Origin of the sequence: Flavobacterium sp. LHD-80, from assembly GCF_030929605.1 — a bacterium.
Lineage (GTDB): Bacteria > Bacteroidota > Bacteroidia > Flavobacteriales > Flavobacteriaceae > Flavobacterium.
Map to the genome: position 1 here is coordinate 115344 of NZ_JAVFVS010000009.1, position 57671 is coordinate 173014.

Here is a 57671-nt window from a genome sequence, read left to right on the forward strand (position 1 = left end):
TTTATCAGAAAAAAAACAAATTAAAGACAGTACTTCTGAAAAAGTTGGTTTCAGATGGTTTGAGTTTAAGGATCATGGTCCGTTTTATTTGAATGGAAAACGCTTAATAATTCGTGGCACACATCGTCATGAAGAGCAAGCTGGAGTTGGCGCCGCCATGACAAATGAACAACATTGGGCCGATATGAAATCGATAAAAGCGATGGGAGCAAATTTTGTTCGATTGGCACACTATCCGCAAGATCCTGAGATCTATAAAGCTTGCGACGAATTAGGTTTATTAGTTTGGGATGAATTGCCTTGGTGCCGTGGCGGTATAGGAAATGATGTTTGGAAAACGAACACCAAAAATATGCTTGAGGAAATCATCAATCAAAATTACAATCATCCGAGTATTATTATTTGGTCTTTAGGAAATGAAATAAACTGGCTTCCAGATTTTCCAGACGGCGATAATGATAAAAAAACAAATGACTTTTTAACCGAATTAAATGATCTTGCCCATAAACTCGATCCGGCAAGAAAAACGGCTATCAGAAAATATTATGAAGGCTCGCATATTGTTGATGTCTTCTCGCCTTCTATTTGGTCTGGCTGGTATTCAGGAAGTTACAAAAGCTACCAAAAAGCGATTGATGTTTATAAAAAAGAATACAAACATTTCATTCACGCAGAATACGGTGGCGACAGTCATGTGGGTCGTCACAGCGAAAATCCGGTTACAGGCGAAAATGTTATAAAATCTGAAGGTTGGGAAGAAGCAATTGTTCAGACGAAAGTGGCAAACATCGCTCAAATTGGAGACTGGAGCGAAAATTATATCGTCGATTTATTTGACTGGCATTTGCATATATCCGAGAATGACCCATCTTTTGTGGGAAATATACAATGGGCATTTAAGGATTTTGCAACGCCATTACGTCCCGAAGATGATATTCCGTATATGAACCAAAAAGGGCTTACAGATCGAAACGGAAACCCAAAAGATGCCTATTATGTTTTTAAAAGTTATTGGGCAAAAGAACCTTTTACTTACATCGAGTCGCATACTTGGACAGAACGCCAAGGTCCTGAAAATACACCAAGAACAATCAGCGTTTTTAGTAATTGCGAAAAAGTAACTTTATTCCACGATGGAAAAGATCTAGGCGAAAAACAAAGAAATATCGCTGTCTACCCTGCTTGTGGTTTAACATGGGATGTTAATTTCAAAAAAGGCGAAAATGTTTTGGTTGCTATCGGAAAAAACAAAGAGGGCAGAACGGTTTCTGATACTATAAAAGTCAACTATCGTTTTAATAAAAATGATGCAGCTTCTTCGTTGCAATTATCTGCCGAAAAACTAAAAAATGGCAATTATTTGGTAACGGCTATCGCAATTGACAATCACAATTTACGCTGTCTGGATTATGAAGCAAGTGTTTATTTCCAATGTTTGAAAGGCGGAAAAACTTTAAAAAACCAAGGAACACCAACAGGAAGTGAATCGATCAAAATGGCCAACGGAAAAGCTTCTATTGAAGTTATTCCAGATGGATCAAATGAGCCTATTGAAATGACGGCTTTGAATCAAAGTTTTAAGGGGGAATATTTGAAGATTCCCGTTAATTAGATTTTTATTTTTTAGGTAACCTTTGTCACCCTGAGCGGAGTCGAAGGGCAACGAGAGACTCTACAAAGATTGGCGATTTTGATTGTAGAGCTTCGTGCTGCCCTTCGACTCCGCTCAGGGTGACAAATTTGTATCTAAAATTAATTTGTTCAATCTGTGCGAACCAGTAAAACTATAAAACCATTATCAATTCATTAACAAAAAACAAGCTGTAATTTCATGATTTTTCTTAATTATTAACTTACTTTGTAGTTATTCTAAAAATTGTAATCCTATGAAAAAATTATGTTTACTGGCAGTCGTTTTATTTGCTGCCCTTTCAGTTCAGGCGCAAGATGTGGTGAAATTTTCTCCATTAGATGCTAGTCCGGTTGATATTTCTTATTTCCCAAACAGAGCGGTTAAATTCAAAAAAACAGATACTCCTAGTCCGGTTGTAAAAGTTGTTTACTCAAGACCTTCTGTAAAAGGACGTGTTATTTTTGGTGACATCGTAAAATTTGGTGAAGTTTGGAGAGTTGGTGCAAACGAAAATACTGAAATTAAATTCTATAAAGCAGTAACAATTGGCGGAAAAAATATTCCTGCAGGTTACTACAGCTTATTTGCAATTCCAGAAAAAGACAAATGGACCATCATTATCAATAAAGAATTGGATTTATGGGGCGGATATGCTTATGACGAAAGCAAAGATGTTGTAAGAGTTTCAGTTCCTGTTAAACCAGTTTCTGATGTTATTGAAGCTTTATCTATTGCTTTTACAACTCAAGGTAATGTAGCGAATCTTGTTATTGGTTGGGATAAAACTACGGTTGAATTGCCTATTACGGTTAAATAATTTAATTGTTTTTATAGATATAAAAAAAGGAGACATTTTTCAATGTCTCTTTTTTTTATCTATATTTTTCGTAAAATATAATTATGACACTCCTTCCTATTTAGCAAGAAACGGGTTTTAAATAAAACGAACAAAATAGAAATTTGATCAAATTTAAAATAAATAAATTATGAAAAATTTTAAGATTGTTCCGCTTTCAAAAGAATTTGCCAGTAAAATTCGCAATGCTAATACAGATAATTTCGGCAATCAAATATATGATCAATTAGCATCTGGAAAAGGTCCTTGCAGGGTTTCCCTAAAACCGTTTAATATTGGCAAAGATATTCGATTGGTTTTTGCTTACAGCCCATTCTCAAAAAACAATGCTTTTAATCAATCCGGACCAATATTTATTCATAAAAATGAGGTGGAAGAATATTCAGATATTTATAATTTTCCACCAGAAATAAAAGCTGATAAAGAAAATTTTCCTTTATCCCTAATTGGCTACAATAAAGAACAAAAAATGATTTTCACAAAATTGGTAGGTGATAATGATGTTGATCAGTTAATTTCTGAAATCTTTGAAAATGAAAACAATGTTGAATATCTTCATGCAAGAAATTCAGAAGCTTGTTGCTTTATTTGTAAAATTGAAAGAGTATAATCGATGTCAATTGTGAAGTCATTAAACGATCATATCTGTGTCCCCACGGCTTAAACCGTGGACTATATTGGAAAATAGGAATCAAAAAAAAAAAGACATTTTTCAATGTCTCTTTTTTTGTTCTAAACCTTCACAATTTCTATAATTTTATCCAATGTAATTGGTAAATCTCTAACTCGTTTTCCGGTCGCATTAAAAACAGCATTTGCAATTGCAGGAGCCATTCCTACCAAAGCAGTTTCACCAAGACCTTTAGTTCCCATTGGGTTGCTGATTGGGTCTTTTTTATTGACGAAAAAAACCTCTTGTTTTTCAATATCAGCATTTACTGGAACATGATAATCAGCGAAATTATTATTGATTGGACGGCCAAAACGATGATCAATTTCCAACGCTTCCATCAATCCCATTCCGATTCCTCCTACTGCACCACCAAACATTTGTCCTGCTGATGTTTTTTGATTGATAACCGTTCCAATATCGGCACAGGAAACCACATGCGCCAATCTAATTTTCCCTAAATTCGGATTCACCAATACTTTTACAAAGTGAACTGAAAACGAATAAATCGAATATTTTTTTGCTTCTTCATTTCCTTTTGACTGATTTTCAACTTCCAGACCTTCTAATTTATTTGCATTCAATAAAGATGTTAATGCAATCGATTTTGAATTGTCTTTTTTAGAGGATATCAAACCATTTTCAAAACTCAAATCGGTAATTGGAGTTCCTTTAAAAATTGGATTTTCAGTAGCTAATCCAAGAACTTTGCTAACCAACAAATTACAAGAATCATGAACCGCAGAACCAACTGACGAAGTCGTAGCCGATCCTCCTTGTGTTGGACCTTTTGGCAATCCGCTTTTTCCCATTTCTATAATTACATTTTCTGCTGGCAAACCTGCAATTTCGGCACCAATTGCCGTCATCATAGTTGCAGTTCCTGGTCCCATGTCATTTACACTACATTGCAGAACCAAATTTCCATCGGGCAAAAACTTTGCTTTTACTGAAGTTGGACTTCGGTAACAGCCAAAAGTTCCCGTTCCCATTCCGTAACCCACAAGCCAGTTTCCTTCTTTAACAGAACCTGGTTCATTTTTACGGTTTTTCCAGCCGATTCGCTCCATTCCGCCTTCGTAACATTCTAAAAGATATTTACTGCTCCAAGGTTTATTTTGTTCCAAATCTTTTTCGGCATAATTCAGCTTTCTGAATTCAATTGGATCCAGATTTAATTTATGCGCCATTTCGTCCATTGCACATTCTAATGCAAAAGAACCCGTCGCTTCGCCCGGACCGCGCATCCAAATTGGCGTGCAAGTATCCAAAGGCACAATTCTATATCGAGTTGAAACATTGGAACAATCATAAATAAATCGGGACATATTTACGGTTCCTTCCATAAAATCTTCATAACTCGAAGTCATTGCAACCGCTTCGTGCGTCAAGCCAGTTAGTTTTCCTGCTTTTGTTGCGCCTAAACCCATTTTCTGAATGGTATAAGGTCTAAAACCAACATTCGTAAACATTTGTTCACGATGCAAAACTAATTTTACCGGACGATTTAGTTTTTTTGCGCCAATTAATGCTGCAATTTCGTAAGGCCAAGTATGCAATCCCATTCCGAATGCGCCTCCTAGATATTCAGAAGTCACCTCAACATCTGCTGGCGGAATTCCGAAAACTTCACCAACACTTCTTCTTGTACCTTCAACACCTTGACTTTTAGTATATAAAATAGGTTTATTTCCTTCCCATTTTGCAATAATATTAGCCAATTCCATTGGGTTATGAACTTCGGTCGGAATCGTATATTCTGCTTCTAAAACAACTTCAGCATTTTTATATCCGTCATGTTCGCCACGATGGTAATCATTTCCTTTATCAGTTTCTACTTTTTTCTCTTTATCTGCCGCTTTTTTAAGTTCAGTCGAATGTTCTTCTTTTATATAATCGGCTTTAATTAAACTCGCGGCATATTGCATTCTTTCAAAAGTATCGGCAATAACCAAGGCAATTGGCTGATCATAATACAAAACCGAATCATCCTTAAAAATCTGCAAAGGCTGACCAAAATTGTGCTTGTCTTTTGCTTTTTGATAGCCAGCAGGTTTATCAACATTTAAATGCGTAATCACCGCCAGAACTCCCGGCGCCCATTCTGCTTTTTTAGTGTCAATCGTTTTAATTTTTCCTTTCGCAATCGTACTTCCCACCAAACAGGCATAAACAACGCCCGCCGTTTTATATTCCGCTGAATACGTTGCCGAACCCGTTACTTTAGCAAATCCATCTACTCTATTTATATTACTTGTCTTGCTCATAATTCAATTATTTAGATGATGCTATAGTTAATGCTTCTACAATGGCGTTTGGTCCTAGAGTTAATTTAAAATCATTGTCTCCATAACTTTTCGCGCCTTTCATAGCCAAATTGGCAGCTTGTTTAAAAGTACTTTCAGAAATTGTTTTTCCTTTCAAAAATTCTTCTGCTTCAGTCAATCTCCAAGGTTTGTGCGCCACACCGCCCATTGCAAGACGCGCATTCACAATTGTATTGTTTTGAATATCCAAAGCTGCGGCAACAGAAACCAATGCAAAAGCATAACTGCTTCGGTCACGTACTTTTAAATAATGAACATTTTTCGTGAAATTATTATCCGGAATTTCAACAGAAGTAATCAATTCTTTATCCAGAAGTGTATTGTCTTTTTCTGGTGTATTTCCAGGCAGACGATGAAAATCTGTAAATTTAATTTGTCTTTTTCCTTTTGGGCCTTCCACTAAAACTGTTGCGTCGAGTGCAGCGAGAGCCACGCACATATCGCTAGGATGAACTGCAATACAACTCTCTGAAGCACCAAAAATCGCGTGCATTCTGTTTGAACCGCCAATGGCGCCACAACCACTTTTAGGAACTCGCTTATTGCAAGGCATATCTGTATTATAAAAATACGAACAACGCGTTTTTTGAAGCATATTACCACCAACTGTTGCCATATGTCTGATTTGCTGTGATGCACCAGCCGCTAAAGCCAATGCCAGCAAAGGATGTTTTTCTTTTATGGATGGATCTTCGGCAACTTGACTGTTTTTTGCCAAAGCACCAATAGAAACTTTTCCTGTTAGAAATTCTATTTTCTTTAAATCCAAGCCCGTGATGTCAACCAATTTATCTGGCGCAACCACATTCTTTTTCATTAAATCTACCAGATTTGTACCCCCGGCAATAAACATCGCTTCTTTTTCTTTACTGATATTTTTTACCGCCGAGCCAGATGACAATGCTCTTATAATTTGAAAGTTTTTCATATTTCCTTCCCTCCTTCTTTAACTTCGGTAATTGCATCGACTATATTATGATAAGCACCGCATCTACAGATGTTTCCGCTCATATATTCTCTAATTTCTTCTCTGCTGTTGGCGTGGCCTTCTTTGATGCAGGCAATTCCCGACATGATTTGTCCAGGAGTGCAATAACCGCATTGAAAACCATCATTTTTGATGAAGGCTTCCTGCATTGGGTGCAGTTTTTTTCCTTTCGAAAGTCCTTCGATTGTCGTTACCTGAGCATTTTGCTGCATGGTAGCCAAAGTTAAGCAAGACAAAATACGGGTTCCGTTTACATGAACCGTACAGGCACCGCATTGTCCGTGATCACAGCCTTTTTTAGTTCCAGTAAGCTGTAATTGTTCTCTTAACAAATCCAATAAAGTCGTTCTTGGTTCGATATTAAGAGTGTGTTTTTTGCCATTTACTTCAATAGAAAGCGGTACTGTTTCTAAATACTCAGCTATTTTTTCGTCCCATTTATTCTCGGAAGCCATTACCAATGAAGGCGGTGCCAAAGCGAGAGCGGTAAAAAGTCCCGATTTTTTTATAAAGTCCCGACGAGAATTTGCATCTTCATTGGTTGCTTTATTCTGATTTGTTTTTTTAGAAGCCATTCAGTCTATTTTTAAAATTAGGAAAAACACCTTTGTTATTCTAACAAATTTAACAATCTTAAAGAACAAAAAATTATAAAATTCAAACATTAGCTTTATTTAGAATAATTACAATTTCGTAGTGTGACTTAACCGCAAAGCACACAAAGTTTTTTTGATCATCGTTATCCTAAATAAACGCAAAGTTCGCAAAGCTGTAATTGATATAGCTTTGCGAACTTTGCGTTTATTTTAAACATCAATAAGAAAAAAACCTTGCGTACTTTGCGGTTAAAAAACTGATACAGCAGGTTTATTTTTTTATTTTTACAAGATTAACCCAAAAGTATGTCTCAAAAGCAAATCATCTATCTCGATAATAATGCCACAACACGTGTTGATAAACGAGTTTTGAATGCAATGCTTCCCTATTTTTCTGATTTTTATGCCAATGCTTCAAGCAGTCACATTGCTGGTTTGACAGTAAATGAAGCTGTTGAAAATGCTGCATGGCAAACCGCAAAACTTATTGGTGCGCAGGAAGACGAAATCATTTTTACATCTGGCGCAACAGAATCTATTAATCTGGCTATAAAAGGCTTAGTGAATCAAGACCGAAAACATATTGTAACGGTTTCTACAGAACATAAAGCAGTTTTAAAAACCTGTCAATTTATGGAATCGATTGGTTTTGAGGTTATTTATTTGCCTACAGCTTCAAATGGTATTTTAAATCTTGCTCTTTTAGAACAAGCAATAACTGGTAAAACATTGTTAGTATGCGTTATGATGACGAATAATGAAACGGGCGTTCAACAAAATATAAAAGCGATTTCTGAAATTGCTCACGCTAAAAATGCACTTTTTATGTGTGATGCAACGCAAGCTGTTGGAAAAATTCCAGTTGATGTTAAATTACTCGGGATTGATCTTTTGCCTTTTTCCGCACATAAATTTTATGGACCAAAAGGCATTGGCGCTCTTTATATTTCGGCGAAAGCCAAAATAAAACTGACTCCGCAAATACATGGCGGTGATCAACAACGAAAATTACGCAGTGGAACTCTTAATGTTCCAGGAATTATTGGTTTAGGAAAAGCGAGTGAAATTGCGATAAACGAAATGAAAAGTGATGAGGAACGAATTTTAGAATTAAGAAATCAACTGGAAAAAGGTTTACTGCATTTTGAAGGTTCGTTTGTAAATGGAGATAGAGCCGAAAGAATTTACAATACCACAAATATCTGTTTTCCCAGCGTTAATTCTGAAACTTTGATTCTTGCTTTACAGCATATTGCAGTTTCAAATGGTTCTTCGTGTTCTGCTGTGACTTCAGAACCTTCGCATGTTTTGAAAGCTATGGGATTGTCTGATGAAAATGCTTTGAGTTCGATTCGTTTTAGTTTGGGAAAATTTACTACATCTGAAGAAATCGAAGAAACTATTGAACGTGTTTTGACTTTGGTTCGACAATTAAGCCAATAATTTTTTTTTAAAAGTTATTGGCTCTCGCAGATTCTGCAGATTGTTCAGATTTGCATAGATACTTTTATAAATAATCTGTTAAATCTGCAGAATCTGCGAGAGAAAAAACAATGTCTTTTTGGTGAAAAAATCAAAACTCAGACATCAATTTATTATAATCGTCTTCTGTATCGATATCAATATTTCCTTTTTCAAATAAAACCGAAACGACATCCTCTGAAAATGTATTGATTATTTTTTTTGCACCTTCTTGGCCTTGCAATTCTAACAATTTGCTAAAATATTTTTTATTGAAAAGTACTGGAGTTCCAAGGGTTTCTGAATATGCCGAAGCTGTAATTCCTTTTCCGGTTTTATAATGGGCCGTAATCAGATTTTCAAAAATCAAACTTGAAACGTAAGGTTGATCGCAGACTGCAAAAATGCAGTTTTCGCTTTCTGGATATAATTCTAATAATTTTTTAAGTCCGTGAATAATTGAAGATGACATTCCGGATTGCCATTCCGGATTAAAAACAATTTTAATTCTCAACGGATCAAGTTCTTCTTCAATCAAATGATTATTAGCACCTGTAACGACAATAATTTTCACTTCTGGAACCAAAGAAGCTTCTGCAATTGTATTTTTAAGAAGCGTCGAATCCTTATAGCCAAGAAGTTGTTTTGGCTGGCCTAATCTTGAAGAATTGCCTGCTGCCAAAATTACAATGCCTGTTTTATTTTTAGATTCCATAATGAATTTCGTCATGAATTTTTCCTGCCTTGTATTTTAAGGAAGTTCCTGTTTTTCCAGATTCAAAAGCTTTAATTTCAGCAACAATTGATAACGCAATTTCTTCTGAATTTTCTGCGCCAATGTCGAGCCCAATCGGACTATGTATCCTACTTAACTGTTCTTCATTTACCGAAATCCCTTCTATTTGAAGATCATCAAGCATTCGATTTAGTTTTGATTTTGGGCCGAGAATGCCAATGTAACGGCAATCTGTCTTCAATAGTAATTTCAAAACACCCAAATCATATTTATAATTGTGCGTCATTAAAACAAAATAGGTTTGATCATCAATTACGATAGAATTTAAAAAATCCTCTTGTTTTACAACCAAAACCTGATTTGCTTCTGGGAAACGTTTTTTTGTCGCATGCGCGTTACGTCCGTCGCCAATCGTTACTTCCCAGCCTAACAAAGTTGTCATTTTTACTAATGGCTGAACATCATTTCCGGCACCGGCAATGATTAATGAAACTGGCGGATGTACATATTCTATCAACGCTTCGTCCTCTGAATTTTCCTGAAGCTTCTTCACTGAAGTTTTTTTCGTCAGCAGTATTTCTTTGGCATCTGAAATTAAATTTAATGCATTGTTATTGTGATGTAAAACAGGGCTGTCTTTTCTGAAAAACAGACTTGTTCCTATTTGTTCTGCTCCTCTTCTTAATGAAAAAATGGTAATAATTACGGCTTCTTTTCTTTCTGCTTTTAATTGTTTTAAAAGCTGAATTGGATTGTTTTCAGATTCATTGTCAATATATTCAAACAAGATATGAACGATGCCGTTGCATCCCAGCTGAAGGCCTATTTCGGCATCGTCTTCATTGCTGGTATTATAAGTGACCAATTTATTTTGTTGCTGATTTATTGAAAGAAGTGCTTTTCGGAGTGCATCGCCTTCAAGACAGCCTCCACTTATGGCACCCGTAAGCAAGCCGTCTTCGGTAACAAGCATTCGTGCGCCCGGCTGTCTATAGGAAGAGCCTTCGACTTTGACGACCGTTGCCAAAGCTGTTTTTTTTCCTGATGCTTTTGCTTCTGAATAAGCTTGTAGAATTTGGCTGATTTCCTTCATAAAATAATAATTAACCAGCAAAACAAACTTCTGATGATTCTTTAACTGTCTAAAAGTAAAAAATATTATAAAATTAAGCGAAGGAAAATCATTTAAGTTTAAAAAAACGCGTCTGTATTTAACAATCTCGAAACAATTATTTTTTCTTGCAATATCATTTATATCTCGAAGTTTTGTATTTTTATCTGAAGCAAAATAAATTAGTTAACTTAAAAATAAACTGCATGGGAAAATTTGTAATTACTAAAAGAGCCAACGGAGAATTTCAATTCAATTTAAAAGCTGGAAACGGACAAACGATTTTAACAAGTGAAGGTTATACTACTAAAGCTGCCACAACTAACGGAATCGAATCTGTGCAAAAAAATTCGCAAGATGATAGCCGTTTCGACAGAAAAGAGTCTAGCAATGGCAAGCCTTATTTTAATTTAAAAGCCAGCAATGGACAAATTATTGGATCTAGCGAAATGTACGAAAGTGTTGCCGCGAGAGAAAACGGAATTGAATCTGTAAAGAAAAATGCTCCTGATGCTGAAACTGACGATCAGACGGCTTAAAATCTTATTATTTATACTAAAAAAAAGCTGTTTCTAAAAATATTAGAAACAGCTTTTTTTCATTCTTCGATTATGGTAAAAGTTAAGAAATCTACAGGACGTACTTGTTCCTCTTCGTAAAAAGTTTTATTGGCAATTTCCTGAATTTCTTTTGTAGTCAATAGTATAATTATAGAGCCATCTTTTCTCCTAATTTCATCACATACTTTTTTCAAACTATACGATTTTCCGTCTACTGATATTGCTGTCCGATGATTTAGCATCGTATTACCAAAAGGATCGGTATACTGTATACCGTCACCATATAGACCAAAATAGGCATCATTTTTTTTATTAAAAAAATTAATGATATTCTCTTTTTCCTGAGTAATAATTATATCTCCAATTATTTTAATTGTTGGTTCTATTTTCATAATCAATCATTTAGTTAATACTCAATCTAGAATGTTTTTCGCTTCCTAACTTTTGTTGGTTCCATACCAAAAGAATCATAATCCGCTGACAAATGCAAATATTTGTTTCTAAGTTGTCTTAAATCTTTTTCCTCTTATATTTCTTGCTGATACGCATTAAACTTCTGTTTTCTGATTTCAACCTTTATACTTTTTCTGAATTTATCAATACCATTTAAAAGTACAAGTTTTCCTTCTCCAAAAGTATAATTCTACAAACGTTTGCGACTTTTTTTTTGCGAAAACTCAAAAGGAATATTCAAATTCTTGCCCTAAAAAAACAAACTACATCTGATTCTTCAAGTCATTGCTTTTATCCAAAGTGAACAATCGTAAAAACGCCTTTTCTAATTTGATTTCTTTTTTGTCGTTTTTTAGGGTCACTGTAAAATTTTTAAAATCGTCATCAACAGTTATGAAAATTGTAATAACTGACTTAGAACTTGCTTCTTCCAGTTTTTTGAAAGCTTCGATGGTTTCGTCCTCATCAAGTGTTTCCAGCCTAATCAAGTAATTCCTGTGATTTTGTGCTGTGACATACATACCTAAATTATTTGGAACTACTTTGCTGCTAGACTCTAGTATAATTTTGTTGTATTCTTCCTGACTTACTTTAGGTGTCAAATCCCCTGCTTTTTCGCTGTTAAAATAGCGTACATAATAACTATACATCTCTAGTGGTTTACTAAATTCCACTTTCCAATTGTAGCGCAACCTGTAATCGTCCCATTGTTTACAGCTTATTTTTCCTTGTTTAATTATTTCTCGGACTTTGGGAGGAACTTCTCTGGATATTAGTTCTTTTTCAACTACGTTTTCAGGCATGTCACCACTTAATTTAAAATGAGCTTTATACACTTCATTGGCTTCTTTTCGGCTCAACTCTTTGGCCTGATATCTTCCTATCTCTACCTTATTCTGGCCATCCATCCATACTACCACCATCCCTTTTGGGGCTAATCCTACCGTAAGGGAGTTGTAGGTTTCCCAATGCAGGGTTTCTTTTCCATCCTTAGATTCAATTGGAATGCCATAGTCCATATACCCTTCTTTAAATAAATTATAGATTTTTTGTTGTGGCAGCGCAAATTCTCCTTCATAAATTTTCATCTCTGTTGGTACATACCATACAATACTCACATGATCCGGGGCAGGTTTTGGCTGACCGGCCCAACCATTGCCAGAACCTGTCCAATTTGATCCTCCAGTATCACTCATGTTTGGAATCAGGGTTATGTATTTGCCTCCGCTTGAATAAAATACATTTGGCGACAACACCACTACAGGATAACCTTCTGGAGTACAAACCATTCCATCCCAATCAAATTTTTCTTCGTTCATGTTTCCTTCAATTATGTTTTCTTTCTTTTGGCACGCAGTAAATTGCGCGATTAGAATAAATGTTATTACTGTTATTATTTTGTGCTTCATTTGGTTCGCGTTTATGCGTTGTCTGCAATTATTGTACGTTTCATTGAAGTAAACCCATCTGGCCTGTTTGTTTCCATACCCATGGAGTCGCTTGCTGAAATGTGTAAATATCGGTTGCGGATAAATTTCAATTCATGAATGTTGTTCCATTTTGTCTTGAGAGATACCGCTCCTTCCTTTTGAATCGCGAGGTTCAAAAGCTTATTTTTGGCATTCTCCAGTTCGGGAATTACTTTGAAAGCTTTATATTCATTACCATCGTCAAAAGACTTAAATTTTACCCCGTTTTTCTTAGCAAAATACATCATGATGGCCAGAGCGATAAATTGATAGGAATTTTTTAGTTTTCTTGTTCCATCGTAACTTTGCCCCGCAGTTTTTACCTGCTCTTCAGTATACCAGCCTTCGGCTATCCAGTCCTCTTTTTTCTTAAACCAGGGGCGTATGACTCGTTTTTCTATGTGTTCGTATTCTTCGTAGCCCCCGCCAACATCAGAATGCGCACCAGGAATCTGAAATTCGAAGCCTACGCCTGCGTCTATAGAACTGGCAATGGTGGTGAGTGAAAAATTTTTACGATATTCGTTTTCAGCCGTAAGGTGTATCACTTTCTTGACCATACCGTCTAGACGCAATCCTAATTCTTTAACATCATTATCAAAATTATAACTCACTGCGGCGCCAAGCATATCAAAACGTCCTTCAGGCTCATAAGATGATACGGTATCAAACAAGCCTGCAAACACATACGTTATTTCGGCTTTTGGATAACTTTGTTTAAACAAATCCTGCGTTGTAGTGAGAAAACTTCGCGCCGCCGCCGCCCCGCGGCTGAAACCAAAAACCTTTATGGTCAGCTCTTTTACATATTCTTGTTTTGAGTAATAAACTCCATTAATTTTTTCATTAATTTTTGTAAACCCTTTACTTACTTTTATAGGAATCCCTGTATCTCCAGAGCCAAAGGCAAAACCCATAGGATCTCCAATCTGATCATCCTCAGTTCCTTCTCCCTCGATATATTCTTTTACGATCCTGTTTGTTTTGTCTTCAATCGCCATGTAGGACAATGCGGCTACATTGGAGTATCCGTTTTCGTAGCTACTTTCAACTTCATACGTTTTCTTGTAAATAGCTTTGCTTTCTTTACTTGTATCGTTATTCGCGTCTTTGTCCAAACGCCTGAAGGTGTTGTTTCTGTTATTTTTGGTTCCATCAAAAAACAATATGGCAGTTACTTTTACTCCTGTTAGGTTTTCAATAGTTTCATAAGTTGTAGGATCACCGTGTGTTACCCCATTCTCTTTGCCAACCTGCATTACTTTTTCGGCGATATTTTCAATACCTTTCCCACTATAGGTAATATTGTTGCCACCGGTTACTTCAATAATATCTCCTTGTACAATAGTTATCTTGCTCATAATTAAAACATGCTGGTTTTTTCTGCTGAGTTGTTTTTTATTTCTTTGTCGGAGTGCATCTCATGAGTTCCTTGACTTTGGGCTACTATTTTTCCATTAGATATCCTGGTTCTATCCTTTTCTGTTCGAGATTCTTTGTCTCCTTTTATATATTCAGACATCCTTCCTACTACATTAATCAAATAATCCGCACCTACAGATATACTGTGAAATAATCCAGTTTTCGTTTCTTTATATCCAATTGCTGTTTCGTTTATATTTTGTCCCGCACTTGTTTTTATATCTCTTCCTGCATTCATAATAATATCTTCTCCAGCTTCTAATTCAATATTTTTTGGCGCTTTAAACCTAATGTTTCCATCACCGTGAATTACGGCTATAGTTTGTCCTTTTTGGCTTTCTATTGTAATATCTCCTGTAGCATCATCTGAAATAATTCTGTTCCCACTTCGGGTCTGCAATACTTTTAAATCATTCTTTTCAGTAGCATAGCTACTTTTTGCCTGCCCATTATAATGTGTTCCCATCACATAAGGACGCTGGGCATTCCCTCCTTCAAAACTAACCAATACTTCTTCATCAATTTCTGGAATAAAATAAAAACCTTTTCCACCACCAGTATGCGGCTGAATCATTCTGATCCACTGGCTTTTTGTGCTTCCGTTCCCCCAGTAGAATTCAACTCGTACTCGCCCAAGTCCTTCAGGATCGTTGTTGTCTCTAATTTTAGCCGGCTGGGTTTCTGCTTTTGCAAAAGCTTTTGTATCGGTGTAATGAGGAGCCGAAACATCGTCTGGGATGGCTTTGAATTCGCAGGTATAATTGCCATGCACCTCAGAATGATGAATAGCTTCTATACAGATAAGATGATGCTCAGTAGTGTCGTTGATAATCGTAAAAACTTGCCCAAGTCCTATTGGGAAATAGGATATTCCTCTGTAGTAAACGCTGTTTGCATCGCTTCCTGCGGTTTGCAGTGTGACCATTTCTTCTATTTCGTCCTTGTTCTGTACATTGTTGGTATAAGCAGCGATACTCAGATCAGGCTGGGCAACGGTTCCTTGATTGAATCCTATATTCGATGCAAAGCTGTCCTTGCTTCCGGCAGAAGTTCGCAGTGAGGAATTCTTGATGCTTGAAGCTTTGTTATAATCATAACCTGCCAACGATATTTTATGTGCATTCATATTGGCCTGAATCTTAAAACTGTGCAAAGAAGCTCCGTTGATGAGTTTTATCTTAGAAGTTTTGATCTGCCCGAACTGCATGCGCATTCCGTCAAAATAAAACCACTGTCCGTAACGTTGCGCCAATCTTTTCAGAAAATCAAAACTTGTCTCATTATACTGTGCCATATAATTGAACTCTTTCATGTAGGTGGATCTTATGGCATCTCTCTGATAAAATTCTGTTGGGCCTTCTGACAAAATATCCAAAACAATATCATCCATTCCTCTTTCAAGATAAGTCCTCGATTTTGGCGTATCATCCAATACGATGCTGTGACTTTTCCCGCTTACATGAAGACCGACGGCACTGCCATTCTGATCTATCGAAGTCAGTCCGGTTATAATGCCTTTGCTCATCAGTTTGATTCCTGTAAGGCTTTTGAAGGTAAAAATAACTTCGTTGCCAATGTATTTTGTTATGGCTTTAGCTTGATCTGCCGGTTTTATGACAGCTTTGCCCGTATATTGCCATACAAATGAAAAATAATGATGATCTGCCATTTTTTGCGACAGCTTCAAATCATAATAAATAATGTTTTGAGTAAAACCTCCAATGGTAATGTGTACTTGTTCTGAGAAATGTGCCATACTTTTTATGCTAGTTTTAGTTCGTTAAATAGAAAAATTAAAAATCTATTTAGTAAACATATAGTAGCAAATCAAAAATTAAAGTACCTTGAAGTTTTATTTATAACAGAATAAGGCTTTTCGAAATTTTTATTTAAATCAAAAGAGCTGCCTCATTTCTGAAACAGCTCTTTCGATTTACTTTCTATTAAAAAAACTACTTTATATTAGAAATTCCACTATGCGTTGGAACAACTTGCTTAATACTTCCATCAGTATTGAATTCTAATTTATCCATACAAACTTCACGGTGAAAACCTCCTGCATCACCCATTTTTATTCCCGTAGGATATGAAAAACGGTGATACGTAATGTACCATTCATCCTTATTCGGAATTTTCAAAATCGAATTATGACCGGTTGCATAAATTCCCTGATCTGAAATTCCTTGAATTACAATATTGTTTTTCGGAATTTCAATTGGACCAAGTGGCGATTTTGAAGTTCCGTATCTTACTTTATAATTTGGACTTCTGGTGTCATCTTCACTCCAAAGGAAATAATACGTTCCTTTTCTGTAAATAACATACGTTCCTTCGCGGAAAGTATTGTCTACTTTAATCACTTTTGTACTTCCTTCTTTAATCGAAATCATGTCGTCATTCAATTCAGCTACAGCCATATATCCGTTGCCCCAGTACAAATAACTTTTACCAGTTTTTGGATCTGTAAAAACATCTGGATCAATTTCCTGACCACCTTTTATACCTTCAGGTCTTGTGCTTACTAATGCTTTTCCGCTATCTGTGAATGGCCCTGTCGGATTATCTGAAGAAGCCACTCCTATTTTCTGAGCTGCCGTGAAATAATAGAAATACTTATATTTTCCTTTGATCTTTTTCTCCACAATACATGGCGCCCACGCGTTTCTGTTTGCCCACTTAACATCTTTTTTCAAGTCGATGATAATTCCTTCATCTTTCCAATCAGTTAAATTATCTGATGAAAATGTTTTGAAATAATATCCTGACCAACCGTCAAAACCGTCGCTTGTTGGGTAGATATAATATTTCTTGGTTTTGTTTGAATACAGAATTTCAGGATCGGCATAATAACCTTCTAAAACTGGATTATTATTAATTTTTGGAAGCTGTGCCGCGTTCCCCATTTTGCTGTTAATCTCTTCAATTCAGAACGAGTGATTGGTAAAATCGTTCCGTGACGCGGATTAAAATCCATTGAAATATCATTATTGATAACCGCAAAATTTTCTAAATCTTTAGTTTTAGTAAACTCATATCTTCCTTTTGTATAAACATCATACATCAAAATATAATCGTCAGAATTGTTTAATTTGAAAACACTTGATCCTTCAACACCGTCGTTTGTTTGTTGCAGATAATTATCATTTTCTGTCCAATTTCCAGAAGTTAAATCGGTTGTTGTAGCCACTTTAATTCCTGCTTTTCCGCCTTCTGTTTTATAAAAAAGATGATACACGCCATCTTTTTCAATGATATCACCATCGATGCAAGCTCTTTCCGACTTTGGAACAAATAATAATTTTGGTGCGCTTTCTAAAGCTGTAAAATCTTTATTCGCATAAGCGTAATAAATTTTATCCGGTCCTCCGGCGTGCTGTAAACTAAAGTAAATCAAATACTTTCCTGCTTTTGCATCATAAATAGTCTGTGGCGCCCAAACACGTTTTAGGTTTTCGTTTCCAGGAAAAGTAGTCTGAATATTAACAACATTGCTTGTCCAGTTTACCAAATCCGTACTTTTAAGCAAAACCATAGCACGATTGCTGTCCCATCCTTTTGATGATGTCATATCGGTCAAAACCATATAAAAAGTTTTGCCATCGTCGCCACGCAAAATATGCGGATCACGAACGCCTCCAGTTGAACTGATAGCTTTGCTGTCTAGAACAGGTTTGTTATTGTTTAAACTATAGTAGTGGTAACCGTCTTCACTTACGGCATAATTCACCGCTTCTTCTTCTACTTTATTTCCAATAAAGTAAACGAACAAATAAGCCGTTAAATCTTTTTCGGCGATAACAGGCGGTACTCCTTTCTGGTTATTCTGAGCTTGTAAAACACTAAAAAATGAGGTTAGTGCAACAAGGCTTAATTTAAATTTTTTCATTCGATATTCTTTTTGTTTTTTGCTTTCAAGCTTATTTTGTTTTAACTCGCATTACGACAAATGAATACGGTGGCAACTCTTTTGAAAAAGCTTCTTTTACTGTTAGTTTCTCAGTTGAAGGTCTTGCTGTTGTATTTTCTGGCGTTCCAGTCAATAACGTATAATCAACATTTTCAGTCAAATTGAAATTTGTTGTTTCAATAGATGGCGTTACCGCGACTGGAAGTATGTTTACTAATTTGATGATCAAATCGCCGGAAGCATTGTCTTTAACCACTGAAGCTCCAATTCGTTTGTTTACTTCAGGATTTGCATCTGATACTTTAGTTGTACTTTCGATATATTGGTTACCTGGATTTTGTCCATATAACTTTTGAACAAAATAATTTACTGTTGGCTTTACTTCGTCATTATTGAAATAAATCAAATCGGGATTCCATTGTGTGTGTTTTTCTTTTGCCAAAAGCGGTGCATAAGAAGCCATTTCTACAACATCTCCATTACGTTCCACTCCAGTTAAATATAAAGCTTCCGCCAAAGCATTGTAAAATTTATTGCCTCTTGAAGCATATTCACCTAAATACACTTTTGATTTTGAGCGATCGTAACTATCATAAAAATCCTGATTATTAATAAACCAACCCGGCGTTTGATAATAATGTTCGTCAACAATTGGCAATTTCAAATCATCGGCAATTCGCCAGCCTTCATTGTAATCTGTTCCTTCAAAAAATGGCCCAACAGTACCAATAACAATAATTTCAGGATATTTTTGCTGAACGGCTTTTACGATCATTCGGTAACGTTCCTCAAAAACATCACTGATTAAATCTTCATTTCCAATTCCGATATATTTTAAGTTGAAAGGTTTTGGATGACCCGCTTCGGCACGTTTTTTACCCCAAACGGTATTCACACTTCCATTGGCATATTCGATTAAATCTAAAACATCCTGAACATATTCGTCCATATCTTCCATCGGAATTCCGAATTGCTGTCCAGAACCTCCATCAGATGAATTTTGGCACGGAACTCCAGCTGCTAAAACCGGAACGGCTTTGGCACCTAAATCTTCACAAAACTGAAAATATTCAAAATATCCAAGTCCCATCGATTGATGATAACCCCAAATATTTCGCATTGGGATTCTGCTTTCAAGCGGACCAATTGTGTTTTTCCATTTATAAATATTGTGCAGTCCGTCACCGTGCGCCACGCATCCGCCTGGGAAACGTACAAATTTAGGATGCATGTCTGCAATTGCATCTGCAAGATCTAAACGTAGTCCGTTTTTGCGATTCTTGAATGTTTTTTGAGGAAAAAGCGAAACCATATCAACAGCAGTTTCTCCATTGGTACTAATTTCTAAATGTGCATCATTTACTGTTTTTGCAACTTTCAAAACAAGATTAAATTTCTTCCAAGAAGTTGTTGGCGTAAAAGTGGTTTCGGCTAAAACTTCTCCATTCGAAGATTTTAATCGAACTGTTGCTTTTGTTCCTTTTGCAAAAACACTAAAATCGTATTTCTCATTGGCTTTTACTGTAATTCCATCAAAACCAGAATTACTGATACTTCCTTTTGAAATTATTGCATAATTTGGATTATTCGCATGAATTGGATTTCCCTTGGCAATTTTAAAATCACCACTCCAAGCCATCGTTGCATTCCATTTTTCGTCTCTTTCTTTTTTGTCGTGAAGTGCATATTCGAAATCACGATTCTGAATCAATTCGCCGTACAAACCGCCATCAGCTGCATAATTAATATCTTCGAAGAAAACACCCGTCAACATATTGCTGATTTTTTTTGACTGCTGACCGTTGATTTTAATTTCGGCTTTTACTGGTTTTAAATTAGTAAACAGCAAACTATCACTTTTTGGCGAAGTATTGTCTTTTTTATCTCTAAACTTAACCGATTCCATGTTTTTAATCATAGCATCGACTAAACTCCAATCGACTTGATGCAAAGTTCCTTGCAAAACCTCGCCCTGCAAAGTAATTTCGCTTCTAAGTTTTAAAGATGAATTTGCATCGATTACCGATGCATTGTAGTTTTTGAAATCTTTTGTAGTGCTGGAATAATTTTTTCCGCTTTCGCTGAAATGAACTACATATTGACCTTCTTTCTGACTTACCTGAACATTTTGAATAACCGATTTATCTTCGGCTTTGCCAACAAAATTTTTCATTCCCTGAATGTAATTTTGTCTTCCCCAATTCACTAAATCCTTACTTTCAGAATGTGCAAAAATGTTGTCTTTCACGCTCCAAAAGCAGTGAAAAATTCCAGCATTATCACGAATTACAAAAGGTTCTGACATGCTTTTTCCTGTTGGTCCCCAGCTTCCAAAATCTGATTTCAGAAAACTAAATTCAGGACCAATTGAAAACCAGTTTTTCTGATCCGTACTCCATGCAAAATGAAGTCCGTTTTTGCCATTATTCTTTAACGTTGAATACGCAAATAAATATACTTTATCTGGTTTTTCGTCCATTGGCTTTAAGCCAAAACCAGACAATATAAAAATAATGGTAAAAAGTAAAATCAGGCTAAAAATACTGCGCAGCAAAAATGTCTTCATTATTTTTTACCTTTTAATTGATATAAGACAGAAGCATGCGCTTTTAAATCGGCTCCAATTTCTTTTGAAGACAATTTAGATTTTTCGCCTGTCCACATATTTAAAACTTCAACTGAACCAGAAAGTCCAAGATCAGCAAGATTTACTGAAACTTTTTCTGAAGCTTGATCTGAAATATTAAATAAAGCTAAATAAACACTTCCGTCTTTAGCATTTTTTGAAGTCACTGCAATTTTTCCATCTTTCTGGAAAAGTTGTTTTACTGCTATGCTTTCGTTGTGCATTTTCACTACATTTTTATTAGTCAATAATGAAAGTGTAAAAGCGTCATTACTTGGTAAATCTCCACCAAAAAACAAAGGCGATTTGAAGATATTGAAAAACGTAATTAAGGTATATTGTTCATCTTTTGTCAAGCGCGTCATTCTGTCTTCACCGCGTTCTCCACGCACTGAAATACGTCCAAGGGGAATCATGTCGCAATCTGGCCATGTTCCCGGCGCGATGTATGGATACCATTTTTGCGCCACATCCATTAAATGTGTAATGTGTGGCCAAGTATCCCAAACGTCGTCAACCATTCTCCACATATTTGCGTGCGAACTTACGTGAGTTGCTGCAGAAATTGGTGTTTCACCTGGCGAAGTACTCAACACAATTTTGCGTCCGCATTTGTCGATCGCATTTCTGATCAAGTTGATTTCGCCTTCGTGATACGGTCTTGACAAATCGTCAATTTTAATAAAATCAACGCCCCACTGTGCGTATAGTTCAAATATAGAATTGTAATATTCCTGTGCTCCTGGTTTATCAGCTACAACAGTATAATTGTCTCTCAGCCATTCGCATTGTAAAGCTGTAGAATAAATTTGATCTGCTGTAATTCCGTTTGCGCCTTTAATTGGCATTTTTTCTTCAACTGCCTTTTTAGGAACTCCGCGCATAATGTGGATTCCAAATTTCAAACCTTTTTTGTGAACGTAATCTGCTAGAGGCTTAAAACCTTGTCCATCTTTTGCAGAAGGAAAACGGTTTACTGCTGGCAAATATCTTCCAAATTTATCCATCACGTAACGCGGATCAGTCTGGTTGTAACCGCCCGCTTTGTCGTTTTCAACAAACCATCTGATATCAACCACTATATATTCCCATCCATATTTTTTAAGCTCTTTTGCCATATAATCGGCATTGGCTTTTACTTCATGTTCCTCTACAGTTGGCCCGTAACAATCCCAACTGTTCCAACCCATTGGCGGTGTTTGCGCCCATTGCTTAAATTCTTCTTTTCCAAATGTTTTGTTTTGAGCATTAGAACAAATTGATACCAAAACAACTCCTAAAATAAGAGTAATTTTATTCTTAATTTTCATTATAATGTGGTTAGATGTTAATAAATGTAAAATTTACACTTCAAATATAATAAACTTTATTCGTAAAATGCAATTAACCTGCCTGTAAACCAAAAACACAGACAGGTTAATTGAAAAATAAAATAACTAACTAATAATTTTTGTGTTCAATTAAAAGCTCCAGAGGAGCAAAATATTTATAGTAACAAATTAATTAGAGAAATTAAGCTCCAGAGGAGCGATATATCTAACTCAAATCATAAATTAAATTTCACCCCGATGGGGTTCTTGCGACTTAAAATTTGTTTATTTTTTATAAATAGGTGCTCCTATGGAACTGTTTGAAAAATTTTTATTGTACGTTAATCGTCACTTCTACAGGCTTTAACCACTGGCTTGTAAAAGTTACTTTAATAGGTTGCGCATCGCCAGTTGCTTGAACGTAAGCTGCAATATGTCCGTGAAAAACTCTTTGAACATTGTCTGTATAATCTGTCATATCGCTGTTATTTCCAGCTTCAAGTCCTAATAAAGTTCCAGGTCCGCTGATTTTGCAAGTAACTTCATTATCTGAAAGCATCACCGGAAGACCATTTTGATCTTTTACCTGAACCATGATTTTGGCAACACCTTTATCCTTGCTGATTGTAATATCTTTTTCGGCAATTGTCAATTCAACTGGCTGTTGTGTTGAATTAATAGTGTAACGGCTAACCTCTTTATCATTTGCATCTAAACCAATTGCTTCTAATTTTCCTGAAGCAAATGGAATATCCCAATAAATAATTCCGGTTTTTTCGTCGTATAGTTTCGTTTCGCCAACCACTTTTCCGTTCAATTCCAAACGTGCTTTTGCTGCATTTGTATAACAAACAACACGAATTTTTTGTCCCGCTTCGTAGTTCCAAATTGCCCATGCATCTTTAGAAACATCTTTATCATTTGTCAACGGATAAGTTCCAACATAAGCCATCGGTTTATCTGACCATAATGATTGACGGAAATAACCACGAGGTTTGATAACGCCAGCAAAATCAACTAAACCAGAGTAAAATCCTCTAGAAGGCCATCTTCCAGATTCTCCTAAATAATCAATTCCTGTCCATAAGAATTGACCAAAAATATGTTTGTTGTTTTTAACCGCTAACCAAGGATCCATATCGTGAACATTCTCACTTCCGTAGATTACTCGGTTTGGGTATTTTTTATGATCTGTCAAATATTTGCTTTCGGTATAATTGTATCCTGTAATATCTAAAGCTCCCGGATATTCTGTTTCGTTAGACATAGCTACACCCGCCAAACCAGCCGTTGTAGGACGTGATTTATCATATTTCTTTACGGCTGCAACCAAACGTTTTGCAATTACTCCAAGACGCATTGCATCTGGCGCATCTGGCTTATAACCGCCGTAAGCCGCTTGACCGAAACCGTCTTTTCCTTTATCTAAAACGGGATGTGAATATGGATCATTCGGATAATCAACCTCATTTCCAATGCTCCATGCAAAAACCGAAAGATGATTTCTGTCACGACGTACAAAATCTTCCAAATCTTTTTCGGCGTAATCTGCGAAAATGTCGAATGAACCCTCAAAACCTGGTGTTCCATAATTCCAACCTTCAAGCCATTTACGTTTTGGGAATTCCCATTCGTCATAAGCTTCGTTTAAAACCAACAAACCTAATTCATCACAAAGTTCATAGAAATCTGGAGCTTGCGGATTGTGGCTTGTACGAATGGCATTTACACCAATTTCTTTTAATGTTTTTAATCTCGTTTTCCAAACTTCTCTTGGAACAGCAGCACCTAAAACTCCGGCGTCATGGTGCAAACAAACACCTTTCATTTTCATCCATTTTCCATTAAGCGCAAAACCATTATTTGGGTCAAAAGTGAAATCTCTAAAACCAGTTTTCGTTACTGTTTTGTCAATTTCTTTTCCGTCTTTTAAAACCGTTGTTTTCAGTTCGTATAAATTCGGATTTTCTAAATCCCACAATTGCGGATTTTTGACATTTATTTTAGCCGAAATTTTACCGTTTTGATTTGCTGCAACATCAATTTTAGAAGTTGCTTTTGCTACTGATTTTCCATCTTTAGAAAATAATTCGTTTATAACTGTTAAAGATGATTTTGCAGCAGAACCGTTTTCTACATCAACCTCAACATTCAAAGTTCCTGCTCCTTTTTTCACTTCTGGATACGCATAAACGCCCCATTGTGCAATATGAACCGGATTTGCATACACTACCCAAACATTTCTGTAAATACCTGAACCTGTGTACCATCTTGAATCAGCACTTTGGCTGTGATCTACACGAACCGAAATAATATTTTCTCCTCCGTATTTCACGAATTGTGTTGCATCATAAGCAAAAGAAATATATCCGTTTGGACGTTTTCCTAACGAATGTCCGTTGATGAAAACTTCACTTCTGTTATAAACTCCTTCAAAATACAAATACACTTTCTCGCCCGATTTGCTTTGCGGAATATTGATTGATTTTCTATACCAAGCAATTCCGCCTGGCAAGTATCCTTGACAACTCGCTAAAGTTGGACTCAATTGTCCTTTTACACTCCAGTCGTGAGGCACATTTACATTTTGCCATTTGCTGTCGTCGAATGTTGTGTTTTTTGCATCTGGAGTTTCCTGAAGATTGAATTTCCAATTGTCATTAATTTTTTTTGAATCTCCAAACGATACTTGACTGCTCGCAGACAAACACGAAAAGAGTAATACGGGGATTAAAATTTTCTTAGTTAACATGTTTTTTAGTTATTTTTTGTTTCAGGTTTCAGTTTAGTATTCAGTGGTCAGTTTTTTAGTGTTCAGTTTTCAAACTAAATCAAGAACTGAACACTAAAAATCTGAACACTGTTTACTGTAATTCTCCCACAAACGTCACTACTGATCTTGCAGGAATTTCTATATTATCGATTTTCTGAATATCACTTCTTTTTAAATTTGAAGTTTCAGACGTGATGTAAGGTGTAAACTCGTTATTTTTTAAAGTTCCTTTTGATAAATCGAACTTGTATTTTTGAGCTGATTTTCCACAGTTTACAGCAACTACAATTAGTTTTTTGTTTTGAACATCTTTGTAAGCTGTCAGCATTACATCATTTGCGGCATCTAATTCGTTTTGATTTGGAACATCAACTCGTTGCATTCCCGGACGCACAAAAAGCGAATAATTTCCTAAAGCCCAAAGCAATTTTGAATCGTGAAATTCTCCATCGTTTCTCACATAATTTGGTTCTGTTCCTCCGTTGCTTTTTCCGTCATCCAAATAGATCAAACCGTCTTTGTAATCAACACGCGTAATCGATGTCCACCATTGCCATGAAGCCGCATTTGCCACCGCAATATCATTGTGAATCAAACGCGCCACAAATAAAGCCGTTTGCATTCCTAAATCTCTTCCGCCGCCAGAACCACCCGGAATTTCATTTTCTCCCGGATTCTCTAAAATACAATATTCCGATTGCCAATATTTTAAACCTGGATTTTGTTTTACGTTTGCTGCAATTAATTTTCTGCTTAAAACTTGTTTTTCAACTGGCCAAGTTGTGAAATAACTATGACCGAGAATCACATTTTTTACATTGGAAAATTTCAAAACGTTTGTTTTTGTTTTTCCAAAGAAGAAATCAATCTGATTATCTCGATCTTCTTTATTTACATTTTCATACAAATAATCAATCTGCGCCGCTTCAGCAATTACAATTTCAGTGTTCATTTTGTTAGCTTTCAGTTTTTCTGAAAGTGATTTGGTCAAATCATAAATTTCCTGATTGGTTGCCGGAGTTCCTTCCTGACTGTTTGTATCGCCATGTTTTGGCATCCATTCCCATTGCGGTTCGTTTATTGGACTTACATAATCGAATTTTATTCCTTCTTTTTTCTCCAATCCTTGAATACTTTGAACTAAGAAATCGGCAAATTTTGGAATTGCACCATCTTTTAGATTCAGTTTATTCTTTTGAGAGGCAAACGACAATCCATTGTTCGTCATATAAACCGGCGGACTATTTGTAAAAATCAAGAATTTTTCGACACCGCGTTTTTTAGCTGCCTGCAAAAACCATCTTTGTCCTTCTTGTTTTGAGAAATCATAAGTTCCATCAGCGTTTAAAAAACATTCGCTTCTTCTCCATTCGTCAGAAACTTTGCTATTTTCGCCTTGTTCTGTACTTCCAGCACCCAGATTAAATCTCCAGATGGAAAGTCCGATTCCTTTTGGATTTCCTTGTGCGTCAATCTCTTTACTGAAAAGCAAATCGGCAATGGCATTCTTTTTTTGTTCTGGCCAATTTTTTCCCACAAACTGTGTTCGCCATGCATCAGAACCTCCAAAACCGTCCATCGTCTGAACGACTTTATCGGTACTGATAACGGCAGTTCGCTGTGCAAATGACAGCGAACTCATTACCAGAAAAAGTGAGATATATACTTTTTTCATTTATTTTATTTTATTTAACCGCAAAGGGCGCAAGGTTTTACGCAAGGTGCGCTAAGTTTTGCATAAGCTTTGCATAAGCTTTGCGAACTTTGCGTATTTTCTTTGCGATCCTTGCGGTTAATTTTTATTCTTATTTATAATTTCCAACATACGTCACCACTGACCTTGCAGGAATTTCCAAACTCCCCGCATCAACCGCTGTTCCTTTTTTCAAACTTAAAGTTTCGGAAGTTGTATAAGGTGTTAATTTATTATCAGTCAAAGCTCCTCCTGCAAGATTCAATTTATAGGCTTTCGCCGATTTGCTAATGTTGACTGCAACAATTACCAGTTTTTTAGTCGCAGCATCTTTATAAGCCGTTACCATGACATCGTTTAAAGTTGTTGCATTGTCAACACTCGGAATTTGAACTCTTACCATTCCCGGTTTTACGAAAAACGAAAAGTTTCCTAAAGCCCAAAGTGTTTTTGAATCTCTAATGTATCCGTCGTTTTTGCAATAATCAGCATTTCCGGCTCCGTTGCTTGCATTATCATCAACATGAATCAAACCGTCCTTGTAATCGCCACGGCTAATTGCTGTCCACCATTGCCAAGAAGTAACACCTCCAAGCGCAATATCAGTAGAAATAATACGTGCTGTCCAAAGTGCAAGTGGCATTCCTAAATCTCTTCCTGCTCCTGCTCCGCCTGGTAATTCAGCAGTTCCCGGACTTTCTAAAACACAATATTCAGAAGACCAAAGACTCACGCCACCAACCGACTGAATTCTTGAAGCTGCCGCTTGTCTTGACGAAATCATTTCGCTCAAAGGCCAAGCTTGCCAGTAGCTATGTCCAGAAATGGTTTTCTTTACATTGCTTAAACCTGTGATTTTTTTAGCTGAATTTGGCGCAAAGAAATAATCAATTTGATTTGACCTGCTTTCTTTTCCAGAAACTGTTTTATAAAGTGATTCATAAGATCCCGCTTCTCCAACAACAATTTGAGCAGCTAGCCCTTTAGCTTGCAATTTTGGAGACAAAACATTTACAAAACTGTAAATATTTGCATTTGTAGCTGGCGAACCTTCCTGTCCAGAGCCGTCCCATTCGTATTGCGGTTCGTTAAACGGACTCACATAATCGATTGTTAAACCGTGTTCTGTTTTTAATTTATCTAAAGAATTCACCCAGAAATCAGCCAATTCAGGCATTTTTCCATCTTTCAAATTATAAAATTCTTTGATGCTTGCGTGGGCTTTTCCGTTTTGAGTTAAATAAACTGGAGCGCTATTTGCAAAGGCCAACAATTTTTCAACACCACGTTCTTTTGCCGCTTTCATAAACCAAACCTGACCGGCTTGTTTGTTCATATTATAACTTACACCGTCGGTTGTGAAACATTCTGTACGTCTCCATTCGTCTGTTATATCACTTGCATCGCCTTGTTCCGTACTTCCTGCGCCAAGGTTGAAACGCCATAATGAAAGTCCGATTCCTTTTGGATTTCCGTCCGCATCAACTTCTTTGCTGAATAATAAATCGGCTATTTTATTTCTTTTATCAGAAGGCCAATTTTTTCCGATAAAATTAGTTTGCCAAGCATCAGAAGCTCCAAAGCTTTCCATAGTTTGAAGCGTCATATCTAGATTTACACTCAATTCAGCTATCGAATTTTCTGAGCCTGAATTATCTGCTTTTTCAGAATCGCAAGCCACAAAAAGTGAGCTAGCGAAAAGTAAGCCTGCACACAGCAGACTTACTTTATTTTGATTATTAAACCTCATTTTAATAACCAGGATTTTGAGTGATCAACCCGCCACTTAAATCAATTTCTAACTGAGGAATTGGCCATAATAAGTTTTTCGCAGGATTAAAATTGATTCCTTTATCCTGTGGTTCTCTCAAGTTTGTAGTTTCGTAAGGATCTGTTGAACTCAAGTTGTATTTCACGAAAGTTCCGTTTGGTCCCATTAAAGATTCAATAACTGGTCTTCCTGTTGTTGGGTCTTTTTCACGACGAATATCATATAAACGTAACCCTTCAAAAGCCAATTCTAAACGACGCTCTTTATAAATTTGTCTCAATAAAGTTGGTCCAGAAAGTCCTGTTTTTGGATCTAATTTTACACGCGCTCTGATGATGTTGATATCCGCTAAAGCGTCTCCACCTGTGTGGTAACTTGCTTCTGCTCTTGTCAAATACATTTCAGCCAAACGAATCAATGGAATGTTTAATGGTAAGTGACCATCTTTTTTATCTAATGAACGGCGTGTTGCAATTGGAATATAATATTTACGACAAATACGACCCGATTTATTATCATTTAAGCTGAATTTGTGCGTTGGGTTTAAAACCTCATCACCGTAAGCCGCTTCGCCCCATTTTGTGATTGTACTTCTGCGACGGATCACGTCATTTTCAGATAAATAAGCATTTTCTAAATCACTTGTTGGCATACACCATCCCCAGCCATCAAGAACATCAGCAGCATCATTGCTTGGGAAATTCTTTTTGTCTTCGCCTCTTGCTCCAGCTAAAGTAGGAAGCATAGAACCTAAACTTTTATCTTGAACAGATGATGATTGTGCTTCAAGAATTGACTCTACTCCGTTATGATTATTTACATTCCAGATATTCAAGAAATCAGCTTCAAGTGCATAAGGACCTTCAGAAATTACTTTGTTTGAATATAATTTTGCATCGGCCCATTTTTCTTGGAACAATGTTACACGAGCCAATAATGCATAAGCAGCCCATTTGTTTATTCTTCCTTGTCTGTTAACTGCAACAGTTTCTAATTTTGCGGCAGATTCTTTAAGATCGGCTTCAATTTGTGTATAAACCTCTGCTACTGAATTACGCTTTAAAGTCAAATCGCCAGTTCCCAGAGACTTTGTATATACCGGAACTCCTCCAAAAAGATTTACCAATTCATAATAGCAATAAGCTCTCACAAAAAGAGATTCTCCCATATACTGATTTTTTTGAGCTTCGGTAATTGGCGATGCAGCCATTTTCTCTAAACCAATATTAGCCGACTGAATCGTATAAAAATGTGCTGTGTAAATACTGTTCATATCACCCATATTATCAGGCGTAATGATGTATTGCGAACACGGTCTGTGCGCGCCACTGTCTTGTCCTGTGTTACCCATCCAGGCATCATCAGTAGACATTTCGTTGGTAACTCTTGGCGCAACTAAAGTCCACCAATCATTCGGAATTAACAATCTACGTGTTAATTCATTGGTGTAATTTTCGCACTCTTGTGCTGTTTTAAAGTAATTCTCTAAGGTCTGAGTTCCTCTTTGTTCTTTTTCAATAAAATCGCTGCAAGAAACTGCTAGTAGAGAAAAAGTGATTATTGATACTATTATTTTTTTCATGATCGTTTTTGTTAAAATGCTACATTAAGCCCCATCAAGATTGTTGGCTGTACAGGATAATTCCATCCTGCGAAACCTGATCCTAAAACATCTCCACCTACTTCAGGATCAACACCTGAAAATTTTGTCCATGTCCATAAATTTTGTCCAGACAATGAGATTCTTAATTTATCTAAACCAAATTTGTTATAGAATGAGAATCCAACTTGTAAGTTTTTCATACGTACATACGATGCGTCTTCAACATAAAGAGAAGAGAATTTCGTGAAGTTTTCGTTGTTATCATCTTTAGATAAACGAGGAATACGACTTGATGTTCCTTCTCCGTGCCAAGCTAAATCTGATAAATCACTTACTTTGTTTGTCAAACTTGCACCATTGTATAAATCTGAAATATTTTGGTTAACCAAATCATTTCCAATGCTTGAGTAGAAGTTTGCTACTAAATCAAATTGTTTGTATGCAAAAGTCAAATTAAGTCCCACGTTATAATCAGCCCATGGTGTACCAATTTTAGTTCTGTCTTTATCGTCAATTTTTCCATCGCCATTGATATCTTTAAAACGAACATCTCCTACTTGTGCATAAGGCTGTAATTTTGTTCCGTGTTCATCTGTATGTGAGTTTAATTCCGTTTGATTTTGGAACAATCCATCAGCAACATATCCGTAAAAATATCCAGGTTCATTGCCTTCTACAGTTAAAGTTCTGTTGCTTGAACCGTATAATTTTTCACCGTCAGCAGATAAATTCACCATTTTTACATTTACAGTTGTAAAAGTCAAATCGGCACCATATGAGAAATCACCTTTTTTATCTTTGAATGAAACCAATAAATCAACACCATTAGATTTCATAGAACCTACATTTGTCCACATTGTAGAATATCCAGGGAAACCACTGTACGTTGGAAATTGTTTTAAAAACAACATATCTTTAGTTTCCTTTTGATAATATTCTAAAGATCCTGAAAGTTTGTTTTTCCATAATCCGAAATCAAGTCCAAACGAAATATCTTCAACAGTTTCCCATTTAATGTCTTTGTTTGCCATTGTAGAAGGATAAGAAGTATCAGCAATATCACTTCCGATAGGATAAAAACCTTGCCCAATGTTTGATTGATAAACTGCATCTTTCAGGTTTTGATTTCCTACTTTACCCCAACCTGCTCTAAATCTAAGATCGCTCAAAACATCTTTTGTAGATTCCATAAAATCTTCATTCAAAATTCTCCAAGAAACCGATGCAGAAGGGAAATTTGCCCATTTGTTGTTTTCCATGAATTTAGAAGAACCATCACGTCTGAAAGTACCTGTGAAATAATATTTTCCGTCATAGTTATAAGAAAAACGAGAAATATAAGACATCAAAGAATTCGACGTTTTATTACCGCTACTATTGCGGTTTTTAGTAGCTGCATCTAATTCTCTCATAGTGTCAGAGTTGTTTGGAACTCCTTCTCCATAGCCCCAAACCTTGCTTTGGTTGTATTCTTCCATTGTATTACCAATCATTAAAGACGCATTGTGTTTTTCTGCGAACGTTCTAGTATAGGTAATTGTGTTTTGCCAAGACCAGTTAACATCTGTAGTGTTCCATTTTTCAACGCTATTGATTTCTGCTTTTTCGTGAGCTGCATCAATTACGAAGTCTGGGCTGAATTTATTTCTGACAATATCTCCAACTTCAACAGAAGCTTGTGAACGAATCACCAAACCTTTGATTGGAGCATATTGCAAATATCCATTTGTATTTAAGTTGTATTGATCTGTAAAATCATCATAACGTTTTACCGCTGCAACCGGATTCCAGATATAAGAAGGAGAACGTGCATAAATGCTGTATTCGTTTTCTGTCCCGTTTAATTGATCTGCTGGTTTGTAAATTGGCGTAATTGGATCAACTTTATCAAAATCAGCCCAGTTTCCTGGTGAACCATACGTTTCGTAACGAGGATTTAGAGTAATTCCGGCTGAGAATTTATCAGAGAATTTAAAATCATTGGCAATTCTCATTGTGATTCTTTCCCATCCTCCAACTTCATACATCGATTCAGAGTTGTAATAGTTCAAACTAACTGCAAACGTATGTTTATCTGAACCTCCAGTTACTCCAAGCGATGCATTTGTTACAGGAGAAGCTTTTCTAATTCCAGCATCCCACCAGTCTGTTGTTTTTCCTTTGTATTGAGAAGGATTTGGCAAATAATCAGAATATCCCGAATTGTTGTATGCTGTATTCATCATTGTTGCATACCCCTCGGCATCAGCCATATTGTATGGATTATTCATCATCTGCATACCAGAACTTAAGTCAAAGTTGAATCTTGTTTTTCCTGCTTTTCCTTTTTTAGTTGTAATCAAGATAACACCATTTGAAGCTCTAGAACCGTAAATTGCACTCGCAGAAGCATCTTTTAAAACTTCCATCGATTCAATTTCGTTATTGCTCAAAAAGTTGATGCTTGTTCCCATCGGGATTCCGTCAACCACATAAAGCGGATCTGTACTTAAGTTTACTGTCGAAATACCACGAATCAAAACTCTAGGTTGTGCACCAGGTCCTCCAGCTCCAGTAACCTGTACTCCAGATACTTTTCCTTGCAAAGACTCCGCTACGTTACCTACTGTCATGGTTTGTAATTCTTTTCCTTTTACTGAAGAAATTGAACTTGTTACATCGCTCTTTTTTACAGCAGCATAACCAACCACAACAATTTCATCTAAGGCTTGACTTGATTCTTCTAATACGACATCAAAAGAAGTTTTGTCTCCAACCGGAATTACTTTATTGGCGAAACCAACAAAAGAAAATTCGATCTGCGCATTTTTATTTGGAACACTGATGGTAAAATTTCCGTCAAAATCAGTTGACGTTGTTGTTGAAGTTCCTTTCACAAGTAAATTTACTCCGGGAATTGGCACGGCACCTTTATCTTTAACAGTACCCGTTATTTTTATTTGTCCAAATGATACCGCAGTACACATTAAGGCAATAAAAAATCCTATATATTTAAATTTCATATTAAGCTGTTTTATTAATTAAATGTCACAACAAAGTCGTCACTATTTTTTTGTTATAAATACTCTTTCTAACTCGGTATCAAGAACTACTTTATAAACTCCCGCAGCTGCTGGATATTTAGCATTTCCGTTCTCTCCCGGCGACATTGTACAGATTCCATTTTTGATTAATCTCCAAGAAGGATCCCACCATTGGCCTGTAAAAGTCGCTTCCATAGTTCCGGTTAAAGTGTATTCACCAACTAATTGATAAGGATTAGCTGAATTATTGCTTAAGTGCAATCCAGTCATTACCCATGCATTCCAAGTATCCCAGTTAGCATCTTTGATACCGCCACCGCAAACACTTACAAATGGTTTTCTTAAAGCTGCATCGTCGTGCCATAATCCGTTAGCTATATCAGCCCATACTTTGCTTGTTGGCGTATATTTTTCAGCTGTATATTTTAAAGTATTCGGATTCACTTTAATTTTATAATATCCTTTTATAGGTAGAATAATTGGAGTCGATGTAACATCATCAACTAATTCTCCAGCAGTATTTAAACCAAAACAATGTGGCGCAAAATCGGATTCTTGACCTAAGAAATAAACCTCCTTATTGTCCTTATCTGCGTAATATTTGAATTCAAAATCTTGTCCACTTTTTTCGTGGAAATACATTGGGACACCAACTGCATCTGTTGTCAGGTTAGTTCCTTTTGGCTGATCACATAAATAGATTGCCGGATACTCATTTGTAGCTACAATATTTACATTTAATGATCCTGTATTTGGAATTGCGAATTTATCTTTAGCTGTAATCGTTAAAACATAATCTGCAGCAGTTACTGGCAAAGTATATGTTTTGTTGAATGTATAAGACTGAGGTGATCCTGTTAATTGAACCGTTTCATTAATGCCCAATGCTGCACATTGCACCTGAACATAATCAATACCTGAATCATCATTCACTACAAAATTCAAAGGCATTTTATTGCTTGTTGACAACAAAATAACAGCGCCTTCTTTTGGTGAAACCATAGTGATTGACGGTGCAGCAAATTCTCCGTCTAAACGTAAATTGATTTCTTCATTAACAACATTTCCAGAAACGTCAGTAATAATCAATTTAATTTTGAAAGCTTCAGATGTTCCTCTGTTTGAAGGAACTTCAAAAAAATAACTTAAATCATACGATTTAAGCAAAGGATCTGTAGCGAATGCAATTACTTTATCAAGCGATAATTCTGGAATTTGAATTTGAACACTTTTCAATCCCAAATCATCGGCAAGAGCAGCTTTGATTTCGAATTTTCTGTTTGGCGCGCCATAAATTTCTTTAGTCGCCACTACTACCGTAGGATTATCAGATGGAGCAAAATCTGATTCGTTATTTTGACATCCGGTAAACACGATGGCAAAAAGGGCAAGAAAAAATAAAAATATATTTTTTTTCATTTCTTAATTTTTAAGGTTAGGTCGGTTTTTTTATTAGTAAAGTGAATGTTGAAATAAATGAGCTGTACTCAATTTTGAAGAGCTAGATTGCGTTTTCTTTTTTGGCAAAGAAAACAGACAATTAAAAATCGGTGGTTTGGTTTTTGTCATGTTAGTAAAGTTTGGTTAATATTCTTTTTTTTATTTTTTTCCTCTTAAACAATGAAGTTTTATTTTTTTTTGGCCCGCGTTTTTTTTCGCGGGCCAGATAAGTAAATACGTAAAACCAACTCTTACAATCACATTTTAAAGAAGGCTCAATTCTTTAAATAGATTAAAAAACTTATCAAAAAAATAACACTTATAATTCTACACAGTAATACAACTTAATCATTACTATAGGTGCAAAGAAATGTTTAAAACACACTTCTAAGGAGGGGTAAAATGGAAAAAAAAGGAGGTCAAAATTGCAATTAATTATTATTTTGGATTAAAATTTACAGAGTATTAAAAAATATACGTGTATTTTTACATAATCTGCAATCATTGAAATATTCTTCATTTTAAGACTAAAACGTTTGAAATTTTTCAAAAAAAGATACTCCCAACCACAAAATGCGATTGAGTCTTTAAGAAAATGTAAAGTCTGAAAAATGGTTTTTAACTGATAATATTCAAATCGGAGTTAAAAGAGCTCTTATATTTTTTAATATACTCTGAAGGCGTCATTCCAAAAAGTTTCACAAACTGCTGTCTAAAATATTTAGGATCTTCAAAACCAACTTCGGCACTTGCCTGTGCAATATTCATGTCTTCTGTAAGCATCAACATCGCCGCTCTTCGAATCCGGAGAGATCGAATAAAAGCATTTAATGTCTGTCCTGAAATAATCTTGATTTTAGTATAAAGCGTTCTATGGCTCATTCCCATTTCTTGGGCAAAGGTTTTAATCGTAAAATCTTTTTTATGAATATTGGCTTCTACAATATCAATACACTTTTTCAAGATAAATTGGTATTCTGCTGGAACTTTCTGTGTATTTTCCTTTAATGTAATACTGTCTAAGAAATATGTTCTAAGATTGCTTCTGTTTTTTAATAAAGATTCCACGCGCGCAACCAGAATATCATCATCGAAAGGTTTCATGATATAATCATCGGCACCATCGCTGATTCCCTGCAAATGCGTTTCAGGATTTTTTGAAGCCGTCAATAAAATAACCGGGATATGAGACAAATCATTGCTTTCTTTTATTTTTCGGCAAAGCTCAAGACCGTCCATCTGCTCCATAGTGATGTCACTAATTACCAAGTCAGGTTTGTGCTTTTTGGTTAGTTTCAAACCTTCTTCTCCATTTTCAGCACTGTACACCATGTAGTTTTCCGAAAACATTTTGATCAAATAATTTCTGATATCATCATTATCATCTATAATCAATACGGTTCGTTTTTCAGTCAACATTACAGTTTGAAAATCTGTTTCAGAAACTTGATTATTAACCAAATTAATCTCTTCAGAATCATCAATATTCAATTCATCAAACAATTGACTTCTTTGCTGCACATCATTTGTTATAACGGCATTTTCAAAATGACTGTTTCCTTTTAAAAATGTCAGTTTAAAAATACTTCCTTTCCCTATTTCACTGCTACAACTTACTTTTCCTTTGTGCTTGTCAACAAAGTATTTCACAATAAAAAGCCCAATTCCAAAACCGGTACTTATGGAAACTTTAGAATTAATTTGTCTGAATTTCTCAAAAATAACATCAATATCCGCTTTATCAATTCCTTCGCCGCTGTCTAAAATTTCCATTTCGACATCTGAAATTGTTTCGGTTAATTTCAAACTAATTTCACCGCCAATTGGAGTATACTTAAAAGCATTAGACATTAAATTGAATAACGAAATTTCGATTTTTTCATAATCGCCAATAATCTCGATTTCATTATCTGGAATATAAAAATTGTAAGTGATGTTCTTATCTTTTGCCTGATTCACAAAACATTGATAGACTTCATTGCAAAGTTTATTTACATTTATAGGCGACAATCTTAACGAATCCGCATCGTTTTCAGCTTTTCTAAAAAGCAAAAGCTGATCAACCAAACTCAATAAACGTCTGGCATTTCGATGCGCAATAGCCAAGTCGCTTCCCGAAGATCCATTTTCGACACGTTCTTTCGCAACGGCTTTTTTCAGCGGATTGATAATCAGCGAAAGCGGCGTTCTAAATTCATGCGAGATATAGGTAAACATTGACGATTGTTTCTCGGCAATTTCTTTCTCTTTTTTGCTTTCTAATTCGGCAATTTTGACCTTATATTTTAAAGCTTCTTTATTTTTCTGATAATCCAAATACACAAAAAGTCCGCCCGCAATCGCAAGCAAATACAACGTATAAGCCCACCAAGTTCTGTACCAAGGCGGTAAAACCTGAATAGAAACCAGATTAACTTCTTTGTTCCAGCCTCCTTTAAAATTGGTTGTTTTTACTTTAAAAGTATAAGTTCCTTCAGGCAATCTCGAATAATTAGCTTTTCGGGCTTGACCCACATAATTCCATTGTTCGTCCCAGCCGTCTAAAAAATAAGCGTAATTTATTTTATCAGCATTGTTGTAGTCAATTGCGACAAATTCTAATGACAAAGCCGTTTGATCATAATCAAGCGTAACTTTTTTCAAATTACCCGAATCTGCTTCAGAAACCTCTACTTTGCTTTCTTCAATACTCTGATTGTTAACCGAAAAATCACTCAACAATAAATTATTCTTCTGATTAAAACCTTTGATTGCTTCTGGAAAAAAGATATTAAAACCGTTGATTCCTCCGAATAGAAATTCTCCATCAGATAATTCGATTCCAGCATTAAAACTAAACTGATTGCTTTGCAAACCATCATTTACAGAAAAATTACGGAAGGTTTTTTGCTTTTTATCAAATCGGCAAACTCCGTTATAGGTACTCATCCAGAGATTTCCCTCTTTATCTTCAAGCAATCTCAAAATCGTGTTTGATGGCAAACCGTCGTCTGTCGTCAATCTTTTGAATTTATTTGTTTTTCGGTCAAATAATAAAAGTCCGCCTTCTTGCGTTCCCAGCCAAAGATTTTTGTCTTTGTCCTCGTGAATATATCTGATTGTATTTCCAATGAAAGTTTTGTTGATTTTCTTGCTGTTTTTTTCAATCGAAAACAAACTGGTATAATTTCCGCCCCAAAGTTTTCCGTCGCTGGTTTCGGTCAAACATTGCAAGTTCGTAACCGATTTATCAAAAAGTTCGAAACTGTTTTTTGTTCTGTCAAAATAGTATAGCGCACCTTCATTTGTTGCACTTGCCCAAATATTTGCTTTTGAATCTTTGTAAACAAACCAGATGTTTTTTTCAATTTGCTTCGTAAACGGATTATAACAAGAATATTGTGTAACCGAATTGTTCTTCGGATTAATTTTATTGACGCCTCCAGCCCAAGTCGAAAGCCAGATTTCGTTATTATTATCCCGAATAATTCCCGTAATAAACGGACTTGAAAGTTTATTCGCGTAATTACTATACGTATTATTTTTTCGGTTCCAATATTTCAATCCGGCGCCGTCTGTTCCGACCCACAAATTCTTTTTTTCATCTTCGCAGAAAGACAAGATAAAATTTTCAGCAGGATTTTTAGCATTGTAACGAATGCTTTTAAAATACTTTGGCGTATTACTCAACATACTGATCCCGCCACGAAGCGAGCCAAACCATTTATTGCCGTCTTTATCTTCGTATAAACTCCAAACCGAGTTGCTTTTTGCCAACTGATTTTCATTGACATTATTAAACGGAATCGCTTTTTTATTTGTTCCAATGACTTTGTAAATGCCACAGCCGTCTGTCGTAATCCAGATTTCTTTTTTCTTATCAACCAAAATATCGGTAACACTGCATTTATTTGAAAAATAGTTTTCTGAAATAATTCCCGTTTTGGTATTAAACAGAAAAAGTCCTTCATCGGTTCCGAGCCAAAGATTTCCGTCAGAACCCAATTTCATTGCTTTTACTTCCTTTGAAATGGAGAAAACCGCCTTTAAAGTTTTTGACTGATAATTGAAACTACAGATTCCAACATTGCGGACGTAAACCCAAGAATGTTTATTTTTTTGATCTTCCTGAATGGCAATGGCATCGTAATTATTAATGCTGATTTTATTGCCCAAAACGGCAAGCGGAATTTGTTTGCCAACAAACGAACCATTTTCGAAACTGATTAATCCTAAACTCTGCGAAGCAACTAAAAACAGATTGCCTGAAACCGAGCGCATTTGGTGAATAATGTCGTTTAAAATTTTCTTTTTATTGGATGAAAAATATTCGGCAGGATGAAAAGTCGCAGTTGATTTATTATAAATGCTGATTCCGTTTGCGCCTCCAACCCAAATGTTTTTTCGAGAATCACCTTCAATATTGTAAACGGCATTAAAGGAAAGTGATTTTTTATCGTTGATTCGGTTTCGGAAAACTTTAAAGTTATAACCGTCGTAACGATTCAATCCATCGTAAGTTCCAAACCAGAGATAACCGTCGCTGTCCTGAAAAATAGTCGTCACCGAATTGTTTGACAAACCGTCAGAAATATCAAGAAATTTCACCGGATTATCCTGCGCAAAACCCAGCGAAGTGAAACCAAACAGCAGTATAAAATGCAGAACAAAATACTTCAAAATAGTATGCTTTTTTTGTGAATTTGTGTAGAAAGCACAATTATAAGCTTATTTATAGGTATTTTGCAAAAATCGATTCATAAAATTTTGATTTTATGACTGATGTGTAAGAGTAAATCTTACGTTTTTAGTTTTAATAAAGGTTTGGCTATAAAATGTTTTTTATTCGCATCTTTTATTAACTACGTTCTACAAAGTGTTTTAAATAGCAGCAGCTTACTGTGCGGACACAGATTGCAAATCTGCGCTAACGAACGGACGGAATTAAAAACATTTAATTATTTAAACTTTCCAATAAGTTGCTTCTAGATATTCTAAAATATTTTGCTTTTTATCATATATCAAAAACTCTAGCTTATTATTAGAAACTGACTTATTGTGTATAAATTCTTTTGCTAAATCTATATTTTCAAATATCCAATATAATTCATCTTCTGAATCATTCCTATAGAGTTCTAGCTTAAGATTGAAGACATGTCCCGTTGCTCCATCCGCAATAACTACTGCAACTTGCTTTTCAATCAACATTGGAAATTTCTTCATGATTAATAGTTTTAATTAATTAAAAATGCAATTGCATACTTCTAACCTTAATCGTTAGCGCAGATTTATAATCTGTGCCCGCAAAGATTGGACATAATTTTTTAAATAATATAATATCCTCAACAAAATACTTTATGAGCTTTACTGTGCCGGCACAGATTGCAAATCTGCGTTAACAGACAGAAACACAACAAAAACCTATTATTTTTTTAAATAAGAATTCCTGCTTGGCATTGGTTTGTTAGATATTGAATTCGTATCAATTATAATTTCAAAATCACCGATTGTCTTTTTAATTATTAACAAATCATCATATCTTTCAGGCTTACCATAAAAAAATAAAGCAATTGTATCATTTGCAAAACGGACATCTTTTATATTGGTAGAATTAACAATTGTGTCACTTTTACCATTAATTGTATCATAGAGTAATACATAGTCAGCGCTAGTTGAACTCACATTTGAATAATAGAACCATTCTATAACCTTATTTTTTGCTTTTATTTCTTTCAAGTACAGACGATCTTCCTGTAATTTATTTACACAACCTAAAACTATAATAGGTGTAAATATTAAAAATTTTCTCATTGCTTGTAAAATTGTTTATAATACCCAATCGCGCACTTCTAACCTCGATCTTAGCGCAGATTTGCAATCTGTGCCCACAAAGATTGGACACAACGTAAATCAAAAGCTTTCAATTGTTTTTGATGTTCTAAAAAGAGTAAAGATTATTTTCAAAACAAATCTAATAAAACCACCTCTAAATCATTTTCTAATCCTGAATAATTTCGTGCCGAACTAAAATAATAATCTTCTGGAAAAGCCACTATTCTGTCTTTTACAGGATTATTGTGAATATAATTTATTTTTTGTTTAATGAATTTGTTGCTATAAATATGTTCAGCATGATAGCCGTTTTGCCAAACTTTGTAGTTCTGTTCATTTTTAAAATTTTCACAGGCCTTTTGAAAATTCTCTAGCATCCATTCTCTTCTACTCTCCGGTTCATTAATTATAGTTTGAATTATCTTCTTCGAAGTGAACTTTTTAAAATCTCTTACAACGTCACACAAAATAAAACCATTTGTAGCTTTACAAAGTAAATGAATATGATTGGTCATTATACAATATGCATAAATTTCTAAACCTTTCTTTGCTTGACAATATTGCAAAGCTTTTATAAGAACATTCTTTTGATTGAGTCTTGTGAATATATCAATCCAACCTACAGCAGTAATTGTAATAAAATAAGCTTCTTCTAGTGTTGTCGCTTTATATTTTGTGGACATAAATATCTTTTTTCTTACAAAAATATAAAATTTTAATTATGCTTTTTCAACGATATTTATTTGATATACTTTGTGGGCACAGATTGCAAATCTGCGCTAACGATGTGGAGTGGAAATGTGGTGCAACTATAATTTTTATTGATTTACTTTACGGGCACAGATTATAAATCTGCGCTAACGATGAGGAATATGAAGAACAAAAAAACTGCATAAAAGCCAAAAAGACCTTTACACAGTTTTGTATATTTTGAATCTAAAATATTATCCCAATAAAAAAACAATCAATCCTCTAGCACCATGTGCACCTAAAACCAAAGACTGTTCAATATCAGCCGTTTTTGAAGGTCCAGCGATGAAAGTCCCGAAACCGTAATCTTGATTTCCTATTTTTTCATACGCCTGATGCATTGTTGGATATATGTTTTCTTTGTTTACAATAATGGCTAAATATTGCGCAATAAAAGGTGAAACACGTTGTCCTAGAATATCATCAGTTACCCAAAGCGAGCTGTTTTCGGCTACACCAAAATGTGCTTTTATAACCGTCAATTCCACATTTTTAAGCGAATGCGGATCATCATTTTTCCAATCTAAAGCTGCGATTTCTGAAAGTTCAGGAAGTGTTGTAACAATTCGTTTTTCAATATTATAATGTTCTTTGATATATGAAATTATATCTTCATAATTTGAAACTTCAACAGGATTTCCACCAATGTTTTTCAGCACCGTTTTATAGGTTTCTAAAACATCAAACTTTTCAGATCCTAAAACTTTTAAGTCTGGCAAAGCGGTTACAGAATCGGGTTGATTCTGTTTTATTTTACGTAATATATCGACTTTACTGCTCATTGTTTTTTCCTTTTGCTTCTCTTGAATTTTTCTTGTACCACTCTCTGAATGATTCTTCTGGAACAGCAGGCATTTCGCGCTGATCGTACCATTTATTCATTTTGTTATTGACTAAACCTGGAGCATTTTTCATTATAAATCGGCCTGATTTTCCGGCGATATTAAAAACCGTTGGATTCGCTAAAACCGTTGCCATAGTTTTCATTGCTATGGTTTTTGAAGTTGGCGTATACCCTTCTTTCACCAAAACCTGACGCCATTTATACAACTGATCATGAATATCAATTTTTACCGGACAAACATTGGTACACGAACCGCAAAGCGTACTGGCAAAAGGCAAATCGGCATTTTTGCTCATGTCGAGATTTGGTGCCAAAATAGAGCCAATTGGTCCCGCAACAGCATTGTGATAACTATGTCCTCCGCTTCTTCTGTAAACCGGACATGTATTCATGCACGCACCACAGCGAATGCATTTCAAGGAATTTCTAAAATCTTCTCTTCCTAATTGTGTGCTTCGGCCGTTATCTACGATTACAATATGAATTTCTTTTCCTTCTCTTGGCTTTTTAAAATGGCTTGAAAAAGTGGTAATGGGTTGTCCCGTGGCACTTCTTGCCAATAACCTCAAGAAAACACCCAAATGTTCCCTTTTCGGAATCAATTTTTCAAATCCCATGCAAGCAATATGAACATCGGCTAAATGTGCACCCATATCTGCATTTCCTTCATTGGTACAAACTACAAATTCACCTGTTTCTGCAATGGCAAAGTTAACTCCGGTTAAAGCTGCTTTTCGGGTTAAAAACGTATCTCGAAGTTGTTGTCGCGCCGATTCGGTTAAATATTGAGGATCAAAATTTCCTTTTTCTGTGCCTAAATGTTCATGAAAAGTTTCACTCACATCTTCTTTTTTAAGGTGAATTGCCGGTAAAACAATATGACTCGGTGGTTCTTTACGAAGCTGTACAATATATTCGCCTAAATCGGAATCAATTACTTCTACACCATTTTCGGCTAAATATTCATTCAAATGGCATTCTTCAGTAAGCATGGATTTTGATTTCACCATTTGCTTTACATCATGTTGCACCAAAATAGAATGCACAATTTCATTATGTTCTTTTGCATCGGCTGCCCAATGCACTTTTATTCCATTTTTTTGTGCATTTGCCTCAAATTCAATTAAATAATCATGAATATTAGAAAGTACATTATTCTTGATTTTTGAAGCTGTTTCGCGCAATAATTCCCAATCCTGAATCTGATGCGCCGATTTATCACGTTTTTCGCGGACAAACCAAAGCGTTTCATCATGCCAGTTTACGCGCTCCACATCTTTATTAAAACGTGCCGCCGCTTCGCTGTGTTCTATTATCTTTTTTGAAGACATCTTTTAAAAAGTTTATTATAAACGAGATTGGTTTTACTATTTAATTTTTGCTGACAAAATTCATTACATTTTCATGAATTGCTTTTTCTCCTTGAACATTATCAGCAGTAACATTGGTCAGGAAAATATTTTCAACCGGAAGTTCTTTTTGAGCTTGAATTCTTGAAATAAACTTCACATTAGTTGCTGCTATATTTTCCAGATATACATTTTTTATTGGCGTCAAACGACGTTGAATTGTCGGAACCAAATCACGCCATTGGTACAAAACATCGGTTTCTATACCTAGAATTCCGGCGTCAATTTTACCCGATTTTATATTGGTCATATGAATATTATTGACGAAACCGCCTCTTCTTTCATTGGTTTTAATGTATAAAAGATGATTTAGTTTTGCGCCATCCACGACAGTGCAATTATCAATAAATACATTTTCGATTCCGCCCGAAAGTTCACTTCCAATTGCCATTAACTGATGTCCATTTTTTACGGTGCAATTTCGCATTACAATATTTTTTGAAGGCGTATTTAGAGTCCAAGCATCTATTCCACAACCCGACTTAATCGCAATTGCATCATCGCCTTGGTCAAAAACACAGTTTTCGATCAATACATTTTGAGACATCTCTGGATCAACACCATCGTTGTTATGTCCGTGTGCATATACCTGAAGATTTCTGATCACGACATCTTTTGATAAAAACGGATGAATGGTCCAAAATGGACTGTTCGTGATCTTTACGCCATCCATTAAAACATTTTGACAACGATTGAACTGAATGAAATGCGGACGCAAATTTGCCGTATCATTTACCATTTGTCTTTCCTCTGTAGGTTTCTGGTATGAGGCCAAATAATACAATCTTTTCAGACTTTCCATATGCGCTTTTGGGCGTGCGAACCATTTGGTCCAAACGTCCATTTTAGCTTTCAACTCGCCTTCTCCAGTTATCGCAATATTTTTACATTGGTACGCATAAATCAGCGGTGAATAATTGTAGCATTCGTAACCTTCCCAAGTAGATCGAACTGCAGGCAGATAATCTTTTGGATCTTCAGAAAAAAGCAAAACCGCACCTTTATTCAAATGCAAATTGACATTGCTTTTAAAATGAATTTTCTTTGTTAGCCATTCTCCTTCCGGAATTACAACAATTCCTCCACCCGCTTTGTTGGCTTTTGAAATGGCTTTCGAAATAGCCTCAGAAGTTTTTTCTTTATCTCCTTTTATTGCACCAAAATCAACAATCGAAAATTTCTTGCATTTGCTGAAATTCGGAATTTTGATTGCCGGCATTTCAAAAGGTGCTTTTACCACTACTTCTGTTTGCGTCACAGAAGACGGATCTTTTTTAAATGAAAAAAAGATGATGGAAAGAAATAAGATGGAACAAAGTGCAATTTTCTTCATGAATATGTTTTTAAAAATGGCTCACAGATTTTACGGATGAAACTGATTGACACAGATTATTATACATTTTAAAACAATGAAAACCCGCTTAATCAGTATAATCCGTGGCCTATATTTCTACGCCATTGTATTTAATATTTCAGCAATATGAATGGTTTTTACTCGGCTGTTTTGTCTTTTCAGAATTCCTTCTAAATGCATTAAACACGACATATCGCCACCGGTAATATAATCTACGTTATGATTTTCATGATCTTTGATTCGGTCTTGACCCATTTTTACAGAAACAGCTTCTTCGGTAACACAGAATGTTCCTCCAAAACCACAGCATTCGTCTTTTCTGGATAAAGAAACTAAATCCAAACCTTTTATTTTATAAAGCAATTGTTGTGGTTTTGAAAAAAATGGTGCGTTTAATTCGGCCATCTGCGAAAGTTTCAAGCCACGCTGACCGTGACAACTTTGATGCATTCCCACTCTAAATGGAAAACTACCGTTTATTTCATGAATGTCCAGAATATCGGTAATAAATTCGGTCAGTTCAAAGACTTTTTTTCGCATTTCAGTTGCTACAACTTCTAATTTATCGTCGTGTAAATGTTCTTTTACATGCAAAACACAGCTTCCCGAAGGGCAAACAATGTAATCAAATCCAGCAAAACTAGAGATGAAATTTGCGTTACAGCCTTTCGTTAAATGTTCGTAACCGCTGTTTGCCATCGGTTGGCCACAGCAAGTCTGACCCATTGGAAAATGAACATCACAGCCTAATTTTTGCAAAAGTTCATAGGTTGCGATTCCAACTTTTGGGTAAAACTGATCGACATAACACGGTATAAAAAGTCCGATTTTCATATTCTTGGTAATTATGTTTTTTCACGCAGATTTAAAAAGATTTAGGCAGATGCACGCAGATTTTTTTAAATTAAATCTGCTGAAACCTGCGTGAAAAAAAATTTAATGTTTATAAAACTTCAAATCGATTAAATCGTTTTGAATTGGTTTCGGGTTCCAGTTTTCATGGATTGCCAACGCCGCGCCTAACGCACTCGCCTGCGCCATCGATGCGGCATAAACCTCAACATCTGGAAAGGCTTCTGCCAGCAAATTCATAAAAATGGAATTCTTACTAAAACCTCCATCTACAAAAATTTTCTTTACAGGACTATTGTGTATCACTAAGTTAGTCGAAAAAACTTGTTGTTCTACAAGATCCAGCATCAATTGATGATAAGCGGTTTCATAATCCTTAAATAAAGAAAGATCTCTGGTTTGAAAAGGACATTCTTTCAGAATATCAAAGTCGTATTTCTTTGGATAAATAATCTGAAAATTAAGTGATCGCAAAGTCGCTACAATCTTTTTATCAAAATAAACATCTTTGAAACTGTCAAACGGAACATTAAAATGCGCCGCTAATCTTTTAGCCTGTACTTCATGTTCGTTGCCCGAAAATAATCGTGCCGCTTTTACCGGTTTTTCCGTGTATTGCATGTAGCACAAACAATCTTGCTGCAATTCCTCAAAAGTCAAAGGTTTATTATTGAAAGGATTCAGCGAAATACTCCAAGTTCCTGTAGATAATAAAACAAAAGGCTCGGTAAAATTAATTGTATACGGAATTATTGCCGATGAACTGTCATGTAGACCAACACCAATTGCCAGATCATTTTCTTTTTTCAAAACATCTTTTCCGTAATGCAACGGCGGAATTTTATCTGAAATGCCTTCGTTTTGAAGCCATTTGTGATATTTCATCTTTTTAAAATTCCAAAGATTCGTATGACAACCAATACTTGTGATATCGGCGAAAGCCTCATTTGTCAACAGAAAACTTAAATATTGTGGCAAATGAAGACAGTATTTTACTTTTTCAAACAACTCTGGTTTTTCTTCCTTAAATCTGTAAATCTGCATTCCAGAATTCAAGCTTCCTAAAACCGGAGAAGCCGTTTTGACTGCAAATTTCTCTTCGCCTTTATACTTGCTGTAAAACCCTTTTTTTAATTCCTCTGGATAATCTTTTAAATAATTATACAGAGGAGTCAAAACTTTTCCGTTTTCATCAATGTACACAAAACTAGCGCCGTATGTACTAAAATTGATTGCTTTTAAAACATAGTTGGTCAGCTCTTTTATTTCTGATAATCGATCGAGTATCCAGTTTTTCAGAACATCAATATCTTCACAGGGAAAACCATCTTCATCTGTGGTTTCATCAAGATTTACTGATTTTTCCCAAACAATCTTATAATTTTCATCGAATAAAAAAACCTTTTTGTTTGTTTTACCAATATCAAAAATTGCAACTACATTCATTTTTTTTTAATTGTAAATTGTTAATTATCAATTGTTAATTATGGATTCAAATAATTTATAATTAACAATTAATAATTTATAATTATAACCCTGTTGCCATTGTTTTTAATCCTCTTTCACCAATTAGGTTGTTTCTAACAGCAAGAGTACGATACAATTCAACTGGATTTAAAGCTGCTCCTGAACGCAAACGAGCCTCAGCAACTAATGCACGAACATCGGTACGGAAAGCATTTTGAAGAATTTCCTGTGCTTTAACCACATCATTTTCTGCCTGAGCAATTTCTAATGCTTTTCTGTCAACAGAAAGTGCCTGCGCATAAGCAATCATAATAGCTTCTACAGATTGCAATAAATCTTCTAAAGGATCTTTGATATTGTGAGACGCATCAATCATCCAGCCTAAATCTTTGGCATGATTCATTCCTCTTGCATCCATTCCTTCAACTAATTCATTGAAAATCAAAAACAACTGATACGGTTTTAAAGCTCCAGCAGTTAAATCATCGTCTCCATATTTTGAATCGTTAAAGTGGAAACCTCCTAATTTATTATCCATCAATAAAATAGAAACAATTTGCTCAATGTTTGCATTTGGTAAATGATGACCTAAATCAACAAGTGTTTTTGCTTTGTCTCCTAATTTTTGAACGTATGAATACGATTGTCCCCAATCAGCAACAGTTGTAGAGTAAAAGTTTGGTTCAGCACATTTGTATTCTAAAAATAATTTCCAGTTTGAAGGCAATGCATCGTAGATTTCCTCTAAACTTTCTAATGTATTTTGGTATGCTTTACGGAAGTTTAATTGTCCTGGAAAGTTAGATCCGTCAGCCAACCAAACCGTTAATGAATCAGATCCTAATTCAACTCCGTGTTTGATAACTTCAATATTATGAGCAATTGCTTGTTTACGAACTGCTTTATTTACGTTTTGAAGCGAACCATATCTATAAGTATGTTCTGCATTTGCCTGATCTTGAAACGTGTTCGAGTTCATGGCATCAAACTTTAATCCGTGTTGCGATGCTAACGTTTTGATTGCGTTATAATCTGTTGGAATATCCCACGGAATATGAAGCGAAATCGCGCCAGAAGCATTATTTAGTTTATGAAGCAAACCTACATCTTCAATTTTTTCTTCTAATGAACGAGGTTCTCCTCCACCTGCAAAACGTCCAAATCTAGTTCCTCCTGTTCCTAAAGCCCAAGATGGAATCGCGATTTGAAAATCAATTAATTTTTGAATAATCGATTCTGCATTTTCTATTTCTGATGCTGTAAAAGCAAATTTATTCTGATGTTTTTTCAGCAATCCCTCGTTATGAGATGCAATATTGTTTGATTCAATTAACATAGCATTTTATTTTAATAGCGCACAATGTAACACATTATATCGATTGCGCTCTCGGTTATTAATTTTTATCAAAACAAGTTTCCTTGTTTATTTTACCATTAAGATATTAAGTTCATAAAGATTGGCTTAAATTACTTAATATCTTAATGGTGAAAAGAAAATTAAGCTTAATTTAAAAAATGAGTTACAATAAACTAACTCGACTTTGATGTATTTCCTTAATCTTAAATTATTTTATTGCGTTTTTTTAGTCTTTTATTTAAAAAAATCTAACGTTCGAAAATTTCCGAACGTTAGATTACAAAAAAACCACCTTTTGTTTTAACAAACTTTAAAAAAACTAAACAATCTATCTGTAAAAGCCCATTCCGACACCACCATCAACGTTTAGAGCGTTTCCTGTAGATTTATCTAATAAACCGCCAACGAAAGCAAAACACGCATTTGCGATATCATCTGGCAATATAATTTCATTTAATAAGGTACGTTTTGCATAATAAGCCGGAAGTTCTTCAACCGTAACTCCATATGCTTTTGCACGTCCTTCTGCCCATCCGCCAGACCAAATATTTGAATCTGAAATCACAGCATCTGGATTTACGGTGTTTACACGAATTTTATCAGCTCCAAGTTCTGCAGCCATTAAGCGTGTTAAATGCGCCTGAGCCGCTTTTGCAGAACCGTAACCAGGATTATTTGGACCCGCAACCACTGCGTTTTTAGAAACAATATTTACAATATCTCCACCAAAACCTTGCTTGCGCATTACTTCAATTCCAGCTTTAGAAACAATAAATTGTCCTTTCACCAAAATATCGTATAATCTGTCCCACTCTTCTAAAGTGTGCTCTGCAATAGATTTAGAAATACTGATTCCAGCATTGTTTACAATAATATCAGCACCACCAAAAGCTAAAGAAGCTTGATCAAATGCTTTTTCAGTACTGTCAGGATCCGTAACATTCAATAAAGTACTTGAAACGGCATCTTTACCAAACAATTTCACAAACTCAACTGTAGCCGATTCTAAACGCTCTTCATTAATATCATTGATTACTATACAAGCACCTTCCTGAGCAAATTTCTTCGCGATAGCTTTACCAATTCCGCCAGCAGAACCTGTAATTACAGCAACTCTTCCTGACAATGCTTTTGGTTTTGGCATACGCTGTAATTTAGCTTCTTCCAATAACCAATATTCGATATCAAATGCTTCTTGGTGCGGTAAGGAAGTATATTCTGAAACTGCTTCAGCACCTTTCATTACATTTACAGCATTGATATAATATTCAGACGCCAAACGCGCCATTGTTTTATCTTTTGCAAACGTAAACATACCAACTCCCGGATATAAAATCACAACTGGATTTGGGTCACGCATTGCTGGTGAATTTGATTTTTTGCATGCATTGTAATAGTCTTTGTACATTGCACGATACGCTTCAAATGCTGGTGTCAATTTTGCTTTGATTGCATCAACATCCGACAAATCTTCATTTGGATCTAATTCTAAAACAAGCGGACTGATTTTAGTTCTTAAAAAGTGATCCGGACAAGAAGTTCCAAGCGGTGCTAATTTTGAAAGATCATTAGAATTAATGAATTCCAAAACTCTTGCATCATCTGTATAATGTCCAATCATTTGACGCTCTGATGAACAGAAACCTCTTAAAATTGGAGCTACTTTTGCTGCTTTTAATTTACGGTCTGCTTCTGGAAGGCTGTCAATTTTTTTACCTCCAAAAACTGGACGTTTTTTACCGTAGTTGCTTTCAAGATATTCAGCACATTTCTCGATTACTTCCAGCGTATTAATATAACTTTCGTATGCAGTGTCGCCCCAAGTGAATAAACCATGAGAACCTAACATGATACCGCGAAGTTTTTTTCCTTTCTTTTCAGCTTCTTCCAAACAGCTTCTTAATTGAAGTCCAAGGTCAAAACCAGGGCGTTGCCATCCAACCCATCCTATTTCGCCATCAAATAATTCTTCTGTGATTTTTGCTCCATCTTTTGCAGCAGCGATTGCAATTGCCGCATCTGGATGCAAGTGATCGATATGTTTGAAAGGCAAGAAACCATGCAAAGGTGTATCAATAGAAGGTGCTTTTGAAGCCAAATCAAAAATACAGTGATTGAACAATTCCACCATTTCATCTTCAAACTCAATTCCTCTGTACACATTTTCAAGATTGCGCAATCTGTCTAAATAAAGTGCTGCACATCCTGATTTTGTCAATGTTCCAATATCTCCACCAGAACCTTTGATCCACATTACCTCAGAGCTTTCGCCAGTTAATGGATCTTTATCTGTAATTTTTACCGACGTGTTTCCACCTCCGTAGTTTGTCAATCTTAAATCGGCTCCAAGTAAATTAGAGCGATAAATAAAAAGCGCTACTTCATCACCAGCTAGTTCTTTTGCTTTAGCGTCATCCCAAAGATAGCTTACGTGCTTAAAATTCATATTAGTTGTATTTATATTCGACATTTGGTTGTTTTGATTTTAGTTGATTTTTATAATGAATTCCCGATTCCTACTACAACAATCGAAAGCATGATTAATCCAATTCCCCACACAAAAGTTCTCATTGTTTTTTTAGAAACTCCTGTCCATTCTTTTAGGTAGAATCCCCAGAAGTTTGCCGTCAAAATGATGGTCGACATGTGCAGAATCCAAGAACTCGCACCATTGCCTAATTTGCTTTCTCCCATACCATAAAAGAAGAACTGCAAAAACCACATTGTTCCTGCAATTGCTGAGAACAAAATATTTTTTGAAATTGGTGTTGTGGTGTCTGTATAATTACCAAAGGTTTTATTCTTGAAATTCAGATAAATACACCATAGAAAGTTCGTTGTTAAGCCACCCCAAAGTATAACGATATAACTAACATTATTTTGGAATAAAAACTCACCTTGATTTGGATTTGCTAATTTCCATGCTTCGTTGGCAACATCTGCCATTGGTTTTGCTGCTTCGATTCCGAAGTTAAAAAACGAACTTAAAATACCTGATACAATGGCAATAATAAGCCCTTTTACCAGACTAAAATCTTTGTCTTTATCTTCATGACCTGTTGCAAAATCCTTTTCTTTCAGCATTCCTGCTTTTCCTAGAATTGCAATACCAATAATACATATTAAGACTCCAGCTAAAACCATTTGTCCGCCTGAATTCGCAAACATATCACTGATTGACTCTTTACCTTCTACGGCATTAAAATGATAATAAATTGGTGGAATCAAAGCGCCAAAAGCAGAACAGAATCCTAAAGTAATTGAGTTCCCCAACGACATTCCTAAATAACGAACTCCAAGACCATAAGTAAGTCCTCCAATTCCCCAAATCAATCCCATTACAAATGCTAATGCTTTAACTTGTGGTGCAGCCGTTGCGATAATTTCAGTAAAATTTGGAATAGTTAAATAAGCCGCAATTGGTGGCACAATAAGCCAAGAGAAAAAACCTCCTATAAGCCAGTAGCTTTCCCATGCCCAATTTTTTACTTTCTTGAAAGGCATATAAAAACTGCCCGAAGAGAAACCTCCAATGGAGTGAAAAATAATCCCTAGTAATGATTCCATTTAATAATTTTAGTTTGTGGTTATTGATAGTTAATCTGGTTTTGTAAAATAAGAGAATGTAAAAAAGAAAACTGTCCTGTACTATCCTTTATGATTTTAGGAATTATGTTAAAACCAAAGAATATTGCGAATAAGAATGGTTTTTAAGTAGAAAAATAAATTTAAAATTTCTATTTTAGCAATCGATTTCGTAATTATTATATCATCAATTTATAATATTTAACCAAATCTCCAAAAACATAAAATTAGCCTTATTTAATTTGAGATATTTTGTGAGAAAAGTAGCAATTACAGCACTTTATCGGGTTTTTAAGTAAAGCTTTATATCCAAATTTTAATTCAGAATTGTGCTTGTAAATTTTTCAGCATAATTTTCAATACCTGCAAAATGATTAAACTAATTAAAATTGATGAAGATTCAAGGGTTCCAAAATACAAGCAGATTGTAGATTCAATTTTACAGAATATTGCGAACGGAAATCTAAAAATAAATCAAAAAATACCTTCCATTAACAGTTTCAGCGAGGAGTTTTACATGTCTCGCGATACTGTCGAAAAGGCTTATAACATCTTAAAAGAGCGAAAAATCATTTCTTCTATCAGAGGAAAAGGATATTATATTACTCGAACAAAACTCGAATCGAAGGTAAATGTGCTTTTTTTATTCAATAAATTGAGCGCGTATAAAATGAAAACTTACAGTTCATTTATCAATACAGTAGGTGCAAATGCGCATACGGATCTGCATATTTATCATTGTGACGAAACCTTATTTCTAAATTTGCTTGACAAGTTTGAAGGTGCTTATGATTATTATGTCATCACAACGCACTTTAAAACTGATGAATTGAAACATTTAAGTTTTACTGATGAAGTTGTAAAAGCCATCGAACGAATTCCAAAAGAGAAATTGGTCATTATGGACAATATCAAATTAGGAATGGAAGGTGAAATCATCAAGATTTATCAGGATTTCGAAAATGACATTTATAATGCTTTAAAAGAAGGTCTTTCGAAAATCACTAAATACAAAAGGCTGATTTTGGTTTACCCAGAAAAAGCAGTTTACCCATATCCAAGAAGAATTTTACACGGATTTAGAAAATTTTGTGTAGAACACGAAATCAATTTTGAGATTCTGAGTGAGGTTTACGACGATATGATTTTGAAAAAAGGTGATTTATTTATCACTATTGAAGAATCGGATTTGGTGAATTTAATGAAGCAAATTCGCGATGAAGAATATATTTTAGGAAAAGAAATTGGCGTAATCTCATACAACGATACTCCTCTAAAAGAATTATTAGGCATCACCGTTATGTCAACCGATTTCAACGTAATGGGCGAAACCGCCGCCCGAATGATTTTGAATAAAGAAAAAGGAGACTATAAAGTACCTTTTAATTTTATTGATAGAAATTCGATTTAGAAGGTTTAAAGTAGCAAAGTGACAAAGGTGCAAAGGTTTTTTAAGATTCTACGTTTTAATCTCGCAAAGTCGCAAAGTCGCGAAGTTTTAGTTTAAAATATTAATTGCCTCCAACTTTAGCTGGAGGTTTCATAAAGTCAATTTTGAAAGGCTTTAGCCAAAAAATGCATTTTGGCTAAAGCCTTTTTTGCAAATACATAATTTCATCCAGCTAAAGCTGGACGCTATTCATAAAAAACTTGGCGACTTGGCGTCTTTGCGAGATCACAAAATTTAAAACCTTTGCTTCTTTGTTACTTTAACCAAAATTATACTCGGTTTAGGCGCCGGCTTCATATCTTTTCCCATATAAAAACTAGTATGTGGAGGCTGATTATACCCCACATTTTGCCAAGCAATACTCAATCTATATTGTGGATCATGCATTAAAGTATATTGACGAACATCCGTCGGAATTGTTGTCGAATAAATTCTTAATTCTTTATTGTCTTCTGATCTTAAAATTAGTTCTTCACGCCAATCTCCGAGGATATCTGCAGAAAGCGCCGGAGTCGATTTTGTTCCGTTATTAGAAACTGCACCTGTTGCGGTGAATAATCTTCCTTTATTGTATTTATCGATATAATTTGAATTCAGAATTTCTCTGGAAGTATCGCCGTCCCAATAAATTAAAAAGTTAACTGAGCTTGGTGCTTTTCCAACAACTTTTCCTTTCATATCGTATAAATCAGGAGAACCTGAATACCAAAACTGCGCGCCCTTAAGCTCAGGATCAATATTATCTGCAACTCCCCTTCCAACATCCTCATTCATAGAACCTGTAAACAATACTTTTCCGTCTTTTGCGGCAAAAATTGTAACTCCCGGACCTGTTGTGCCATTTTCAATTTCATGAATTCCAAAAACTTCCAAACCAGGAAGATCAGGATCTAAATCTGAAACATGAATCGCGTCACCATGTCTGAAACCTGTCGTGTATAAACCTTGTCCATTATCATCAACACACATTGATCCGTATATAATTTCGTCTTTTCCATCATTATCAACATCGGCAACAGTAAGATTATGATTTCCCATTCCAGAATATGGATTTTCCGAATCTTTACTATCAAAAACCCATCTCGAAGTCAGTTTGCCATTTTTAAAATCCCAAGCAGCTAAAACTGTTCTTCCGTAATAACCACGACACATAATTACACTCGGATGAATCCCATCTAAATAAGCAACACAAGCCGTAAAACGATCAATTCTATTTCCTTTTGTGTCATTTCCACCACTTCCGCCATGTCCGCCCCAGCCGGCAAGATCACCTCTTTCGGCAATGTAATTTACAGTTGCAACAAGCTTTCCCGTTCTTCCGTCAAAAACAGAAAGATATTCTGGGCCTTTCAAAATCTTCCCATAAGTTCCTGAATTCGGATCGCGATCTACCCAATCTTTTGAAGCATCTCCAACAACATTATTTTGGCTGTCTGTAGTTCCGTCGGCAGTTTTGCAAACCAATTCTGCAATTCCGTCACCGTCTAAATCATACACCATAAACTGTGTATAGTGTGCGCCTTCCCGAATGTTTTTTCCTAAATTAATTTGCCATAAAAATTTCCCTTCTAAAGTATAAGCTTGAAATATTGGCGGATCTGTAATTCCGGTATGCGAATTGTCATGTGCTTTTCCGGTCATATGAACAATCAAATCGTATTTTCCGTCGCCATCCAAATCGCCAACCGAAAGATCATTTGCAGTATAACCTTCAATTTGTTTTAATTGAATCGACAAATAATCTTTATCTGGACTTGAAGCCGGAATTGTAAAACTTCCTTTTGCATCTGATTCTTTACCTTTTAAAACTGTCTTTACAAACCAAGTATTTTCTTCCTGAGCATTGGCTTTTGTATCAAGAAAATTAGTCGCGCCCAAAATTGGTTTGTCATTTAATTTAACTGGCTTTTTAGAACCGCTTTTTCGGTATAAGTTAAAAGCAAGATTATCACGATCGGTTCCTAAAACACGCCAGCCAATAAAAAACTGGTCTTTGTCTTTAATGGCAATAACACCTCGATCGAGATTTTCCATTTGCCTTTGGCTGAATATATTTAGGCTTAAGAAAAGCAGTATTACTACAAAGTTTTTATTATTTTTCATATCGTATTTTAAAATGTGAGTATATTGTTTTTTAATCTCGCAAAGTCGCGAAGACGCAAAGAAAAATTAAAATGAAACTTTGCGACTCTGCGTCTTTGCGAGACTAAATAAATCCGCTTTATCAGTAAAATCTGCGAGAAACAAAAAAAATCAAAACATCTTTTGGAATCCTTCGCTTTGCACTTTCCAAGTTCCATCTTTTGGGAAACCCGGATTTTCTTCTGTCGTTCCGTCCCAGCCTGCACACATCATAGCAACTGCTGTTAATAATCCGCCATTTCCTGGAAGGTATAATGTTAATCTTTCTGCTTGATAATTATGTCCATTTTTTAAATAGGTATTTGTTGTCACATTCATAAACAAGGCATCAATTGCTTTATCTGGCATATTTAATCGCGCTGCAGACATTGCCGTCATCGGGAAATCCCATCCCCAAGTTTTGTCCCAAGACCATGTTTTCCAAACCAAGTCAAACGTATTTTTCATGATTTTTTTATCCAAAAGAGAAGTTTCAGGAAGCATTCCGAAAGTTCCTAAAACCGATGGATGATCTGTTTTGAACTCTGGATTAGTATACGAATCTGTTGCACTTTCTGTAGCCAAATAAACATCGCCTGAAACTGGAAGTGGTGATAATTTTGCTAACACCTTTTCCCATTTTTCTGGTACTTTTTGGTTTAACCCGTGCTTCCATGAAATTGCCGTTTTCAATGCCCAATTCCAATAAGCCAATTCATAAGTCGGGTTAAAAGTCTCCATCGCCTTAAAGCGTTCTTGCGCTGGAATAACACCTGGGCCTAAAACATAACGATCGTTTTTAGCATCATAATTAGCAAACGAAGCCATAAAATCGGCAGTTGCAAAAACACGTTCGCTGTATTTTTTCAGGACTACAGCTGTTGGTTTTGTGCGATAAATCAATTCCGCATAGGTAATAAAATGTGGTTGTTGCCAAATTAAAAATGAACCTACAGATGACGGACTTTCATTTCCATCAGGATCCGTCATTTTTTGCCATCTTGCGCCTTCAAAACCTTGTCTTTTGGCAATATTTTTGGCTTTATCAAAAACTTTTTGATACCAAGGAAGGCTTTTTTCAAGCAGTTCTGCTCGGTTCCAAAGCGCAAAATGGACACCATGCCACCAATGCATTTCTAAATGCGGTTTTCCATACCAGCTGTTATACGTCAAACCGGTTTCTTGAGGCGGTACTTTTCCTGTACATTGCACTTTTGTTAAATACTGCGAAAGAATTACTCTTCGCTCTAATTCCTTTGCACGTGGATCTGTACTTCCTGAAAAATCAACTGCTGCACCGCTTAACCAAAATTGTTCCCAGCCTTTTATACTGCTATTTTGAATAGCTTCAAAAGAAGAATTCTCAGTTTTATTTTCTGCCAAAGCAAAAAGACAACTCACTTCTAATGTATTTGTATTAGAAGCTTCAATTACAAAATAATGATCTGAAGCTTTTTTAATTTGTGCATTTCCTTTCCAAGCTAAATCAACATTGTATGAAATGCTGTCCATAACGTGCGTTATAACAGCTTCAGTTTTTGATTTTTGTTTTAAAGTACTTGTATAATTTTGTTTTCCTTCATACTTAGTTCCAAAATCGGCCCAATCTCCGGTTGGAAACGGAATTCTTAAACTGATTTTTAAGCGTTTTTGCAGTAACAAGTCGGATTTTACTTTCACGCCAATTGCATCTTTTTCTTGATGAGAAGCTGTCAAAACAGTTACTGGAGTTCCTTCAACTTCAAAATAACTTTCAATTTCGCCTGTCCATAAATTCAGTTTTTGAGAAATTGATTTAATATCTGATGTTTTTGCCAAGCTTCCATCTTTCTTCAAAATTTCAAAACCCAAATTCCCCAATTGCACTAAATGCGGATTCTGTCTAAACCAATTTATAGCATCAACTTTTCGTTTTGGTTCTTTTATCTGAACCGTATACGAAACATTTCTTCCATATTGCTGATAGTCCCTTAAAGTCTCCGAAAACTTGAAATTCTCTGTGTTTTTATAGCTGTCCCATCCCCACTCCGATTCCGTTCCTAATGGAATTCCGTTTTGGTACGTTTTCGGAAAAGTCTGCAATCCTGTAGCGTCAACTGTAAAGGCAAAAGCGCCATTTCCGACGGTCAAGGAAGCTAAAGTATCAATAGCCGTAATTTGAACGTTATGACGATTTACTAATGCTTTTCGGTCGATTTTCTGCTGTGCGGACAAGCATGCCGAAAATAGGGTGGCAATAATTA

39 protein-coding genes (2 of these 39 cut by a window edge) are annotated in these 57671 nt (G+C 35.5%); 6 read left to right on the forward strand and 33 right to left on the reverse strand.

Annotation, left to right across the window (positions count from 1 at the left end):
• The 3 genes from RB619_RS13375 to RB619_RS13385 all read left to right on the forward strand — a co-directional run.
• A protein-coding gene (locus RB619_RS13375; RefSeq protein WP_308098185.1) for a glycoside hydrolase family 2 TIM barrel-domain containing protein crosses the window boundary here: on the forward strand, positions 1 to 1612 show its 3' portion. Its footprint begins 809 nt before the window's first position; only the last 1612 of its 2421 coding nucleotides appear in the window; the start codon falls outside the window, past its left edge; the stop codon is at positions 1610 to 1612.
• 274 nt (positions 1613 to 1886) lie between these two features.
• Entirely contained in the window at positions 1887 to 2450 is a 564-nt protein-coding gene (locus RB619_RS13380; protein WP_308098187.1) for a DUF2911 domain-containing protein, read from the forward strand.
• Positions 2451 to 2619: 169 nt separating this feature from the next.
• Complete coding sequence (locus tag RB619_RS13385; RefSeq protein ID WP_308098189.1) at positions 2620 to 3099, forward strand: DUF1203 domain-containing protein; 480 nt, start codon at positions 2620 to 2622, stop codon at positions 3097 to 3099.
• A 122-nt stretch (positions 3100 to 3221) separates the two neighbouring features.
• Here the strand turns inward: RB619_RS13385 and RB619_RS13390 are convergent, their stop codons facing one another.
• From RB619_RS13390 to RB619_RS13400, 3 genes are read right to left on the reverse strand one after another with little or no spacing between them, the layout of a single operon-like run.
• A complete protein-coding gene (locus tag RB619_RS13390) occupies positions 3222 to 5426 on the reverse strand; it encodes a xanthine dehydrogenase family protein molybdopterin-binding subunit (protein WP_308098191.1) in 2205 nt (734 codons plus the stop codon).
• A 7-nt stretch (positions 5427 to 5433) separates the two neighbouring features.
• Positions 5434 to 6414 carry a xanthine dehydrogenase family protein subunit M gene (locus tag RB619_RS13395; protein WP_308098193.1) on the reverse strand — a complete coding sequence of 327 codons (981 nt, stop codon included), beginning with the start codon at positions 6412 to 6414 and terminating at the stop codon, positions 5434 to 5436.
• Positions 6411 to 7049: a 2Fe-2S iron-sulfur cluster-binding protein gene (locus tag RB619_RS13400; RefSeq protein ID WP_308098194.1), complete on the reverse strand. Its 639-nt coding sequence runs from the start codon at positions 7047 to 7049 to the stop codon at positions 6411 to 6413. The genes RB619_RS13395 and RB619_RS13400 overlap by 4 nt, the downstream gene beginning before the upstream one ends.
• A 327-nt stretch (positions 7050 to 7376) precedes the next feature.
• Here RB619_RS13400 and RB619_RS13405 point away from each other — a divergent pair, with 327 nt between their 5' ends.
• A complete protein-coding gene (locus RB619_RS13405; protein ID WP_308098196.1) occupies positions 7377 to 8513 on the forward strand; it encodes a cysteine desulfurase family protein in 1137 nt (378 codons plus the stop codon).
• Positions 8514 to 8643: 130 nt separating this feature from the next.
• Here RB619_RS13405 and RB619_RS13410 read toward each other — a convergent pair whose 3' ends face one another.
• Complete coding sequence (locus RB619_RS13410) at positions 8644 to 9261, reverse strand: nucleotidyltransferase family protein (RefSeq protein ID WP_308098198.1); 618 nt, start codon at positions 9259 to 9261, stop codon at positions 8644 to 8646.
• On the reverse strand, positions 9236 to 10360 hold the full coding sequence (locus RB619_RS13415) for an XdhC family protein (protein ID WP_308098200.1): 1125 nt from the start codon (positions 10358 to 10360) through the stop codon (positions 9236 to 9238). Before RB619_RS13415 ends, RB619_RS13410 begins: the two co-directional genes overlap by 26 nt.
• Before the next feature lie 224 nt (positions 10361 to 10584).
• Between RB619_RS13415 and RB619_RS13420 the strand changes: the two genes are divergently transcribed.
• The gene (locus tag RB619_RS13420) at positions 10585 to 10917 is read left to right on the forward strand and encodes a YegP family protein (protein WP_308098202.1); all 333 of its coding nucleotides are present in this window, start codon (positions 10585 to 10587) and stop codon (positions 10915 to 10917) included.
• Positions 10918 to 10976: 59 nt separating this feature from the next.
• On the opposite strand, the gene RB619_RS13425 is transcribed toward RB619_RS13420, so the two are convergent.
• The 26 genes from RB619_RS13425 to rhaT all read right to left on the reverse strand — a co-directional run bounded on the left by RB619_RS13425 (position 10977) and on the right by rhaT (position 51839).
• Positions 10977 to 11330 (reverse strand): hypothetical protein, encoded by a 354-nt coding sequence (locus RB619_RS13425; RefSeq protein WP_308098204.1) that lies wholly within the window; start codon positions 11328 to 11330, stop codon positions 10977 to 10979.
• 324 nt (positions 11331 to 11654) lie between these two features.
• The gene (locus RB619_RS13430) at positions 11655 to 12800 is read right to left on the reverse strand and encodes a DUF2931 family protein (RefSeq protein ID WP_308098206.1); all 1146 of its coding nucleotides are present in this window, start codon (positions 12798 to 12800) and stop codon (positions 11655 to 11657) included.
• Between the two features lie 11 nt (positions 12801 to 12811).
• A complete protein-coding gene (locus RB619_RS13435) occupies positions 12812 to 14221 on the reverse strand; it encodes a phospholipase effector Tle1 domain-containing protein (RefSeq protein ID WP_308098207.1) in 1410 nt (469 codons plus the stop codon).
• Between the two features lie 2 nt (positions 14222 to 14223).
• Positions 14224 to 16038 carry a phage baseplate assembly protein V gene (locus tag RB619_RS13440; RefSeq protein WP_308098209.1) on the reverse strand — a complete coding sequence of 605 codons (1815 nt, stop codon included), beginning with the start codon at positions 16036 to 16038 and terminating at the stop codon, positions 14224 to 14226.
• A 196-nt stretch (positions 16039 to 16234) separates the two neighbouring features.
• A complete protein-coding gene (locus RB619_RS21095; protein WP_374119705.1) occupies positions 16235 to 17185 on the reverse strand; it encodes a family 43 glycosylhydrolase in 951 nt (316 codons plus the stop codon).
• Positions 17137 to 18168 carry a glycoside hydrolase family 43 protein gene (locus RB619_RS21100; protein ID WP_374119706.1) on the reverse strand — a complete coding sequence of 344 codons (1032 nt, stop codon included), beginning with the start codon at positions 18166 to 18168 and terminating at the stop codon, positions 17137 to 17139. Before RB619_RS21100 ends, RB619_RS21095 begins: the two co-directional genes overlap by 49 nt.
• A gap of 31 nt (positions 18169 to 18199) precedes the next feature.
• Positions 18200 to 20755 (reverse strand): alpha-L-arabinofuranosidase C-terminal domain-containing protein, encoded by a 2556-nt coding sequence (locus tag RB619_RS13450; RefSeq protein ID WP_308098211.1) that lies wholly within the window; start codon positions 20753 to 20755, stop codon positions 18200 to 18202.
• Positions 20755 to 22125 (reverse strand): glycoside hydrolase family 27 protein, encoded by a 1371-nt coding sequence (locus tag RB619_RS13455; RefSeq protein WP_308098213.1) that lies wholly within the window; start codon positions 22123 to 22125, stop codon positions 20755 to 20757. The genes RB619_RS13450 and RB619_RS13455 overlap by 1 nt, the downstream gene beginning before the upstream one ends.
• Positions 22126 to 22456: 331 nt before the next feature.
• On the reverse strand, positions 22457 to 24877 hold the full coding sequence (locus tag RB619_RS13460; protein WP_308098215.1) for a sugar-binding domain-containing protein: 2421 nt from the start codon (positions 24875 to 24877) through the stop codon (positions 22457 to 22459).
• 112 nt (positions 24878 to 24989) lie between these two features.
• Positions 24990 to 26573: a glycoside hydrolase gene (locus tag RB619_RS13465; RefSeq protein WP_308098217.1), complete on the reverse strand. Its 1584-nt coding sequence runs from the start codon at positions 26571 to 26573 to the stop codon at positions 24990 to 24992.
• 130 nt (positions 26574 to 26703) lie between these two features.
• Positions 26704 to 28341, reverse strand: coding sequence for a glycoside hydrolase (locus tag RB619_RS13470; protein WP_308098219.1), 1638 nt, complete (start codon positions 28339 to 28341; stop codon positions 26704 to 26706).
• A gap of 1 nt (position 28342) precedes the next feature.
• Positions 28343 to 29944, reverse strand: a complete 1602-nt coding sequence (locus RB619_RS13475) for a RagB/SusD family nutrient uptake outer membrane protein (RefSeq protein WP_308098221.1) — start codon at positions 29942 to 29944, stop codon at positions 28343 to 28345.
• Positions 29945 to 29955: 11 nt separating this feature from the next.
• Complete coding sequence (locus tag RB619_RS13480) at positions 29956 to 32967, reverse strand: TonB-dependent receptor (protein WP_308098224.1); 3012 nt, start codon at positions 32965 to 32967, stop codon at positions 29956 to 29958.
• A gap of 42 nt (positions 32968 to 33009) precedes the next feature.
• Positions 33010 to 34407: a hypothetical protein gene (locus tag RB619_RS13485; RefSeq protein ID WP_308098226.1), complete on the reverse strand. Its 1398-nt coding sequence runs from the start codon at positions 34405 to 34407 to the stop codon at positions 33010 to 33012.
• A gap of 639 nt (positions 34408 to 35046) precedes the next feature.
• A complete protein-coding gene (locus RB619_RS13490; protein ID WP_308098228.1) occupies positions 35047 to 39087 on the reverse strand; it encodes a two-component regulator propeller domain-containing protein in 4041 nt (1346 codons plus the stop codon).
• A gap of 282 nt (positions 39088 to 39369) precedes the next feature.
• Positions 39370 to 39630: a hypothetical protein gene (locus RB619_RS13495; protein ID WP_308098230.1), complete on the reverse strand. Its 261-nt coding sequence runs from the start codon at positions 39628 to 39630 to the stop codon at positions 39370 to 39372.
• Between the two features lie 201 nt (positions 39631 to 39831).
• Positions 39832 to 40218: a hypothetical protein gene (locus RB619_RS13500; RefSeq protein WP_308098232.1), complete on the reverse strand. Its 387-nt coding sequence runs from the start codon at positions 40216 to 40218 to the stop codon at positions 39832 to 39834.
• Between the two features lie 149 nt (positions 40219 to 40367).
• Positions 40368 to 40922 (reverse strand): transposase, encoded by a 555-nt coding sequence (locus RB619_RS13505; protein WP_308098234.1) that lies wholly within the window; start codon positions 40920 to 40922, stop codon positions 40368 to 40370.
• 261 nt (positions 40923 to 41183) lie between these two features.
• Positions 41184 to 41771, reverse strand: coding sequence for an LUD domain-containing protein (locus RB619_RS13510; RefSeq protein WP_308098236.1), 588 nt, complete (start codon positions 41769 to 41771; stop codon positions 41184 to 41186).
• The gene (locus RB619_RS13515) at positions 41761 to 43164 is read right to left on the reverse strand and encodes a lactate utilization protein B (RefSeq protein ID WP_308098238.1); all 1404 of its coding nucleotides are present in this window, start codon (positions 43162 to 43164) and stop codon (positions 41761 to 41763) included. Before RB619_RS13515 ends, RB619_RS13510 begins: the two co-directional genes overlap by 11 nt.
• Before the next feature lie 40 nt (positions 43165 to 43204).
• Positions 43205 to 44575, reverse strand: a complete 1371-nt coding sequence (locus RB619_RS13520) for a glycoside hydrolase family 28 protein (RefSeq protein WP_308098240.1) — start codon at positions 44573 to 44575, stop codon at positions 43205 to 43207.
• A gap of 117 nt (positions 44576 to 44692) precedes the next feature.
• A complete protein-coding gene (locus RB619_RS13525) occupies positions 44693 to 45430 on the reverse strand; it encodes a (Fe-S)-binding protein (RefSeq protein ID WP_308098241.1) in 738 nt (245 codons plus the stop codon).
• 102 nt (positions 45431 to 45532) lie between these two features.
• Entirely contained in the window at positions 45533 to 46894 is a 1362-nt protein-coding gene (locus tag RB619_RS13530) for an FGGY-family carbohydrate kinase (protein WP_308098243.1), read from the reverse strand.
• 82 nt (positions 46895 to 46976) lie between these two features.
• On the reverse strand, positions 46977 to 48251 hold the full coding sequence (locus RB619_RS13535; RefSeq protein WP_308098245.1) for a TIM barrel protein: 1275 nt from the start codon (positions 48249 to 48251) through the stop codon (positions 46977 to 46979).
• A gap of 349 nt (positions 48252 to 48600) precedes the next feature.
• The gene (locus tag RB619_RS13540; protein WP_308098246.1) at positions 48601 to 50742 is read right to left on the reverse strand and encodes a bifunctional aldolase/short-chain dehydrogenase; all 2142 of its coding nucleotides are present in this window, start codon (positions 50740 to 50742) and stop codon (positions 48601 to 48603) included.
• 26 nt (positions 50743 to 50768) lie between these two features.
• Complete coding sequence (gene rhaT / locus RB619_RS13545) at positions 50769 to 51839, reverse strand: L-rhamnose/proton symporter RhaT (protein ID WP_308098249.1); 1071 nt, start codon at positions 51837 to 51839, stop codon at positions 50769 to 50771.
• Between the two features lie 388 nt (positions 51840 to 52227).
• On the opposite strand from rhaT, the gene RB619_RS13550 reads away from it, so the two are divergent.
• The gene (locus RB619_RS13550; protein WP_308098251.1) at positions 52228 to 53268 is read left to right on the forward strand and encodes a GntR family transcriptional regulator; all 1041 of its coding nucleotides are present in this window, start codon (positions 52228 to 52230) and stop codon (positions 53266 to 53268) included.
• Between the two features lie 273 nt (positions 53269 to 53541).
• Here RB619_RS13550 and RB619_RS13555 read toward each other — a convergent pair whose 3' ends face one another.
• Together RB619_RS13555 and RB619_RS13560 are read right to left on the reverse strand one after the other, a co-directional pair.
• Positions 53542 to 55410, reverse strand: a complete 1869-nt coding sequence (locus tag RB619_RS13555) for a rhamnogalacturonan lyase (protein WP_308098253.1) — start codon at positions 55408 to 55410, stop codon at positions 53542 to 53544.
• A 150-nt stretch (positions 55411 to 55560) separates the two neighbouring features.
• Positions 55561 to 57671, reverse strand: the 3' portion of a protein-coding gene (locus RB619_RS13560; RefSeq protein ID WP_308098255.1) for a hypothetical protein. 16 nt of this gene lie beyond the right edge of the window; only the last 2111 of its 2127 coding nucleotides appear in the window; its start codon lies beyond the right edge, outside the window — the gene reads right to left on this strand; the stop codon is at positions 55561 to 55563.

What these genes read in the sequence shown, in the direction of transcription:
- RB619_RS13525 (WP_308098241.1), bottom strand. Translation starts at nt 45,430, where the DNA reads ATGAAAATCGGACTTTTTATACCGTGTTATGTCGATCAGTTTTACCCA.
- RB619_RS13385 (WP_308098189.1), top strand. Translation starts at nt 2,620, where the DNA reads ATGAAAAATTTTAAGATTGTTCCGCTTTCAAAAGAATTTGCCAGTAAA.
- RB619_RS13475 (WP_308098221.1), bottom strand. Translation starts at nt 29,944, where the DNA reads ATGAAAAAAATAATAGTATCAATAATCACTTTTTCTCTACTAGCAGTT.
- RB619_RS13410 (WP_308098198.1), bottom strand. Translation starts at nt 9,261, where the DNA reads ATGACGAAATTCATTATGGAATCTAAAAATAAAACAGGCATTGTAATT.
- RB619_RS13530 (WP_308098243.1), bottom strand. Translation starts at nt 46,894, where the DNA reads ATGAATGTAGTTGCAATTTTTGATATTGGTAAAACAAACAAAAAGGTT.
- RB619_RS13390 (WP_308098191.1), bottom strand. Translation starts at nt 5,426, where the DNA reads ATGAGCAAGACAAGTAATATAAATAGAGTAGATGGATTTGCTAAAGTA.
- RB619_RS13395 (WP_308098193.1), bottom strand. Translation starts at nt 6,414, where the DNA reads ATGAAAAACTTTCAAATTATAAGAGCATTGTCATCTGGCTCGGCGGTA.
- RB619_RS13495 (WP_308098230.1), bottom strand. Translation starts at nt 39,630, where the DNA reads ATGAAGAAATTTCCAATGTTGATTGAAAAGCAAGTTGCAGTAGTTATT.
- RB619_RS13510 (WP_308098236.1), bottom strand. Translation starts at nt 41,771, where the DNA reads ATGAGCAGTAAAGTCGATATATTACGTAAAATAAAACAGAATCAACCC.
- RB619_RS13465 (WP_308098217.1), bottom strand. Translation starts at nt 26,573, where the DNA reads ATGAAAAAAGTATATATCTCACTTTTTCTGGTAATGAGTTCGCTGTCA.
- RB619_RS13435 (WP_308098207.1), bottom strand. Translation starts at nt 14,221, where the DNA reads ATGAGCAAGATAACTATTGTACAAGGAGATATTATTGAAGTAACCGGT.
- RB619_RS21100 (WP_374119706.1), bottom strand. Translation starts at nt 18,168, where the DNA reads ATGAAAAAATTTAAATTAAGCCTTGTTGCACTAACCTCATTTTTTAGT.
- RB619_RS13470 (WP_308098219.1), bottom strand. Translation starts at nt 28,341, where the DNA reads ATGAGGTTTAATAATCAAAATAAAGTAAGTCTGCTGTGTGCAGGCTTA.
- RB619_RS13520 (WP_308098240.1), bottom strand. Translation starts at nt 44,575, where the DNA reads ATGAAGAAAATTGCACTTTGTTCCATCTTATTTCTTTCCATCATCTTT.
- RB619_RS13535 (WP_308098245.1), bottom strand. Translation starts at nt 48,251, where the DNA reads ATGTTAATTGAATCAAACAATATTGCATCTCATAACGAGGGATTGCTG.
- RB619_RS13440 (WP_308098209.1), bottom strand. Translation starts at nt 16,038, where the DNA reads ATGGCACATTTCTCAGAACAAGTACACATTACCATTGGAGGTTTTACT.
- RB619_RS13455 (WP_308098213.1), bottom strand. Translation starts at nt 22,125, where the DNA reads ATGAAAATTAAGAATAAAATTACTCTTATTTTAGGAGTTGTTTTGGTA.
- RB619_RS21095 (WP_374119705.1), bottom strand. Translation starts at nt 17,185, where the DNA reads ATGGGGAACGCGGCACAGCTTCCAAAAATTAATAATAATCCAGTTTTA.
- RB619_RS13400 (WP_308098194.1), bottom strand. Translation starts at nt 7,049, where the DNA reads ATGGCTTCTAAAAAAACAAATCAGAATAAAGCAACCAATGAAGATGCA.
- rhaT (WP_308098249.1), bottom strand. Translation starts at nt 51,839, where the DNA reads ATGGAATCATTACTAGGGATTATTTTTCACTCCATTGGAGGTTTCTCT.
- RB619_RS13460 (WP_308098215.1), bottom strand. Translation starts at nt 24,877, where the DNA reads ATGTTAACTAAGAAAATTTTAATCCCCGTATTACTCTTTTCGTGTTTG.
- RB619_RS13430 (WP_308098206.1), bottom strand. Translation starts at nt 12,800, where the DNA reads ATGAAGCACAAAATAATAACAGTAATAACATTTATTCTAATCGCGCAA.
- RB619_RS13480 (WP_308098224.1), bottom strand. Translation starts at nt 32,967, where the DNA reads ATGAAATTTAAATATATAGGATTTTTTATTGCCTTAATGTGTACTGCG.
- RB619_RS13425 (WP_308098204.1), bottom strand. Translation starts at nt 11,330, where the DNA reads ATGAAAATAGAACCAACAATTAAAATAATTGGAGATATAATTATTACT.
- RB619_RS13450 (WP_308098211.1), bottom strand. Translation starts at nt 20,755, where the DNA reads ATGAAGACATTTTTGCTGCGCAGTATTTTTAGCCTGATTTTACTTTTT.
- RB619_RS13540 (WP_308098246.1), bottom strand. Translation starts at nt 50,742, where the DNA reads ATGTCGAATATAAATACAACTAATATGAATTTTAAGCACGTAAGCTAT.
- RB619_RS13485 (WP_308098226.1), bottom strand. Translation starts at nt 34,407, where the DNA reads ATGAAAAAAAATATATTTTTATTTTTTCTTGCCCTTTTTGCCATCGTG.
- RB619_RS13505 (WP_308098234.1), bottom strand. Translation starts at nt 40,922, where the DNA reads ATGTCCACAAAATATAAAGCGACAACACTAGAAGAAGCTTATTTTATT.
- RB619_RS13550 (WP_308098251.1), top strand. Translation starts at nt 52,228, where the DNA reads ATGATTAAACTAATTAAAATTGATGAAGATTCAAGGGTTCCAAAATAC.
- RB619_RS13420 (WP_308098202.1), top strand. Translation starts at nt 10,585, where the DNA reads ATGGGAAAATTTGTAATTACTAAAAGAGCCAACGGAGAATTTCAATTC.
- RB619_RS13415 (WP_308098200.1), bottom strand. Translation starts at nt 10,360, where the DNA reads ATGAAGGAAATCAGCCAAATTCTACAAGCTTATTCAGAAGCAAAAGCA.
- RB619_RS13380 (WP_308098187.1), top strand. Translation starts at nt 1,887, where the DNA reads ATGAAAAAATTATGTTTACTGGCAGTCGTTTTATTTGCTGCCCTTTCA.
- RB619_RS13405 (WP_308098196.1), top strand. Translation starts at nt 7,377, where the DNA reads ATGTCTCAAAAGCAAATCATCTATCTCGATAATAATGCCACAACACGT.
- RB619_RS13500 (WP_308098232.1), bottom strand. Translation starts at nt 40,218, where the DNA reads ATGAGAAAATTTTTAATATTTACACCTATTATAGTTTTAGGTTGTGTA.
- RB619_RS13555 (WP_308098253.1), bottom strand. Translation starts at nt 55,410, where the DNA reads ATGAAAAATAATAAAAACTTTGTAGTAATACTGCTTTTCTTAAGCCTA.
- RB619_RS13515 (WP_308098238.1), bottom strand. Translation starts at nt 43,164, where the DNA reads ATGTCTTCAAAAAAGATAATAGAACACAGCGAAGCGGCGGCACGTTTT.